Consider the following 57,671-nt stretch of genomic DNA (forward strand, 5'->3'; position numbering starts at 1 on the left):
CTGGGCTTCCACAATATGGAGCCTTGGTAATTTTCGGGCTTATAGCTCTTCTTTCTATAAAAGAAGTCCTATCAGCATCTAAAATATGGAGTAACTCCCTCAACAACTCGTTTAATATGGCAATTCTACCGTTACTTTTAGCTTTTGGAGGGACTGTTTGTTACAAAATATTAGAATGTATCTAATTTCAGCACCCAAAATTCATTATTTGTTTTTTGTAGTTTAATAGCTCTCATACCCATTTTATATTTTTTTAGATCAATCATGTGTATTTATACAAAACTTAAATTCTACTTCTACTGTAAACTACTGTTAATTTTTTCTTGGAATCCGGATCTTTTACATCGTTTATATTTTTAGCTATTGATACACTGCTTAAGGTGCGTTCCTTATCATCCCTTAAGTAAAAAGTTAATTTTTGAAAAAGTATAAAAAATCAAAACAGTTAATTGTGAAGTGTCAGTGAAGGTTAAAGGAAATTGAAAATAAAACTTAAAAATAAATTTGGAAAATCAGATATAGAATAGGATTTTATAAAACATCATAAGCCTGTCCAACTACTCATATAATGTGGAATAATACCGAAAAGGAAGACATTAATAAAGCCGTGCAGGACGGTAATAAAGGGCAAGCTTTTCGTTTTGTAGAATATAATGCCCAATAAAAAACCTACAAAAGATGTATAGAGGATCTCATAACAGGTTCCATACCCTGAGTGCATAAGTCCAAACAGGAGACTTGTAATTAATAATGACTCACCAATACTTAGTGCCTGTGCGAGCCTTGTCTGGAGGATTGACCTGAAGATAAGCTCCTCAATTAAACCAACAAAGAAAACCATAATAATTGTAAGTCTAAGTAGATTTTCGAAAGAGAGATCGGGGATTATGTACTCTGCCTTTATGGTTAGATATTCTCCAAAACCGAGAATAAAACTCAGTGGAACCGAAAGAACCATATACACCCCTATATTCTTCATCGAAATTCCTATCTGCTCAAGTGAGTGCTTCTGAGAGATTATTATAACTGCGACTGGTATTGCCAAGACGCCGTAGATAAAAACGAAGGTATAAAGGGTTGTATCAAAAAAAATGGGCATTGAGAGATTTATCAGTCTCAGGATAGGAAGAAGCATCAGAGCCTGGTGGATTTTCTGAATTTCAGGATCATTTACATATATATTAGAAAGAGAAAGTGCAATCAAACCCCCAATGTGCACTATAACAGCGATTCCCACATCTCCTAGAAATATCAAAATCTCGGCTAGAGATATACACAGGATAGGTATTGCAGAAAGAAGTCTGCGCTTTCTTAATTCAAAATCTTCCTGATTTATCCTCTCAGCTCTAGTTATTTCAGAGGTTTTAAACGAATATTTATAAGAATTAGCTGGCTTCTGCATGAAGTAACTCCTTTTCAATGGGGCGAGTTTAAGTTTATCTTGTATGCACCGTGAGTACGGGCTTTAGGATTTTCAGGTAAATCCTCAAATACCGTATTTCAAATACTGTATAAACTTTTACTCTAAGTTCCTATAAATTCTTTTTGATAATCTTCTTCGCCGCTTAATCAATTTCTATGAGTCCTAGAATATAAGAAAAGTAAATCCTCATAAATATTTTTAAAGTGCAGAATAATTTGCACATTAGCTAACTACGGAAAGTATGACTCCAGAATGAGTTGAAGGCTAAATATAAAAAAAATTAAATTTAGAAGCTTTTAAGAGAAATAGTTCACCTAGACTATCTATCGAATAACATAGACAGAAGCTTTTAAACAACAAGGGAATACAACTTAAAATTTACGTAAGAGATTATCGATGATTTGGGAGGCCACCTATTGCAGTCGCATCTGTCACTCTATACACCCTTAAGACATCATTTTTATGTTGTATTTACATCTATCCAGAGAAAGATCCCTATAAGGCACAGTTTTCTCAATCCCATTAAAGAGCAAGAACTCAAGCTTCATATTTTCTCCCACAAACGCAGGTGTAAAAATAACTGGTTTTTCCCAGGTCTCATTATGGGCAAGGGCAATATGCTTCACATTTTCTGAGAGGGACAGTGACATATTTTCAAGCTTTACCCATTGTATAATGACCTATACTCATGATTTATAATTCCCTACTATTATGGTTCTGCTCTCCCCAAGAATATATTTTGTAGAATAATTGTCAGCCTTTCCTTCAAACCCAAGAAGCTAAAACTCCATAAAATATTCTCCTTCTTTTGGACTCATGACTACAAAAGTGAGGTCACCATAGACAGAAAGATTAAAAATGCTCATCTCAGATATTCAAGCCCTCATATTATGAAGATGGACAGGCTTACAAGTATTGGAAGGGTGTGATGCCCCAAGGAATATAGTTAAGACAAAGACCTATTAGAGGCACAACCGCAATACTTAAGCCGAAAGAGAGAGCCATCCATTCTATCATATCAAAGCCGTATTTTGTAAGAAAGAGGGGTACAGTCAAAGCGTATCCTGGCAGGAAAAGCATAAAAGGTAGTCCTACCGAATTGCGGGGCATGGTCTCACTTATCTAGGAGTAAGCATAAAAATATCTGTAAGGAGCATAAGCCCCATGATAATCAAGAGGTCTGAAGGAATTCTTTTCCTCATGCGGGTCATCTGATTTCAGTTTAAAATAATAAGTTTCTAGTTTCTTCAATTGAAATAATTTTTAAGAAAAGTAAATATTTTTCTAATGTATTTAATTCTTTCGCGCTTTTTTCCTAGGACATAGATGTTATAATATTTCCACTAATTTTATACCGATCTTTATTTTTCCCATATATTTTCTATGCAATTTTTTGTTATAAGCTTTCTATTCTGCCTATAATCTTTTTTCTATTTTTCCTAGATCTTTTTCTTTCAATATTTCCGGATTATTTATTAGAGAGGAAGTTTGGATTCTTCAAAGTTTTTTGGTCTTGACAAATTGCGGCGAGTAGTAAAAAGCAATGGTACAGGCTTTAGATCTCAGATGCTGCTGAATGAATTCTCACAAAAATCCATAAGTCTGCGGGACTGAGATCATGAATGCATTGAGTTTCTATGCTGCTATTTTTTGAAACTTTTTTTACTGATTTGATATTATATTTTGAGAAAGTTAACAATTTAGTACCATTTTCAAAAAAACATTATCTCAATCGTATAATTTTATGTCTTTATTGATACAGACTCTTCCGATATTGTTATTCTTGAATTAATATTTTTAGATAGTGCTACTGTCAATAAATTTATATACTCTTCATCTAAATTTAAATCTAAAAAATTGTTGCCGAATTGTTATTTAAAAGCTATTAAGATAATATTTAGTCTTACTTGATTTAATTTTAAGATATTTACATATATGTTCGCCTTAGATGTTCATATATTTACTAGATGGAATGTATAACATAAATTAGGGGGTTATTAAATGAATAATCAATTATCTAAGGTCAATTGCATTCAGACAACAGTAGACAAAAAAATAAAATGTAATGCAGGAAGCGGCTCTAAAAATATCACCGTAATCCTTCCTGCTTATAATGAAGAAGATTCTATCGGAAGTATTGTTCTTCTCACGAAGCTCTATAGTGATGATGTTATTGTAGTTGATGATGCAAGCTCGGATCGGACAGCTGAAATAGCAAAAAATGCAGGGGCTGAAGTAATCGTACATCAGACAAACAGAGGTCGAGATATAGCTCTTGATACTGGTTTTAAAGCCGCAATTAACCTTGGCGCTGATGTAATTGTGACAATGAGCTCTAACGGGCATCATAATCCTGCGGACATCCCCAAGCTTGTTGACCCGATTATTAAAGGTCATGCAGACATAGTTAACGGTAGCCTGTACCTGAACAGCCCGGATAAACCCACTCAAATTTACCACCGTGTAGGGCAGAACATCTTGGGTAAGTTTACTAACAAAAATCTGTACAAGACCAAAGATTCTCAGACCATTTTTCGGGCTTTTTCAGTTTCTGCAATAAACGCTGCTCATCTTGATTCCCAGAGCATGACTGTAGATAACTGGATGCTTGCAGATGCAGGAAAATCCAACCTCCGCATAAAAGAAGTCGAAATCGGTGCACATCGTAACTTCGGAGACCAGGTTAAAGATCCGATTAAATACATTCTTGGAGTTCTGAAAACTGTACTGATGGATATAGAGAACAATAAACCGCTTTACTTATACTCAGTGCCAGGATTTGCCCTTGCCACTTGCGGTTTTTATATGGGTTTGAGATTTCTTGAAGCCACTCTCCTTGGAATCGGAAGTCTACATTTCTGGCCGCTGTCTCTAATGGTTTTTCTATCAATTGCTGGAGTTTACATGACAATGAGGGGGATTTTGATGCATTCCTTTGTGGAGGTAACCGCGCAAACGGAGTCTGTATGAAATCCTCATACAACTGTTCAGATATCGCCGTGGAAAAAGTAGCCAAATTAAGTCCATAGTCTGGCTGTACAGATGCCAGTATTTTATTAATATTTTCACAGTCTGATTTTGGAGTTATTAAAAATGGGCAATGAACTGCTTATAGGAAAAAGCGAGACGCAAACAAATAAATACCAAGAAAAGACGTACAGTAAAGGCACAGCTTCCAAAAATATCACAGTTATCCTTCCTGCCTACAATGAAGAAGTTTCTATTGGTAGCATAGTTCTCCTTACCAGGTTCTATGCAGACAACGTAATTGTTGTTGACGATGGAAGCTCGGATCGGACAGCTGAAGTTGCCAGGAAAGCCGGAGCTGAAGTGATAGTCCATAAAGTTAATCAGGGAAAAGGTGCAGCATTAAAAACTGGCTTTACAGCTGCAGTCTCTCTTGGTGCCGATGTAATCGTGACAATGGACTCCGATGGTCAGCATAACCCGGCTGATATCCCGAAACTGGTTGAACCTATTCTCAAAGGTGAAGCCGATATGGTTAACGGCAGCCGCTACCTCAACGGCCTGGATAAAAATACTCCGGTGTACCGCCGTGTTGGGCAGAAAATTCTGGATAGGGTTACCAATCTGAACTCAGGTCTCAAAATTACTGATTCTCAGAGTGGGTTTCGTGCCTTTGCAGCATCTACAAAAGATGTCTTCCGTTTCAATGCCCAGGGCATGGCGATAGAAAGTGAAATGCTGGCAGATGCAGGAAAATCCGGTCTCCGTATAAAAGAAGTCGAAATTGGAGTCCGTTACGATGTTGATTGCTCAACTTTGAGCCCGATTAAGCACGGCTTTAGCGTTCTCGTTCTGGTTTTAAAAGATATAAAGTTCAACAACCCCCTTTACTACTTCACGGTCCCTGGTATTTCTCTTGGAATCGGAGGACTTTATATGTGCACTCACTTCTTAAGAATTTATCTTCTGGGAGGAAATCTTCAATTTGTACCTACAATGCTCATGATTCTGTTCATCATTGTAGGAATTTTCATGGCTTTGACAGGCATCTTGCTGCATAGTGTAGCTGGACTGGAGAATGAAGCAAAAACAGCATGAAATGGTAAAATGATGCCTTTATTGAGACAGATTGAACTAAGCTCAGAAATAAGCTAAGGAATTTTTGTATAAAATGTAAGAGTTCTTGGGTGTGATGAAAAAATAAGAAAAAAGAGCAGTTAAGTAAAGTAGTTATTTTGCTGAAATGAAAAATAGATTAAAACTCGTCACATCCTAAACTCTCTCACTATCTTTTTTATCTGCGCATCAGTTTTTAAAATATACAGGTAGTAAATCCCAATAGTTGCAGCGGAAATTATAACAAGCAGAATCTGATTTATTTCTACGATCTTCAGAGCAATAAGGGTAGCTCCTGCAGGAATAAAGAGAGTGAAATTTGAAAATAAAATTTTCAAGGCTCTCGAGATCTTTACGCCGGAATAAGACATCATCTTCAGGCAAAGATAACCGTATACCAGGACTCCTGAAATTGAGAAAAGGGTAAGTGCTAGACGTGCGTTTCCAAGCAGCCCGCCAATCGTAAGGGAAAGCAGGCGTGTGATAAGGTTGAAAAAATTATAATGAAAACCGAAATGATGTTTCTCTACTACTACATATATAGTAGTTAATGGGGACGAAATAAACCATATAAAAGCCCACAGACTGAGGATCTGGGTGTAAACCCCTGCTTCTGCCCAGGCTTTCCCAAAAATAACCGTAAAAACATCGCTACCGACAATTGTCAGAATCAGTATTGGGAACATGCCTATAATTACGAGCATTCTGAACACATTTTCAACAAGGGAGGGAAGAGTACCCTCGGATAAGGCTCTTGAAGCTCGCTGGAAAAAAACCTGTGAAATTGAGCTTCCTATGAAACTCATTGGCAGCTGCAGGAGACGAAAGCCAAGAGAATAAAAACCTACTACTGCAGGCGTAAAAAATGCTGCAAGAAGGAAGGCAGGAAGCTGCCAGGAGACCGAGTTCATAAGGGCAGCCCAGGAGTCTAAAAGCGAGAATTTGCGGTATTTCTTGAACCCCTCATAGACTTTTTTCCAGTTCAGGCTCTTCACAATCAGTTTCTTGTCATCTCTCCAGATCTGTCCTCCAAGTACAAATGTTGCAATAGACTGACCTACAACGCTTCCAGTTATCAATCCGCCTGCACCGATTTTCTCTATAAGCCCAAGCCCTACCTGCGTTGTAGTACTCGAAACCGAACTGAAAACTTTTGAAAGGGAAAGTCTCTTGAAGAGTTTTGTTCTTGAATTCCAGTTATTCAGTGCAAGAAATAGCCCGTTTACAAAAATGAACGGAGGCACAAACCAGAGATAATCTCCTATTTGCTGAAAATTCAGGACATTAACTATAGGTTCTTTGAGATACCATATGGCTAAAAATGTTAAACCACTTATAAACAATACTGCTAGAAAACTCAATACTAACAGGTTTACAGCTTCTTCGTCCGATTCAGGCAGCATTATAGAATACTCATACCTCATGCATGCAATGACACTGATAATGCTGGTAATAGAGATGTACAGAGCCCAGATCCCGAAATCATCAGGCCCATACAAGCGGGTCAATACAGGAGCAGATAGAATCATAAGGATTTGAGCAAAGGTTGTCCCGCCTGCAAGTGTTAGCACATCGAGAGCAAAGCTTTCCTTCTTGCTGTTACCCAATCGTTTTTCTGCTGCATCTGCTGTCGTCTCATCCATATCCAGTACCTTAAAAAAGTTTCCTTTAGAGCTGATCTCCATGTGTTCCTGTATTCTCAAGAGGCTTTTATCTTGAAAACACAATCCTGGGGTATGATATTCTCAGGTTGATATCGGATCTCTGACTTTCCCCTCTAAGCCCCCCTATAAATAAGCCCTCCCTAAATAAATTTATCGGCTTCCCCAACTTACGTAACAATTGAGAATATTATTTCCCTTCACTCCCCTCAACATTACTTTATTATAGGTTCCTTTTATGGTTTCTGACAGGAAGCCAGTTATAAATAGAGTTTGAACAGAACTTAACATTATACACTGGTAGCAATCAGTTTATCAGGTATCAGGCATACGCAGCCGAAAATAGGTTTATCAATCAAGCCTGCTTGAGGGGTTAATTAATAATTCTTGGCCTGATTAATTACCTTATTTATTCAAAAATAGTTGATTTATCCAATGACCAGTAGTTATCTGTTGAATACAAGGTTATGGGCATGTTTTCCAGTATTTCGGTTCAACATTAGTGGACCACCAGTTGTATATTTCTTCTCCACTTGCAATCCAGGCTTTTTTACCAGAGACATATTTGAGGAATTTTTCGTAATATTTAAGGCTTTCTCCCTCAATGCTTGTATTATTATGCCACAGGACCGTAATTACGCCATTATACTGCTCAACCTTATCAACAAGGCTTTTTATGAGTTCCCAGGCCTGCTTAATGTCAAGTCGCATGTAACTTCTTAATAAAGTTCGATCCATAACTATTAGAGGAAGCTCAAGGATATCGATTTGTTTTCCGGTATTTATGTTATAAGGCCTGAAGGGATGGCACATCCCATTTCTAAAACCTGCGCAATCTGCATATCCGAATGTTGTATCATACTTAAAATTGGCTTTACTCAACAGTTCCCATGTATCAGGCACTCTAAACCTTAAAAAATGATTTCTGTACCCTATAATTTGCTTGCCGAGAACCCTCTCAAGCCTCTGTTTTTTTTCTAACACATCCTCAAAACTCTTGTAAGACTCATGCCCTCCATGCAGGCCTACTTCCCATCCGTGGGAAGATATGAACTTTAATTCGGTTTCGAGATCCGCAATTTCATAATTGAAATCCTGTTCTCCAGGGCGCAGAGCCATAAAATAAAAGCTGGATTTAGCGTTGTATTTTGCTTCCAGCTCCATTATTTCTCTAAAGTTCCAGTAGGGATTACACTTTTTATTAATTCTGGAAAAAGGTGCTTTCATGGCATCTATAAAGTTCCCTCTGGCAAATGCCTTGGCAGTCTCAATTATGGGGTAGAATTTCTCCGGATATACTACATCAATATCATGAGTAAGGCAAACTGCAAACTTCCTTCCATCCGGATACTCAGGACATAAACCCTTTTCTACTAGAAATCTGGAAACATTTGGATCAAAAACGTTTCTTTGACCGCTTAAATAGTAAGGAAATCTATCGTACTGGTCAGAGAAGTACAAGTTGTATTCTTCTTTTTTGGTAAATAGATTCCACAATTCCTCGTTTTGTTCTAGTGTCTCGATCATCGTTTTCACCCTTATTTCCAGATTTGAAAGACTGAACTAATTTCTCAAAGAGAACTATGTTCACACTATTAAATGTTCGTTTTTATCGCCCCTCCCAACCCCCTTATAGACAAATCCCCTGGAAATAAACTCATCAGGTTCAATCACATTTCTTCCATCCACAATAACCGGATTTGCCTTACCTGAGACTTCCTTTACCCAATCAGCTTTTACATCAAAGTAAGCACTATGCCCTGCAAAAATAACTATAGCATCTGCGTTCCTGATGACATCTTCAAGATCATCTGAGATCTCAATCCCTGGATAGTTCACAACATAAGGGTCATGCACTGTAACTGTCGCGCCTGCCTTCAGGCATAGCTCCCTGTAAGGTTCTGAAGGCGTGTTCCTGGCATCGTCCGAATCTCGAATGAAAGCCCAGCCTAGCATTGCAATCTTTGAATTTTTCATCTCCTTTCCAACCCTTTTAAGGGCTTCAACAGTCAGATTGTACATGTGGACAGGCATGAAATCATTGACTTTTCTTGCGAGTACATAGATCGAATCTGCACCCTCAGGATAGTCAAGCTGCCTGTTTCCTAGCTTAATCCCTCTTTCCAGGTGATATGTATCCTTTGTAAGACAGTGACCTCCAACGCCTGCTCCAGGCCAGAGCACAGCTCTTGTAATACCGTCCCCTTTCAGGCTGTCTACTCCAGTCCTGACATCGTACACATTTATGCCCATAGCTTCACAATAAAGGGCAAGCTGGTTAATTGCTGCTATTTGAAGGTCGCGGAAAGTATTCTCTGCAGTTTTCGTAACCTCAGCTGCAGTTGCACTCATAGGGATTACTTTTCCCACAGTCAATACAGGCGAATAAAGCTCAACAGCCCGTTTAGTACTTGCCTCATTGATGCCGCCCACAACCCTATCATGTTCCCTTATATTCTTCAAAAGCCTGCCTACCATTACTCTTTCAGGGGCATGGGCAAGGGCAAAATCCTCACCAGCTTTAAGGCCTGACTCTTCTTCAAGAATCTGTTTTGCCATACCTTCAGTCGTGCCCGGGGTGATTGTGGACTCAAGGACTACGAGCATGCCTGGCCTCAGATATTTTCCTACGTTTCTTATTCCCTCAATGAGTGCAGAAAAGTCAGGTTCCAAGTCTTTGGGGTTTGCAAAAGGAGTTTGGATTGCAAGAGTGACAGCATCAAGTTCTGATATCCTTGAGAAATCTGAAGTGCATTCGAACTTACCAGCTTTCACAACTTTGTTAATAAGCTCTTCAAGGCCTGGTTCCTCTCCTTTGAGGGGGCTCTCTCCACGGTTGAGCATATCGATTTTGTAACTTGAGCTTTTTGAATTACGCTGGAAGCCGAGAACTTTATCAAAACAGGGAGTATCGGCAAAAAGAACAGCTGAAGGAATGCCTACATAACCCATTCCAAGTACTCCTATTTTTTTGATTGAGCCTCTTTCCTTGAGAAGTTTTTCTAATTTATTCATACGTATCACTTTCTAAATTGTATTTTTTAGATTTTTTTTAAATCTTTCATCTTTTTAGAGGATTCCCAGATTTTGCCTCTTTGGAATTCTTTTCTGCTTATTGTCCTACTTCAATTAATCTTCCCTCTTCGTAGGATCTTATGGCTGCCAATGCCACTTCAAGAGCATGTTTTCCGTCCTCCCCGCAGGGATTAGGGTTTCTACCATTTGCAACACAATCTATGAAATAGGTGAGTTCATTTTTCAGGGGCTCGCTGTGTTCTACTTTGGCTTTTCTTATCCACTCATTATCGTGCAGCTGTACTGTCTGGCTAATGTAGTCCAGATAAGCAACACCTTTAACTCCGATCGCTGTTAACTGCCTTACCTTGTGTGGAGTTAGCCAATTTGTCTCCACAACCCCTGCAAAGTTATGATCCATGCGCAGGATAATTGAGGCGTGATCTTCAAATGAATGAATATCTGCACCTGCAATTGCATAAACACTATTTATTTTCATACCGTAAAGGTACGAGATCACATCTATATCATGAACACCGATATCCAGGATTACTCCCACATCTCTGATCCTCGGATTATAGGGTCCTACTCTTTTGGTCGAGATTGAAACTATCTTTCCCAGAATGCCTGAATTAATAATCTCTTTAAGTTTTATGACTGCGGGATTAAAACGTTCAATGTGCCCAACCATAAGGATTTTTCCCGCTTTTTTTGCTGCTGCTATCATCAGATCCGCGTTTTCAGTCGTATCTGCAATCGGTTTTTCTACAAGGACATGTATCCCTGCATCAAGAGCATCAAGTACAACCTGTTTATGCAATTTGGTAGGCACAACCACACTTACTGCATCAAGCCCTTCGGCAAACATTTTCGTATAATCTGTAAAGGCTTTTGTTTTGAATTGTGTAGCCATTGACTCGACACGTTTCTGATCTACGTCCGATATTCCTGCGAGCTCCACACCATCCATTTCACTATAAATCCTTACATGGTTCTGCCCCATGGCACCTGTTCCTATTACTCCTACTCTGATCAAAAGTCTCACTTCCTGATTCTGAAAATGCAGTGGCTGGAAAGCTACTCAGTCTTTTGCATAAAATTCTTTGGTTGTTTCGACTATTTCCTGCAAATCGGTCCTGGATAACGCCGGATGCACGGGGAGAGAAAGAACATCTTCTGCTGCTTTTTCTGAGACCTGCAGGGAATCTCGGTATCCAAGCTCCCTGTATACAGGTTGCTTATGAATGGGTATAGGATAATGGATTCCTGTTCCTATATCTCTTTCTTTCAGAAAAGCTGCAAGTTGATCCCTCTTTTCTGCCCGGATGGTATATTGATGGAACACATGGGTGCAGTCAGTTTTTATAACTGGAGGCACAACTTCTGATACCTTTTCTAATCCTGCGGAGAGTATTTTTGCGTTCTTTTGCCTGGCAGAGGTAAATCCATCTAACTTTCCAAGCTGTACAAGTCCGATTGCAGCTGCAATATCAGTCATTCTCAGGTTGAAACCCAGCATTTCATGCAGATAACGGACTTTTGAGCCATGAGCCCGGATCATTTTTGTCTTTTCTGCAATTTCCTTATCATTTGTAGTGAGCATTCCACCTTCACTGGTTGTCATATTTTTAGTTGGGTAGAAGCTAAATGCTCCTGTTCCGAAGCTGCCCACCTTTTTTCCGAGGCATTCTGCGCCATGGGACTGGCAGGCATCCTCAATCACAATGAGTTTATTATCATCAGCAATTTCCATTATAGCTTTCATGTCTGCAGGATGCCCATAGAGATGGACAGGCATGATAGCACTGGTCTTTGGAGTAATTTTTTCCTGAATTTTTTCAGGATCTATATTATAAGTATCTGATTCTATATCAGCAAAAACAGGTTTTGCCCCGGTGTAAAGGATGCTGTTTGCTGTTGCAATAAAACTGAACGGACTTGTAATCACCTCATCTCCTTTTCCTATGCCATGGGCAAGAAGTGCAATGTGCAGGGCTGCAGTACCAGAGTTTACAGCGGCTGCGTACTCACAACCATTATATTCGGAAAAAGCGAGCTCAAATTCTTCGACTTTCGGACCCTGCGCAATCATGCCTGAACTCAAGACCTCAGTTACTACATCAATTTCTTCCTTACCCAGCATGGGCTTGGCAATTGGGATCATTTTAGGACCTCTTTAAATAATCTCAATAAAACTTATTTTTACTTACATTGATTTTCTATTAAGTTTATATTCGATTCAATTCCCTCAAACCTTCAGAAAGTTCTTGTATTCTGGCAGGTGCCCCGACTGCAAGCTTCCAAGCGGGTACACTTTTTGTAACAAGAGCTCCCCCCGCAACCATTGCCCCTTCTCCAATTTCGATATCTGGAAGCAAGGTGGCGTTCGCACCTATAGATGAACCTTTTCTCAAAATAGGACCCTTCAGATCATACTTCTTTCGAATAGGATATTTATCGTTAGCCAGAACTGCACAGGGCCCGATGAATACGTAATCTTCAATAATCACGTTGGTCGGAATGTATACATTGCCCTGGATGCTGACATTGTTTCCTATTTTGACGTGCCCATCTATAATGACATTGGTTCCGATAAGGACATTGTCTCCAATTTCCGTATTTTCTCTGATCATTACATTATGTCCTGTTTTGAAGTTTTTTCCAGTTTTTACGTTGGAAAATATCGTTGATCCAGCCCTTATAATCGAGTCAGAGCCTATGGTACATCCTGGAAAATCATAATTTTCTATTTCAACGTTCTGCTTCAAGATTTCCATCAGAACCCTGTGCTCGGGGTATCCCAGAATTACATTTTCCATTATTACTGTGCCTTTCCCGATTACAGAAGTACCATATATTTTAGAAGAATTATGAATTTTAAATTCAGTGGAGTTCATTTTTCCCCCCGTCTCTCTGACTTTTCGTTTGACCAGAGAAACTTTCCTTTGGAGCATAAAAGTATCTGTCTACTCTTTTGTACAATCTTACACAGCTTTTCGTTTTCACATTCCCGGCGATCGGGATAATCCATACGCTCAAAATAAACCCCTAAGGGCGATTTTTATTGCTTTTTCTATATTCACTCAATTTACTTCTATAACTATCTTAATTTTTTAGTTCGATATACTTTGTAATTATTTAAGCGATTTGGTTTATTTATCTACCATTTCTTCCTTTCTCATAAGTATTTCAATCTATCTTTTTTGCTTTAAGAATCTCACAACATACATTCTAATTATTTAGAAGGTATCATCGTAAAATATTATATAGTTTTATTCACTTAAATTTTCCAGTGATTAAGCGATAGAGGACGTTTACGTGGGTAAGAATTTCCACTCAGGATGGTTAAAAATCCAATATTCATTGATCAAGAGATTTTCTTAATAAGGCATTGACTAAGAGGAATTTTACCTACTTTTAAGGTTTTACAGGCATTCTTCCATTCTTAATTTTACTTATTCAATTGTAAGCTAAAACTTACAGAACCTTCGTTGTTTGTTAAGATGATTTTCTCCTTCTTTCAAAACTAAAATTTAACAGTTCTATTCTAAATATTGTCGGTGGGATGAGGAGAATTTTTATACCATATAGCATATTTATGAAATAAGTATGCTAATCAACTCGAGGAGTTCTAACTACGCTTACAAGTCTATCTATTTCTAATTCTATTTCAGCAGATGCGCTCTCAACTGCGACCGTAATACCAGGAATTCCTGACGGTGCATCAGTAGCTACGGCAGTTTTACTTTTACTGCTTTTGCTCAGGGATTTCCTCCCGGTATCAGAATATTGGAAAAATAGTGTTAATGTTTCTTTAAATATGGGAATTATTCCACTGTTATTTTCTTTCTGTGCGATTCTTCTCTTTAAGGTTGTCGCACTCTTTTATTGATTTTGTACAGATGAGCCCCAAAAGGCTGCATCAGGAATCCCCCAGATCCCTCAGGAGGACAACTTAAAACATGCCTCGCCCGAACTCAGCCTAGGGGGGATGACCGAGTCCCGTCTCGGGAGGACGGTGCCCTTTTCGCTTAGCTCAAGAGGGCTTACTTATGGGACAGAAATTTTACTTATTTTTAAGGTTCTGCAAGCCTTTTAGCAGGTCTTTTTTAAAAGATTTGAGCATGAACTTTTTACTAAAAAGTTTGATCACAAGCCTTTTACAAAAAGGTTTGATCAAAAACGGCGTGGTCGGCGTGGTCAAGCGGCGCAACGCTTGGTGATAAACCGGCGCAACGGTTTCGCTCAAGCCTTTTTGTAAAAGGCTTGCAGCATAACGGTTTCAACTCAAAGGTTTCAACATTAATGTTTTGACCCAAAACTTGTTATCATACCACTATAATTTGCCTATATTTTAGCTAATCGAAAAAATGTGAGTGAAAATGCAGTAACCAGGAAGAACTGCTCATATTTATTCTATTCCGTACCTTTCGTGATTGAAAATGGTATTGTATTCTTAAAATTGGTAATTGGAGGGAGTCAGGAACATAATTTCCTGACTGTGTGGCAGTTTTCTCTTCTAACTTTGCTACCTTTAATCCTTTTTCTTTTTATTTTTCAGAATTTGTTGCTGAGATTAAAAAATTCAAAGGAGGGGGATAATCCCGAAAAAGAATACATTGATAAAACCATGAATTAATGTGACCAGTGGCAAACTCCGAGTTCTGTAAAACAGGTAGCCTAGAAGAGTGCCCACAATGGATATGTAGAGAATTTCAATTATGTTCCCATATCCTGAGTGCATTAGTCCGAATAAAATACTCGTAATTATCAATGCTTCCCTACCGCCTAGTACTATCTCTAACCGATTCTGCAGGATTGATCTGAAGATCATTTCTTCCACAGGGCTCACTAAGAAAATCATGATCATCGTGAGACCTAGAAGGTTGAGAATTGAAAGATCATTGATGAGAGGATTTTCCCCTACTATGAGAAATTCCACCGTTCCTAACAAGAGACCAAGTACTATTGAAAACGGAATATATATTCCTATTTTTTTAAATGTTATCCCCAGCTGCGCGCCAGTAAATCCCTGGTTGGTGGCTGCAATACTTACAGGAATTGTCATGAGACCGTATATGAAAATAAGGTTGTAAAGCTTCTCCTCATAGAAAAATGGCATTGAAAGGTCTACCAGGCGCAGGATAGGCAGCAGAATAAGCGCCTGGTAGGTTTTCTGAATTTCCTCATTTCTTATGAACATCGTAGAAAAAGAAAGCCCAAGCAAAATTAATGCATGCATTATTATGGCTTCAAGTTCCCTTCCTGAATAAATTAACAGTTCTGCAAAAGCAATCGCCGCGCACGGTATTGTAAGGTAAACCCGTTTATTTTTTATCTCAGGCGTCCTTTCAATCAGATTTTCAGGCGCTTTCATTTTAACGGCTTCCGAAGTCTCCATATTCAAACCCTCAAACGCTCCCATCTTCATACCTCCTCTCCAACTTTTATCCAGAGGCACAGGTCTTTGTAGGGCACATTCTTTTCAGTCTCATTGAAAAGCAGGAACTCAAGCTTCATATTCTCCCCTTCAACAGAAGGCGTAATCTCAAGAGGCTCTTCCAGAGTGGTATTATGGGGAAGTCTGATATGCTGCAGGTTTTCCGGAAGAGGCAGTGACTTATTTTCAAGCCTTACTTCCATTGTATAGTCCATTGTTCTGTGCTCATTATTTGTTATTCCTATAATGTAAGTACCACTTTCCCCCCGTATGTACTCCGTTGTATAATTATTAGCCATCCCGTTGTTTCCAAGAATATAAAACTCCGTAAATGGTTCTCTTTCCTGAGGTATCAGAATGACGTAAGCTCCAGTTACTATCAAAATCAGGAAGGAAAGGGCCAGGATTATTCGGAGTTTTTTCTCAGTATTTGATTCCGACTCTCCCATAACCCCTGATATCAGGGTAATGGCAAGAACCCTGAAGGAGACTTCAAATGTACTGTCCGCGGGCAGATGCATCCTTCTAATGTATGCTATTACCAGCGTTAGCAGGGTAAAAGCGGAAAGGCTTGTAAGGAAAGGTACCTCTTTGATTCCCCAGGGTGTATAATTAAGTGCAAGTCCTATCAAAGGCGCAATTGAAACACTCATTGCAACAGAGAGAGCAAACCTCTCCATCCCCTCAAGTCCGCTTTTTTCCGGAAAAAGCATGGCTATCAAGGCATACCCTGGAAGGAAGAGCAACATGGGTAGACCAAGGGCTGTGCGAATAAAACTTCCGTTAAGTACAGGAACTAAGACGAAAATATTCGTAAGAATTACAAGGCTTGCTACTAATAGCAAATCAGATGGAAACTTCTGGTTTCCGGCCATATGACTCCTCATAAAACGATTTTATGTTTTTCTGACTTCCCAATTTTTCTGTTATTCGGGCTAATCTACCATTTTTCTGTTTTCTAATGAGGTTTTTCGGAAACCTTCCGACTTCCTCTTACCGGCTTCTTTAATCTCCAATTGAGAAAATAACTACGGAAAAGTAAAAACATGTCCGAGCTTTAACCCGGTTTTCTTACATTTATCAGAGATTATTTCCTGAATTATATTAGTTTTCAAGAATGTTTTAACCCGAACTATTCAATTACCTTTTGTATAAAATATCTTTCCCTTTTTCCTGCATGATATCTAAAATACTTTTCCCTTTTTTTCTATTTCTACGGAAGAAACCTCTACCGTTTAAACCTTTGTCCTTATAATTTTCTTATTAGAGATCTCGGGCTGGTTCAGGAGATCTTCACCCGTTGACGTATAGCAAGAAAAAATTTGATTTCTCATATCAGTGTAAGTTTTTCCTTCACTATTTCGTTGTGTTATACAAGCAATAAATACCTTTAAACTATTATTCAGACTAACAAGTCCATAATACGAGCTTAATTATTTTTCATTGTCGGGAACACTGGTTAATTATTTTTCGTGCCTAAATGTTTATATAGCTCGTATTTTAAAAAAGGTACAGGTCTCATATTAAATGCTGTGACGCACTTACAGAGTATTTATATTCCTTCTTTCGACAAAAGAAAGGAAAAGAAAGTCCCCCAACCGATTCTCTGTAAATATAGCCTTAAAAGACCTTTTGAAACCCTTTAAAAATTATGGAGCGATGACTCTGAAAAATATATTTACCGAATTTGAAATTTTTACCGATTCATCTATAATAAACTACGTTATTAAGGACATTTCTTACTTTTATCTTTACAGAGGTAGATGATTGCATATGGCCATTACGATTGCAGCCATGCCTGCGTATAACGAAGCCCATGTCATTGCAGATGTTATAAAGGGGTGCAAAAAATACGTCGACAGAGTAGTAGTTGTGGATGATGGAAGTACCGATAATACTGTCGACATTGCCGAGTCTCTTGGCGCCTATGTAGTTCGGCACGAAACAAATAAAGGATATGGAGCAGCCCTGAAGAACTGCTTTGAAACCGCCCGCAGGCTCGACGCAAATGCAATGGTCATAATTGACTCTGATGGTCAACATGACCCCTCCGAGATCCCCAAACTCCTTGAGCCACTAAAAAACGGGTTCGATCTGGTAATTGGCTCAAGATTTGTTAATGGCAACGGTAAAAATGTTCCTATTTATCGTAAATTCGGGATGAAGGTTCTTGATGTCGCGACTTATATGGCAGGCGGTCTGAATGTCACTGATTCCCAGAGCGGGTTTCGAGCCTATGGAAGAAAAGCTATTGAGAGTATAAATTTGAACGGTACAGATATGTCAGCAGGCTCTGAGATTCTCATCCAGGCCAGAGATCACAAACTGAAGTTTACTGAAGTGGAGATCCATTGCAGATATGATCTTGAGGACTGCTCAAGCGAACATCCTTTCATACACGGGCCCAGAGTCCTGTTCCGCATCCTTAAGGACATGGAATACAGACGGCCTCTGTATTATTTTTCGGTTCCAGGGCTGATTATGGCTTCTACAGGTTTTCTTATGGGACTGAAATTTTTACAGGACTACTATCTAGGAGGATACCTGCGCTTCGGGCCTACACTCCTTATGGTGATGCTTACAATTATAGGGGCTTTCATGATATTTACTGGAATAATACTACATGCAATTTCAAGGATGATATTTTTAAATGAGCAAATCCGAAGACAATAATGTTAAAACGGGGATTAACTTATATGGAATACCCTTTTGTTTCAATCGTAGTAGGCATTCGCAATGAAGAAAGATTCATTGAAGAATGTATTGAGTCACTTCTCAATCTAGATTACCCACGAGATTCTTACGAGATTATTATCGTTGATGGAATGTCCACCGATAAAACACAGGATATCGTACGTAGATATCCTGTCAAACTTCTTCTCAATGAAAGAAAAAATGTTGCTGCAGCGAGGAACCTTGGTGTGAAAAATGCCATGGGAGAACTTATTGCGTTTACTGATGGAGACTGTAAGGTTGATCCACAGTGGCTGAAAACCCTTGTCCGTGAAATGCAAGAGGCCCCTGATGACGTTGTGTGTTTTGGAGGCCCTAACCTGATCTTTGACACTGACCCTATATTTGGCAGGGTGGTGGGATATGCCCAGGAATCTTTTTTGGGTTCTGGAGGCTCGGCGCAGTCTAAGAATTCCGCTAAAAAGCACTATGTCAGCTCTCTTCCTAACTGTAATGCAATGTACAAAAAAGCTGCAATTCAGGAAGTCGGAGGTTTTGACGAGCGGTTCGTTGTGGGTCAGGATGGAGACCTGAACTATAGAATAGGTAAGAAAGGCAACAGGTTTTTGTACATCCCGGAAGCACGGGTTCTGCATCATAGAAGAGGAACTCTCAAGTCCTTTTCCATAAGAATGTTTAAATATGGTATGTGGATGGCAGAACTTTTCAAGAAGCATGGAGAATTTGTCCGCTGGTATGCGTTTCTGCCTTCGATTGCCATCTTGTTTGCGGTCACTTTGCTTATCGCTTCTATCAAATATTACACTCCAAGCCTGATTCTTTTTACACTCATGGCGATATACTTTGTCCTCGTTCTTATTACCTCAATGCAGGTTACCTACAAAATGAAATCAAAGTACGGTCTTTTCGCGCTGTTTATTATTCCTGTACAACACATTGCTTATGGGCTAGGGTTTTTGTATAGCTTTACGAACTCTCCTCTCGTTTCAAAAACCAATTCCTGCTCAGATATCTAATATTCGCGAATGTATTTGATACTAAAAATCAACCGAAACATTTGAATATATATGGGAGGCTTTTCAGGGCAAAATCTTCTTAATCAATACAGTCCTGATGTGCTCTTACCGATTCTCAAACACAGAAGTTTGATTAGTAATTATTTGATTTGTGAATTATGATTATTTAAGATCATGGAGATAGTATGTTTGGATTAAGCAAAGAAGCAGGATTCAAATTGGATAATACTCGTCTAATGAGGTTAATTTCCTTTCTGTTTCCGCTAGCTATAATTTTCGCGGTAATATTCACGTTCTTATGGATGTTTGCAGCCGGAAAACTCGCTTATGCGCTTCGTGGGCTATTTACAGGAATACCTGCAATACTTTCCTGTCTTTTCATACTATTCATTTACAAGAAAGATGTAAGCTTACATGATATAGACGTCTATCCGCCATTGAGCACAAAGTCCCTTACATACCTGTTTGGGATATTTTATATCAGTTCCCTTGTTGTACTTCTGCTGTCTGAAGGAAGTAGACCACCATACTATTTCATCTTTATTTTAGGGCTCTACCTGTCGGTGTTCCTGCAAATTTTCTCTAAAAAGGTAAATCCACCTCTTATTCTGGCAGAAACATTTTTAATTGCGATTAACCTGATTTATAGTGTTACATTAAATTACGATTTCTACTTCGGTACTACAGATATCCTGCCACACATCTTTCTTTCGGAAGTTACTGCAATGTCCGGGCGCACGATTCCTACTTCCTTAAGTGATTACGCCTACTTCCCTCTTTATCATGTGCTTATTGCAGAAACCTCTGAACTCCTGAATATAAGCACAAAAAACTCACTTTTTTTGGTAACTGCTCCTATCTATGCAATAACCATAATTTTTCTCTACTACCTTTTTAATTACATAACAAACAACAGGCAGATCTCGCTACTCTCATGTGTACTGTTCTCAGTGAGTTCAGTTGTGCTCTATTATGGTGTAAATGTGATCACCCGTACAATGGCATTTATAATGTTCATTGTATTATTGTACCTGGTTTATAGTGTCAATTTCAAAAAAGATAAACTTTCCTTAAAAGCCCTCTCAGTGATTGTTGCGGTTTTTTTAACTCTGGTACATAATGTATCCCTTCCCCAACTTGTCTTATTGTTGATCATTCTTCTTATATCGGAATATATTATAGGAAACGGGAGCTATATCAGCAAGCCTTTCTTTATATTGCTTAATGTTATTTTCACTTCATACTGGTTCTTTATAGCATACATATTTGTACAGAGGAGCCTGGCCCCTCGTTTGCAGAGCCAGTTTTTGGATTCAATAGTCTTAACTGCAGGAGGCGCTGAGGTACTCCAGGAGAGTTTGATTAATTTAGTAGGGCTTCTGGATAAATCGATATTTTTATTTTTTGCCTTGATAGGAATAAGTTTTCTCCTGAAAAATTACAGGAACAATTATGCTTCCGTGCTGGGATTGTTTGCTCTGCTGACTCTGATATTTTATGTGCCCAATCCTCTCAACACGATCTGGCAGTTTAAAGTCCTTTTCAGAGTCGATCGATTTATGCTTTTCGTCAGCCCATTTATGGCTTTTGTAATGGGGTACGGCTTGTACATATTCTGGAATTATATGTCTAAATACTCCCCCAGAAAAGTCAACTCCGCTACGATAGTGGTTTTATTGTTCTCTACTTTCGTTCTTGTTTCTTCGATCTACAGTATTGGGGACTCAGACTTTCTTGGTCAGGGAGCAAGACACGAATACTTTACTTCTGAAGAGTTGAGCGGTTTTGAACATATTTTCAAGTATGTTCCTATCGATTCCTCAATCTATACCGATTATTATTCTTCAAGATTCTTCTATTTGCCACTGATTCCTGCAACATCAGCAGAAATGAATATCTCGTCATACGATAATTACAGAATCGGTGATGTAAACAAACTCTCACAATATAGAGGTTATATAGTCCTCCGAACCAAAGAATTTTTGAGGAGTGGGTTATATTTTGGTAGTGAGGAAAGTACACTCAGAGACACTGCCAACTATTTCTATCAGGGATTGCCCGAAAATCAGCTTGAACTGCAAAGCAACCTTGCAGGTCTTAGTAAGATTTATTCGAGCTCATCTACAGATATTTTCATTCCGCATAAGGGATTAAACAATCCCTGAAACTTATTTTAAATGAACTTATTTTAAATGAACTTATTTTAAATGAACTTATTTTAAAAATAATTTTTTACTTTGAGCCTGCCAACTTATATGGATAAAGTGGTATAGCAGGCATCTGTACAGGAGTAAGAGTTTTTATGAATTTTGCTCTGTTGTATATCAGATCTGCAGTGTACACAGGATTAGGAATTAAAAAGTAAGCAGAAATGCCTAGAAAGTAAGTGGGAATGCCTAGGAAAGTAAATGGAAATGCCTCGAAAATAAGTAGAAATTCCGAAAAATAAGTAGAAATCCCTCGAAGTAAATAGAAATGCTTAGACATCAATTTTAGGATTTTGTTAGAAGTTCCTGGTATATGTCTACAGTTGTTTTAGCATGTGCTTCCCAGGTCAGCCCTCTCTGGATTATGCTTTTACGCCCGAACTCGCCCATCTTCTCTCTCCGGTTTTTATTATCAAGCAATTTATTAATTTTTCTGGATAACTCGTCAGGACTTTTTGCAGGTACCAGATAGCCTGTTTCCCCATCGACCATGAGTTCAGGAATCCCGCCTACGTCTGTCGCTACAACTGGAACCTCACAGGCAAGAGCTTCAAGTATTACGTTTGGTCTACCCTCTGAAAGGGAAGGCAATACAAGAATATCCGAAGCTGAGATCCAGAGAGGAATATCTTCATGATTTACAGGACCGGTAAATTTAATATAATTCGCAATTTTGAGCTCATGTGCCCTTTTTTCCAGATTTTTTTTCAGGCCGTCGTCCCTGCCTACCATAAAAAGATAGGTATCCCTGTCCACAAAGCTCTGTGCGGCCTCAATGAGGTAGTCCACACCTTTTATTTTCCGAAGGGCTCCGACAAATAGAACAATATTTTTGTCTTGTGGCAGGTTTAACATACTCCTTGCATGTACTTTTCCTGCAGGTTTGAACTTGTCGGTATCAACACCATTTGGGACAACGTGAACTTTATTCTTGTCTATTCCCAGATTAACTATGTGAAGCTTGAGATCCTCGCTGACAGAAAGAATTCTGTCTGCAAAACTCATTGCCTCTATAATCTGTTTTGAGGTGTAGGAACCTTCATAGGCGACCTTTCTTTCTATTGTACCGAGCGCACTTATTACAAGAGGGACATTCCATCTCTTTGCAAGCTTCATCATCCCATACCCGTCAGGATATGAAAAGTGTGCGTGGATAAGGTCTGGTACTGGCTTTATGTTTTTAACAGCATATTCGGAAACGAAGAGAGAATATGAGATCCCTGTGATGGGATAGAAATATTTCTTGGGTACAGCATATATATAACGTGGATAGTGAAGGTCGTATTTTTCAGTATACTCAATCCGGGGCAGTTTAAAAAAGTTATGGTATGGAAATGAGGAAAAAGGAAGGACGAAAGGTTTTGGAGAAATAACTGTAACATCTGCGCCCTGGTTTGCAATTGAGTCTATACTCTGCTTTATGAATGTCCCAAGTTGAGGGTAATACCTGTTAGGAAATTCCTGACATACTTCCAATACTTTCATAATCTTTTACTCTTTTTCAATTCGAATGCCTCAAAACAGACAGAGGAGAGAGTTAATCCTATAAATACTTCTCTCCAAAATGCATTGAATTCATATTTCGAGTCAAATACTAAACCTTTGTTCTTGAAATTGAGAAAATAATAAAAAAAGTTATGGGATAAACTAATTAACTACTTTTGCTATTCTGATAACCGGCTACAATTATGTTTAAAAAAGTAAATAATATTTTTCTGGTTTATTACGGCTCCTTCAATGCTAAATCAGGTTCGAATGTCCATATTCTTGAGCTTCTTAGGAATTTGAAAAAATATACTGATATAGTCCTCTTTGCTCCCGGACAGAAAAGTGTAAATCGTACTCTTGCCGGGGCAAAATATGTGCCTGTAATAGACAATAAATATCTTGTACAGCCTTCTTACGAGTTTATGCTTTCCTTCTATCTTCTTTACTCGTGCATAAAAAACAGACCTGATGTTCTTTACCTTCGCCAGAATTCTTTTCCGTTCTTTCCCATAATGTTATGTAAGGTCTTGAAGATCCCTTCAATTGTGGAAGTTAATGGGCTGGTTCTCGATGAGTTAAAAGTCAACCCGAATTCGCAGTCTTTTGCATACAGGGTCTTCTCTTATCTGGCACTTTGTTCCGAGAAGTTCAACTACAGGCACTGTGACAGAATTGTTTCTGTCACGGATAAGCTAAAGGATGAACTTGTGAGATTATACTCGGTTCCTGAGAGTAAGGTCCATATTATCAACAATGGGGCAAATACTGATGTATTCAAGCCTCTGGACTCGAGACAGACAAGGAAAATACTGCAGCTCGAGGACTCAAAAAAATATGTATGTTTTGTCGGACACCTTGCAGCCTGGCAAGGTGTTGAGTTTTTGATTCAGGCATCTCCCCTAATTCTTGAAAAATGTCCTGATGCTCATTTCCTTGTTATCGGGGATGGAGTTATGAAGGATAAACTGCTTGGAATAACTTCCGAGCTAGGACTTTCGGATAAGTTCACTTTTACCGGAAGAGTTCCCTACGAGCAGGTTCCTCTTTACATAAACGCTGCCGATGTCTGCGTTGCCCCTTTCATCAAGGAAAGGAACTCGAAAATAGGGCTTTCAGCCTTGAAAACATATGAATATCTTGCCTGTGGAAAGCCGATTGTGGCAAGCAGTATTCCGGGAGTTCAAGACCTGATTGAGTCATCAGGTGGTGGGATACCAGTAACTCCTGAGGACCCTGAGGAACTTGCTAATGCTGTAGTAAGATTACTCTCCGATGAAGAAGCCAGGGTCGAGATGGGAAAAAAGGGTCGCAAATACGTTGTTGAGAATCACAGCTGGGACGGAGTTGCAGGAAAGATTCTGAAGATATGCGAAGATATAGTCTGATCTTACTTTGCTATTAATGAATTCTGACCTTATTCCCGGGATAATATCTATCTCACAGGCAAATGTATACCTTTTACTTTATTATGATCTTTTACGTCCATAGAAACTTCATAAAAAATTATAGACATAACATACATACTTTTATAATACAATGATCTAATTATAGCAATAACTATAGAAATTTAATTAGAGGCTTATATACAATTTATTCACATTGTTTCTCGGGGGGATCAGTGTGAATTTGGGAATTAGCCTGAAAAAGACGGAGACTTATTTCAAACCATCTGTTGTTGAATCCAATTAAATTCAATGACTTTTGCTATGAATATTTTCTCCAGAAATCTTCTATAGCCTGAATCCCGGGTAGTGGATACTATCTGATAAATTTGTCGATAATTCAGGAAAACATACTAAAAATTTTGGTAAGAAATTGAGTAGACAGTCTTAAATTCTAAAGACATAGGGATACTTCCCAGTCTAACTCTCACTTAAACAAAATCTTAATTTGATTTTTATACTTGGCGTGGGTGATAGAAATGTTAATAAAAAGATTGGGGATTTTTCTCCTGGTGAGTTGCCTTATCTTTGCAAACGCACCGATTGCTTCATGCAGAAGCGCCCCACCAATTGTTTATGTTTCCGGAAATGGGAGTGGGGATTTCAACTGCGATGGAAAAGATGATCATGTGCAGATAAATCAGGCTCTGAAATTTGTGGCAAGTAATCCTAAATATACAACTGTCCATCTCAAAGGACCTTTTACGTACGTTATTAACGATACTCTTTTAATTGGCAGCAATACTATTCTCCAAGGGGATTCGACTGCTGTGATAAAGCTGGCAAATAATGCAGGCTGGAAATCAATGAAACCATTGATCAAGCAGATGAACAGTGCAGGAAATAGTAACATTGTAGTAAGAGGGTTTGAGGTTGATGTAAACCATGATGGAAATCTTAAGGTTGCTAAGGGTAAAGGGTACTATAATGTAATGTACTTCACCCACTGTAATAATATAAAAGTATACAACATGTATATGCACGATGGACATGGAGATGGGGTGAGGATAAAATACGGTAAGAACATCCAGCTTTATAATAATAAGATCTCCAAACTTGGACATGATGGCTTTTTTGTAAGTGAATGTGAGAATGTAGAGATTTGGAACAATAAAATAGTCTGCAGGACTAATAGTGGAGTTAGAGCTTGGAATTCCAATAATGTAAAAATCCATGATAACGTAATTGATTCTTTATACTATCGGTGCACAGGTGGGCCTGGCATTCAGATTGAAAAGGGCGGAGCGGGTTCCGGTACCATGGATAAGATCGAGATCTATGGGAATACATTGCATGATACATATGGGCCTGGAATCTGGCTTTTCAATTATGACACCTCTGCTGCCACTAAAGAAAAGGGGAAAAACGTCCATATTCATCACAATATATTTTATAATACAGGCACTAATACTGGAATTACCTGGACAGGCGGCATTGTGGCTAGCGGATTCCACGACACTCTAATCGAAAATAACGTCTTTGATGGCGCATACCATGCTGCTATTGTTCACATGTATCCAGAAGCTTATTCTCCAAGTTATTCAACAAAGCCTGGGTATACTACTATTGTCCGCAATAATATAATTGTAAATACCCGGCCGCGTATAAAGAGCCCGAGTGGAACAGGATACGCTGTGGCTAATTATCTCACCAAAAATCACAAATTCGTGCTGGAGAATAACTGTCTTTACGGTAACTCAGGGGGCAATTATAAAAACTGCGCATCGAAATCTGATATCTATGTAAACCCTCTTTTTGTGAACCAGAAAAAACATGATTATCACCTCCAGTCAACGGCAGGCCGCTGGAATGGAAAAACCTGGGTTAAGGATAAAGTGACTTCTCCATGTATTGATGCCGGACATGTTTCTTCGGACTACTCTAAAGAACCTGAGAACAATGGAAACAGGATCAATATAGGAAGATATGGAAACACAATTTATGCATCTCTCTCACCGGCTTCACGAGTAAAGACAGTACAATCTCCATTTATGGAATTAACTTCCGAAGATGCAAATGAGGTCGAAGAATATCCAAATTTTACAACAGAAACATTTGACACAGATGGGAGTAATTTCACACACTCAGAAATAGGTCCTTTTGTTGATACTGGACAGAGTCCGATTATTGAATCTATTCCAGAAACTGTGGTTAAGATTGGAGAAAATTTGAACTTTACAGTGAAAGCTTCTGGCATGAATGGAAACAATCTTACATTCTCATCACCAGACCTTCCTGAAGGTGCAGAATTTGATGAGACCGGGTTCTTTAGCTGGACGCCTGAAGACGGACAGGAAGGAGTCCATATCATACCTTTTGAGGTGAGTGATGGTCTGTTTAGTGATTCTAAGGTTGCAGTAATAATTGTAGAGAAGGCAAATGAAGAAGAGATAATTGGAGAAACAAATGAAGGGGAGATAATTGGAGAAGCAAATGGAGAGAAAATAATTGGAGAAGTAATTGAAGATGAAATAATTGAAGAGGAAACAACTGAAGAGATAAGTGAAGAGGTAAATAAAGAAGTAAACAAAGAAGAAATTGAAGAGGAAGAAAATGAAGGAGCCATTCCTTTAAACCTCTCTGGCACAATATACGAAGCTATCTTTACGGAGTTCCTCCTAAAGGATTAAATTTGAGTAATTTGCCTCTTGTATTAGAGGAGCGAGTAATGAGTTGATTGTAGGAGTGAGTAATGAGTTGATTGTAGGAGTGAGTAATAAGTTCGGTAATTTCATGAGGTTGAAAAATCGCGACTGATAATAAAAATCGGTTCTAAATAGAACGCATGAACTTTGGGTAAAGGCCAATAATATATTCTAACAACAAGATAGTATGAAACAGCAGGACTCTGGAGTGATATGATCTGACAGTGTACTTATAAGTGATCGTGTACTTATAAGTCCTGTATTGCATATAGACTAAAGCTTGCTTCCATGCTACTTGTCTATTTTCCAGCGCCTTTTCCCTGCTTTTCTTTATTCTGCTAGAATTGTAATTATATTTTCTGATTTTGACTAATAGAGTATTTTCTAAAAGCGTATTATAATGAAATTGTTCTTTAATCATTATTTATAAAAAAATGCTATTTTTTGCCAGAGCTGAATATAAATATTATTGGAAGTGGAAGCCAGGTTCTTACTTTGGTGAATCCTTTTCACTACAAATTTAATAAGCAGCTTTTAATCCGGTTTTTCCTCTCTTCAATTATTTGTTAACTTTTTCTTAATATTTGAACTACAGTTAAAAAATTAAAAGACTTGAACAATATTTTTATAATAGAATGCTCTAAATTACAGTGTAGACAATAGAAATTTAATTAGAAGCTTAATAATCAATTTATTCATCATGTTTTCGCGGGGGGAATTCATGTGAATTGGAATGATTGGCTTGAAAAAGGGGAGATTTATCCTGAACCCTTTGCTTGTCTGATTTGATTGGATTCGATAGCTTTGGGATGAATAATTCCCCAGAAAGTATTCTATAGCCTTAAATCTCGGAGAGTGGATGCCATTTGAAAAATCTTGCCCAATTTATTAGAAACAGGCTACTAAATTTAAGCAAATTTTTGCTAAATAGTAGAAAAATTTGTAGAGATATTACCACGTCACTATACAAATATATGTATAATAGAAATAATAATGCCCTTAATCATAACCAGGCACGGTTAATTTCTTCAATAAACAAAGGACTTGGAATTTTTTTCCTGGTAGGTTGCCTTATTCTTGCAAGCGTTCCTACTGTTTTATGCAGGACTACAGCGCCTATTGTCTACGTTGCCGGAGATGGGAGTGGAGATTTCAATTGTGATGGAAAGGATGATCATATACAGATCAACCAGGCGCTAAAGTTTGTGGCAGACAACTCGAAATATACCACTGTCTATCTCAAAGGACCTTTCACATATGTTATTGACGACACCCTTCTAATTGGAAGCAATACCATTCTTGAAGGGGATTCAACTGCTGTGATAAAACTGGTTGATAATGCTGGCTGGGCAACAATGAAGCCATTGATCAAGCAGATGAGCAGTTATGGAAATAATAATATCGTAATACGAGGGTTTGAGGTTGATGTAAACCATGATGGGAATCTTAAGGTTGCTAAGGGTAAAGGATATTACAATGTGATTTACTTCCTTTATTGCAAAAACGTAACTGTATGCGATATGCATATGCACGACGGGCATGGAGACGGGTTGAGGATAAAATACAGTGAAAATATTCAGTTTTACAATAACACTATCTACAGACTTGGACACGACGGCATGTTTGCAATTGAATGCCAGAATGTAGAAGCCTGGAATAACACAATAACCTGCAGAACTAACAGCGCCCTTAGAGTCTGGAACTCAAACCATGTAAAGCTACATGACAATCTAATTGACTCTTTCTATCATTGGAGTGCAGGCGGGCCTGGAATCCAGGTCGAGAAATCCGCAGGCATTATGGATGATATTGAGATTTACAACAATACAATCCATCACACATACGGGCCCGGAATCTGGCTTTTCAGCTACGATACCTCTTCGGCTACCCGTGATCAGGGTAAAAATGTTCATATCCACCATAATATTTTCTATAACACTGGCACTAATCCTAGCATTACCTGGGTAGGGGGCATTATAACCAATGGATTCGAAGATACTGTCATTGAAAACAACGTTTTTGACAGCATATATCACTCAGCAATCGCCCATATGGATATGACTGGTGGCTCCTCAACCTATGCACCAGCAGGTGACGGATATACAACAATTGTCCGCAATAATATTATTGTAAATACCCTGCCACGTACAAAAGAACCGAGCGGAACAGGGTACGGAGTTATTAATTATCTGCCCGGAACACATACTTTTGTGTTGGAGAATAACTGCCTTTACAATAATAAAGCAGGCAACTATAAAAACTGCGCATCGACAACTGATATATATGCTGATCCTCTTTTTGCAGACCTGGAAAACCATGATTATCACCTGAAGTCAAAAGCAGGTCGCTGGAACGGAGAAAGATGGGTTAAAGACAAAGTGACTTCTCCATGCATTGATGCCGGTTATTCCCTCTCTGATTACGCTAACGAGCCTGAAGATAACGGAGATAGGATCAATATTGGAAGATACGGAAACACAATCTATGCATCTCTCTCAGGGACTTATCCTGTCGATAATATGAGGATCCTGTATCTCAGGAATCTGTAATTCTAACAGTATCTGACAACCGTTTGCGTGAAAATTCTCCAGAAACTGTTTTCCATGATACATCCTTTATTGATGTCGGAGGATCGAGTATTGGCAGATACAGAGATTTAATATCGTTTAATCTTAGCGAGTATACTGGTGCAGACATTAATAGTGCAACCCTCTCTCTTTTCTGGTATTATCCTGCAGGAATCGCAAGACCTGAAGACACAGTAATTGAAGTCTACAGACCTGCTTCTTCCTGGAATGAAAGTTATGTTAGCTGGAACAAACTGGAAAAAGGAATTGCATGGAGTAATGCAGGAGGAGACTGGTACGATAAAAATGGAGTTTTGCAGGGCAGTACCCCCTATGCAACGATAACTTTTAAAGGCAATACCCTGCCTGATAACAGGTACTACGAACTGGATGTGACAGATCTCGTGAAAGAGTATGTCAGCGGCAAATATGCAAACACGGGTTTCCTGATAAAAGCCCGTAATGAAAGCAATAACTATATTGCTTTCTACAGCAGTGACTGCGGAAATGAAAACCAGGTACCAAGATTGAATCTGGTATGCAGCTAAGGTTATTATCCTCAAATGAGACTTCCATTGCTTCCGGGCTGAGAACAGAGCTCTGTTCTCAGAGCTCTGAGTACCGGATGTTTTGGAATGTCTCCATGTGCTGTGTGAGAAATATAGAGTTCTCAAGAATCTCCAGTAAGAAGAAGTATTTTAAGCAAAACATGTTAGCTTTTAGGAGCATCTAAGGCTAGGTTCGTCAATTTATTAGCGGGATACAGCCAACTGAGTCGTAATATGTCTGCTGATAGTTTATTTACTTTCCAACCTTTACTCTATTGTTAAGATTTGTTCTGGAAATTGCAATGTTACAGGAGCCACTTGACTTTACTATCGAACTCTGAGTACAGGGTTCTGTAGAGAAGTTCTGCAAGTAAAACCTAGATTTATCTACTTTTCAAGAAGTTATATCCAGACATATATTGAATTTTTACCAAAAATATTTAAACACAAAGTCTTTTATCTATTATAGAGACCCCCTTATGGGGTTAGTTGAAGCCTGATTTTTGTTGAAAGAACCCCGCCGAAATAAACTTAAAGTTAACACTGAATATAAGTAAGTAAACTCAAAGTTAACACTGAATATAGGTAGGTAAACTCAAAGTTAACACTGAATATATGAGATATCTCAAGACTTTAGAATTCAAAATTTAAAGGTACTTTGAATGAACGAAAAATTATACTGCAGTTATGAATAGAGCCTCTACTGTGAAGACGGAGAGTGAGCAATATAATCAACGCTCAAAGGATTTAAGTATCAGTTTTTGGATAGTGAGTTGAGTTGAGTCTTAAGAAAAACTATCGTAAGGCTATTTTCATAACTTTCTTAGATCGAAATTACTAAAAACGGGGGTTTTTTAAGGTGATATGGTGTCATATCAAAAATTTGCAAAAGACGTTGGCTTTATCGGAATAGTCCAAATACTTACAAGCCTGGGCACTTTCTTCCTGCTTCCTATAATCACGAAAACCCTTGGAACGTATGATTACGGACTCTGGGCTCAGATCAATATCACCGTATCACTTATCTCTCCTCTTGCACTTATGGGTCTATCTATGGGTTTTGTCAGATTTCTATCCTCTGAAACTGAAACCAAAAAGATAAGGGAGGCAGTATACTCGATTCTCTTTTTTGTAACTGTATCTGGACTACTGGCCTCATTTTTACTTTATATCTTCGCTGAACCTCTTGCAACTTTTGGATTTAATGATCCCAACGCGGCTTATTTTATTCAGGCAGGCTCATTTTTGATTCTCGTGAACGTAATTGAGTCTATAACTCTTTTTTATTTCAGAGTTTTCAGGCAGATCCAGAAGTTTTCTTACTTAACCCTTTTCGAAACGTTTGGAAAATTACTTTTTATTCTCATTCTCCTCAAATTGGGATACGGACTTCTTGGTGTAATAGCAGCGACCTTACTTGTACAGGGGTCCATTTTTTTAATTTCTTTTTCGATTATCATATCACAGATAGGCTTCGTCATTCCCCGGTTTACTTACATAAAAGAGTATCTGCAATTTTCCCTACCATTAACTCCCACTGCACTTATAAGATGGATTACAGAATCAAGTGACAGATATCTGGTTACTTACTTTCTCGGGCTTAGAAGTGTGGGCGTATATTCGGCAGCCTGTTCTATCGGCAACCTGATACAGCTTTTTGTAAGCCCTCTTCAGCTCATTCTCCTTCCCGAGCTATCAAAGCTGTTTGACGAAAATAAAATGGATGAAATAAGAATTTATATGTCTCATTCTCTGAGGTACTTCCTTCTTATTTCTATTCCTGCAGTTTTCGGACTCTCAGCCCTTGCAAAACCATTGATTGGAATCCTTACCACTGAGGATTTTCTTTCGGGCTGGTTTGTAATTCCTATTATTGCCTTCTCCGGCCTTATGGCAGGAATCTTTCAGATATTTGTCAATACGATGTATCTTATAAAACGAACAAAAACCGCAACTTACATCAATATTGTTGCGGCGATTTCGAATGTATTGATCAACATTCTGCTGATACCATCTATCGGAATTGCCGGAGCTTCACTGTCAACTTTATTTTCTTACTTTTTAATGGCTGCGCTCTGTATGCATTTATCCTTAAAACACTTTAAACTTGATTTTTATTTTAATGATATTGCGAAAAGCATTCTGTCCTCAGTAGCTATGTACCTCTTTGTATCTCATTTCGCTATCACAAGCATCTTTGAGCTTTTCGAGATTACAGGCATGGGTGTACTCATCTATTTGGTTGCTATGTTTCTGGTAGGTGGATTCAGTGACTACGAACTTTCTTTAATACGAAGGTATTTATTCAGAGTTGAAAGCGAAGTCAAGCACTAATTAACCTTTATTCTCAAAGCTTTCAGGATTTTTCCCTGCTCTAGACATACTTACTCTACACTCAAATTTTTAAAAATTTATATCCTCTGTACCCGCAGATCACAATATTAGTCTCACTGGAATCTGTAAGTCTGCTAATATATAACCTAGACTATCTGTAAATATATACCCTGGACTATCTGTGTCAATAAGGGTTTGATATATTGTTCTCTTAGTTAGGGAAAGCCTCAAAAGGGTATGCTGGCATAAAAGTGTAGGTACTTTAACTATTATATTGGTCAGCAAAATGATAATTTTGGAAAAACGTTATCAGGGAAATTATACTAATCTCTCCCCAAGTAATGCTCTTGCCGTCTCCCTCACACTTCTCTCCGATGAATAGACTGGCTTCCATCCCAAAGCTTTCATTTTCTCAATCCCTAGCCTCATCCTTGGCACATCGCCTTTCCAGCCTCTGCTTCCTCCAGTATAAATAAATTTAACATCAGAAAGCCCCATCTCTTCTATGACAGCTTTTCCTATCTCTGTTGCACTGATGGTATCCTCGGAACCAATATTGAAAATATTTACTTTATCTCTGCTTTTCTCTATTAAAAATATTATTGCATCAACACATTCCGATACGTGAAGGTAGGATTTTTCCTGTTTGCCATTGCCCAGAATTTCAAGTACATTGGAGTCTTTCTCCAGTTTCTTTATGAAATCTACCGTGATTCCATGTGTACTGCGTGGACCAACAATATTCGCAAAACGAAATATCCATGCCCGCATATCGAAAGTGTGGGAATATGAAGTAATAAGGGCTTCACAGGCCAATTTGGAGGCACCATAAAGGGATATAGGAATAAGAGGACCGTAATCTTCCGGAGTTGGCATAACACTCGCCTCCCCGTACACAGTTGAGGTAGAAGTAAATGCAATTTCTTTAACGCTGTTTTTCCTCATAGCTTCCAGAAGATTGTAGGTAGCCAGAATATTCTGATCCAGATGAACTCTAGTATCCGTGGCTCCTAACCTGACATCAGGATTTGCAGCCACATGGCAAACAATGTCAATATTTCTACAGGCGGCCTCTATAGCTTCCTGGTCAAGAAGATCTCCTTTTATCAGAGTAAAATCCGGATTTTCGAGATGATGTTCTATAAACTGTAATTTCCCTGAACTGAGGTTATCAAAAACAGTAATCTTACTTCCTTTTTCAATTAAGCGGTCTACAAGGTGGCTCCCTATAAAACCGGCTCCTCCTGTCACAAGTATTTTATTCTTTGTAGGCATGAAAAGTTCTCCAGATAATCTTTCATTCCATATATTTTATAATGTGTTAAAATAATCATGATTTGTTCTTACCCCATTCTCTACATGAGTCTAGGGAGATAATGATGGAAAAATTAAAGATGTTATGGTTGAAAAAGTACTTTAATCCAACTGTAAGAATAACCTTTTCACAAGATATTCTATCGGAGGGTTTATACTGACTGTTAAAAAAGCGCTTATTCCGGCTGCCGGACTTGGAACCCGCTTCCTGCCTGCCACCAAGTCAATGCCAAAAGAGATGCTTCCTATTATTGACACACCTGTAATCCAGTATGTTGTAGAGGAAGCCATTGCATCGGGAATTGAAGATATTATCATTATTACAGGCAGAGGTAAAAGGGCAATTGAGGACTATTTCGATGATTCCCCTGAACTCGAGATGCACCTTGCGAAAAAGCACAATACTGAACTTCTAAAGCTTGTAAGGGATGTTTCCTCTCTTGTGGATATTCACTATATCCGACAGAAAGAACCCAATGGACTTGGAGATGCAGTCCTCAGAGCAGAAAACCATATTGGAAATGAGCCTTTCGCCGTGCTTCTAGGGGATGATATTATTGTGAATGACAAACCCTGCACGGCTCAACTCATTGATAATTTTCAGAAATATGGAAGGTCCACACTCGCAGTGGAAGAAGTTCCTTATGAAAAGTTGAGCAGCTATGGAATTATAAAAGGAAAGCCTCTCAACGATTCTCTTTATGTACTGGAGGATATTGTCGAAAAACCATCACCTGAGAACGCTCCTTCCAATATAGGTGCCATAGGGCGCTACGTTTTCACCCCTGAAATCTTTGATTGCATAAAAGAAGCTGGAACCGGTGTGGGAGACGAAATTCAGTTGACTGATGGAATCCGACTCCTCAATAACACCCAGACAATCTACGCTTGCAGGTTCGAAGGAAAAAGATTTGACACCGGTGACAGGCTCGGGTATGTAAAGTCGATAATTGACTTTGCTCTTAAAAACGAAAGTCTTAGAGAGGATGTACTTGAGTATCTGAGAGATATTCTGGTAACGGTGGATGACCCCTCTGACAAATAAGGTCCACATAAATAAGGCAGCTAGAGACCAGAGAAGTTGAACTAATAAGTTTGAATAAAAAAGAGGACACGGTTTCTGCAGGATTTTACCAGCAGAGGCCTTCATAATCTACTTTTTTCGAATTAATTACCTTTCTTCCGTCAATTACTATCTTTTCTTTCATGGCTTCAAATTCGGAATCAAGCTGTTTGAATTCATCCCACTCTGTCATTACGAGGCAAGCGTCAGTTCCCTGAAGAGCATCTCTAGCTTTTCCAAAGTATTCAACTGTCGGAAAGATCCGCCTCATATTCTCGATTGCCATAGGGTCATAAGCTGAAACCTTTGCCCCAAGCCTGAGGAGCTCGGCAATGACAGGGATAGCTCTGGATTCCCTTATATCATCTGTTTCGTTCTTAAAAGCAAGCCCAAGGACTGCAACCTTTTTTCCCTCAAGGTTTCCAATTTTCCTCTGAAGTATCTCGGTCATTAGAATTGGCTGTTTTTCATTTACTTCAATTACAGATTCCAAAAGTACTGGAGAATATCCGATTTCTTTCGCTTTTCCTATAAGCGCCTTTACATCTTTTGGGAAACAGGACCCTCCAAATCCCACACCTGAGTTCAAAAATTTAGGGGATATTCTGGAGTCTTTACCTACGGCTTCCATAACCTCATATGTATTAATTTTTAATCTTTTACAGATATTTCCAATCTCATTGGCAAAAGATATCTTAGTTGCAAGAAGAGAATTATTTGCGTATTTGATCATCTCTGCTGTAGATGGATTTGTGCGGGTGACTCCACATTTAAAGGTTTCGTAAAGTTTCGAGACAAGGTCTCCTGATTTCTGATCAATTGCTCCAATGACTATTTTATCTGGATTCATGAAGTCGTAGACTGCTTTCCCTTCCCTGAGAAACTCGGGATTCATTGCAACTCCAAAGTCTTTTCCAGCTATCTTCCCTGAAGATTCTTCAAGCAAGGGAATGACAAACTTCTCAGTTGTCTCAGGCACAACTGTGCTTTTGACAACAACTACGTGGTATCCTTCTTTTTTTGCCAGGACTGCTCCTATGCTTGTTGTCGCCGCACGGACAATTGAAAGGTCTATGCTTCCATCTTCTGCTGAGGGAGTTCCTACACATATAAAGGAAATATCCGTCTTCCTGATTGCAGATTCATAGTCAGTGGTTGCTGTAAGATTTTTTCCGGCATGTTTTTGTAAAAGCTCTCCTAAGCCTTCTTCATAGATAGGAGGGATTCCTTCGTTTATCTGATCCATTTTTCTCTTATCAATATCCACGCAGATCACTTCATGCCCGACTTCTGCAAAACATGCGGCTGTGACTGAGCCCACATACCCTGAACCTATAACGGAAATTTTCATAAATTGAACCTCTTTATTGAGTGGAGGGGTAATAAATTCCAAATAGTATTTATTTTTTGATAAACACTCTTCTATGTCTCTTCTGAGATGACCAATTTTTCTTATTCATACAATTACTTATCTCATCAGTATTCATAGATTCATATAGTTTAATGCTTATATCCTGTATAGTTAGGGTTTAATATATGTTATGACAATTGCTTTACAGAGATTATGGGGGATTTATAACGCTTTCAATATTTGATGTGGGTACAGAATTTGCTGCGAGAAACTCTCATCCGGATTTAGGCATTTGCTTCCTCTCGACAGATTTTGGAATCCCTGAATACTATCAGATAACTGTCGTGGGTCTAATTGCTCTTCTGGGTATGAAGGAGATGCTACTGGTCTCCAGAGAAGAAGACCGATTTTCTTTAGATTCAGTGGATATGGGAATTTATCCTTTAATTATATGTTTTATCGCTAGTTTTCTTTTTGCAAGCCTGGAAATAATTTTTACAAGGTAAACATCCTTGAATTTATAAATTTCTTTATTTTAAGTATTTCATTCTTACCTTTGTAATTCATTTTCCTGTCTAAATGTTAGAGGGTGAATAATGCTTATTTTTTATTTTTGAAAACCGAAAAATCGTAATCATATTTTCTAAAATTTTTAATTATGTTAGTTCAGTAACTTAGTTTCCATACTTATTTATTCTTAAGTCATTTATCTTCTAGTCGTAATATTGTTTGTTAGTGACTATATCTGAGCAAAAATTTGAGTTTCGTAAGGACACTATTAGGGGGAGGGGGGCGTTTGAGCCAGGGGAACGTTTGATCTAAGGGGACGTTTGAGCCAATGATCCAGAAAAGTAATTCTATGTTCGGGTAGAGTAAGGTATGGGAAGTCTATCTGACAGAAAGGTTCGAAATAAAAGCTGGATAAAAAACAAGATTCAACTGTTATTTTCTCTAAATAAGACATAAATAGACTGTCTATCTGTCTTAGTATTGTAATTATAGGAAATGTTAATTGGGGAGTGAAAAGTTGAGAGTTCTTGTCGATATAGGGCATCCAGCCCATGTTCATTTTTTTAAAAACACCATCTGGAGTCTTGAGAAAAAAGGACATCAAGTAATGGTAGTTTCGCGAGATAAGGATGTAGTTATAGAGCTCTTGAACGCCTACGGGATCCCACATACAGTTTTGAGCAAAGTAAAACCAGGAAAGGGAAATTTGCTTGAAGAATGGTTCATAAGAGAGTTTAAAACTTTTAAAATTACCCAGCAATTTAAACCTGATATTATCATGGGTGTCCTTTCTCCAGCTGTAGCTCAAATAGCCTGGATACAGCGGAAAAAATCCATAATTTTTAACGACACCGAACATGCAATACTGGCTCAGAAGCTAACCTATCCTTTCTGTGACATAATCTGTACTCCTTCAAGCTATCTAAAAAATGAAGGAAGAAAACAGATAAAGTACAGTGGTTATCATGAACTGGCTTACCTTCATCCATCTTATTTTACTCCCTGTCCTGAGATTCTGAAAGATCTGGGGGTAGAAGAAGGTGAACCTTTCATAATCCTTCGCTTTGTCTCATGGGGTGCACACCATGATGTAGGCCAGCATGGAATCAGTAATAAATTATCACTCGTACAGGAAGTCGAAAAATTCGGAAAAGTATTCATAACCTCAGAAGGACCACTAGCAAAAGAGTTTGAAAAGTATAGAATTCGGGTTTCTCCCGAGAAAATTCATCACCTTCTCTATTACGCCACTCTGTATGTTGGTGAGGGAGCAACTATGGCTGTTGAAAGTGCAATCCTGGGAACGCCTTCAATCTATGTTTCCACTCTGGCAGGAACTATGGGAAACTTTTCCGAACTCGAGAATAAGTACGGTTTACTCTTTAACTACAGTGATTCGGAATCAGCTCTAACAAAAACTATAGAGCTTCTCAAGGATCAGGAGCTTAAGAAAACCTGGAGTTTGAAAAGGGCTGCTCTTCTCAAGGATAAGATCGATGTGACCGAGTTCATGGTCAAGCTCATAGAAAACTTTCCTGAAAAAAAATCTGAATTTGTTTTATCTTCGGTCTCGGATGAGTCCTATGCATGAAATACTGATGAAAAACCAGGATATATGGGATCTTTTCACTCGAAAAGAAGAATATTCTCCCAAAAAGTTGGACGAGCACCAGCGTTTTCTTTTCTCCGAAAAAGATCTCCGAAATGCTTCTGAGCCTGAGGTATCTAGGTATCTTATGAAGCATGGGATGCAGGTCGAATTTCCTGAGAACAAATCATTTGCCGTTTGTTTAACTCATGATGTTGATGATATTTATCCACCTCTCTCACACAGCTTATTGTCATCAGCTTACTGTCTTAAGCAGCTGGATCTCAAGGGTTCTGCAGATCAGTTAATGTGGAAGTTGAGGGGAACAAGCTACTCTCCCTACCTTAATTTTTCTAAAATAATGGATATTGAAGCCAGATTTGGAGCAAAGTCCTCTTTTTATTTCATTACTGCAGAAGCCGATCCAGTAAGGTTAAGGTATGATATTGAGGACATAGAGGATCATCTGGGAGAAATCTCAGATAGGGGATGGGAAATAGGTCTTCACGGAGGTTACTATTCATATGACAGTCTGGAAAAAATAAAACAGGAGAAAGAGAGACTTGAAGCTGCCCTGGGGAGAAAAGTCATAGGTTTTCGTAATCATTACCTCAGGTTCAAAACTCCCGATTCCTGGGAAATACTTGCAGACGCAGGTTTCGGTTATGATTCAACTTTCGGGCATAGATACTCAATTGGCTTCAGGAACGGAATGTGTCATCCTTTTAATCCATATAATCTTAACACAGGAAAAGAGATTGATATTCTCGAAATTCCACTTGTTGTAATGGATGTCGCGCTTTTCGCTACTTGCAAATCTTTCGAAGAAGCCTGGGAGCGTACAAAGAACCTTATTGATACTACAGCAAGCCTCAATGGCGTTATTACCCTGCTGTGGCATAATTTCGTTTTCGGTTGCAAATTTCGAAAAGATTGGACCAGGCTGTATGAGAAAGTGCTTCATTACTGCTACGGAAGAAAAGCCTGGATTACAAGCGGGGAAGAAATTTACAGGTGGTGGAGAGATGGGGTCTGATATAAAAGGAAAGTATTTGCTGGTTACACCTGCAAAGAATGAAGAACAAAACCTGCTCGAAGTTTCGAAATCTGTAACAGGACAGAAACTAAAACCTGAGTTATGGATTATAGTCGACGACGGGAGTACCGATAGGACACCACGTATTCTCGAAGACTTGCAGGCAAATCATTCCTGGATCCATAGCATAAGATTGCCTCCCAGACCAAGAGACATTACTTTTCACTATAGCTATGTCTGCAAACAGGGCTTTGATTATGCGCTTGAGTATTGCAGAGAAAATAATATTGAGTTCGAGTATATAGGCCTTCTTGATGCCGATACAGTTCTGGAGGAGAACTATTTTAAGAAACTTCTGGCTGAGTTTGAAAAGGATAATTCTATTGGAATTGTAAGCGGTGGGATATATTATGATACTGACGGAAAGCTTTCTCTAGAAGTGACTAACAAAAATCTCCCTCGTGGAACAGGAAGGATCTGGAGGAAAGAATGCTTCTTTGAGACTGGCGGCTACCAGGTGGAACCATCTCCAGATTCGATTTCCAATATAAAAGCTCTCATGCGAGGCTGGCAGCTCATACAATATGCTGATGTCGTTCAGATACAGAAACGTAAAACAAGTGCAGCAGATGGACTCTGGAGTGGATATATTAAAAATGGCTGGATGGCTTACTATCTTGGGAAAAAACCTCTCATTGCTCTCGTAAACGTGCTTTATTTCTCATTGAAACCTCCCTATTATACAGGTGCTGCTTACTTCTTGGGTTATTTTAGTTCGGCAATCAGAAAGGAGAAAAGAATTCAAGATCCTGAAATCAGGAATTACTACAGAAATCAGGGACTTTCAGGATTATTATCCCAAATCCCGGGAATGTCCAGCCATAACCCAAGAGATTTACGGGAAGGAGAGCCGTGAATAGTAGCAACGTTTTGAAAAAGCAGTTTACTCACAGGTGATAATTTGAAGATGCTTTTCTTGGATATGGTAAGACCCCTTTCTCTTGCCGATGGCTCACTTATCCATAGATACGAACTTGTTAGCAATCTAGCCAGGTTTGAAAATGAAATCCATATATTTACTGCTGGTAGTACTTCTCTCTCGAATATCGAGAATATACATAGCCATAATATCCCACCTGGAAATTTCCTTTCACTTACTGTCAATTACTTCAGCAGTTCTATAAGCCTTCTCAGTTCCGAGACTTTTGATGTGTTATATACCCGCAATCCCAATTTTGGATTTCTTGCTGGACTTTTCTGTAAAACCAGATGTAAAAAAATAGTTTACGAGTTAAATGGAATTCCTGAGGATGAAAAGAATCTTCTCAGAACAAAATATGAGGAAGATAGATTTTCGCAACCACGCAAAAAGAATTATTTTTCAAACCAATATTTCTCTGTGCATGCAAGGCTTAAACTATTTATTCTCAAAAAAGCTCTCGGGTTTTCAGACAGAATTATTGCTGTGACTCCAGGTATAAAAACAAATCTTGAGAAGATATATAACATTCCTGGAGAAAAAATAGTCGTAGTCTCCAATGGAGCAAATACCTCCTTGTTCAGGCCGAAGGAACAGGAAATCTGTAGAAAAAAACTCGGTCTGGATCTTGGAACTCCCTATATATGTTTTGTGGGCAATCTTGCTCCCTGGCAGGGGATCGAGTATTTGGTAAAGGCAGTTCCATCTATACTTTCCAGGATTCCAGAATGCCGTTTCCTGATTGTCGGAGATGGGGTTATGAAAGATAACCTTCTCAAGCTCTGCAGGGAGCTCGGAGTTGAGGATAAGTTCATTTTTACAGGTGTGGTTGCCTACGATCGTGTGCCTCTTTACATTAATGCGAGTGATATATGTGTAGCTCCTTTTATACTTGCCAGAAATGCAAAAATAGGTCTTTCTCCCCTGAAATTATACGAGTACATGGCTTGCGGAAAACCTGTAGTTGCAAGTAATATTAGTGGTGTTTCCGATGTACTAGAGGCTTCAGGAGGAGGAATTCCTGTCCTTCCTGAAAACCCGAATGCTCTTGCAGAAGGAATCATAAAAGTGCTTGAAAATCCGGGCTTGGGGAAGAAACTGGGCTCAAAAGGTTTAAGTTATGTTACTGAAAATTACAGCTGGTACAGCGTTGCGAAAAAGGTTAACGAAGTCTGCAAATCAGTACTCGAAGCCGAGAACTGAGAATTCGAAATTAATTGATGTTTTTCCTATAACTCAATAAATCACAGATAAGATAGTATCTATTTGCACGGGGCTTAAAATGGAAGGAATTGAAGTTAGAGAATTAGCGCCATCCGAATACAAAGAATGGGATTTGCTTGTAGAGAAAGCTCAACCTGGTACACTTTTCCACACCAGTGAATGGCTTGGAATTTGCAGGGATGTCCTGTCAAAAGATCTCAAAATCTACGGCTGTTTCAGAAAGGGAGAACTTGTAGGAGGCTGTCCGCTTTTTGTTAAAAACATTAAGGGAGTCTTGAAAGTAGCAACCTCGACCTGTGATATGACCAGCTATAGTGGACCTCTTATAAAAGAGAGCGCCAGTTCCAGGGCAAGTAAACGTATACAGGAGACTCACGAAATTCTTAATCCCCTCAGGGAGTTTCTTTGCAAGCAGGGATTTGATAGTATTCATCTTACGTTTTCTCCCGGGTTTAAGGATGTAAGACCTTTTACCTGGTATGGATGGGATTCCACCGTGCATTATACTCATTACTTAAATCTGAAAGATAGTGTGGACAACAACCTTTCAAGAAAGATCCGCAGAGAACTCAGAACTGCAAACGAGGCAGGACTTAAGACCAGGGCATGGAATGATCCTGAGACATATTACCATCTGCTCTCAATGGTTTACGAAAAACAGAATTTAGCACCTCCCCTTCCCAGAGAGTTTTTTGAGAGAGTATTTAAACTGATTCAGGAAAAAGATATTGGTTATATGTTTGTCACAGAGACTCCTGAAGGTGAAGCTGTTGCAGCTCACCTGAATCTGTATGGAAAGAAATGCACCATAACCTGGACCTCAGCCCTGAACCCGGATTTTGGCCGTCTGGGTCCTAATGCTCTTCTATATTATAATGAATTTCTTGATCTGAAGTCCCGAAACTTCGAGTACATGAATGTAATGGCAGCGAATATTCCCAGGTTTGCGGATTTTATCATGGGTTTCTCTCCTGAGCTAATTCCCTATTATAGCGTGACTCTGGAGAGCAAAAAATATTCAATCGCAAAAACCCTGTATAAAATCACCCACAAAGAAACTTACTAACAGAACCGGTTTTTTCTTAGAATTATAAAATCGGGAAAATCCCAATTTAATTTTTATATTTTTTCTAATCGGACTTTTTCCTGACCAGATACTTTTTTCTTTGTAAATGGAATGTTTTAGAAGTTTTCAGCTTTTTCTTAAAGTTATTTCTCTGAAAAGGTTTGATTTCCTGTTCAGGTTTTGTTTTTTATATTTACGAGAAAAGCCGAAAATATCCTCCTGAATGCAGGGTCGTCACGAAGGGTTAGACCGTAATAAATTGGAGTTATGATGGCAGTTGCAATAAGGATAATATAAAAGTTTACGGAGAACGCTTCAAGCAGAATTAATGGGATCGAGACAGCGATTCCTATTGCGGCATATTTAACAAGGATCTCTACGCTTTCCATTCTATTAATTCCTACAAGATTAAGCAAATACGCATTGTTCCAGAGCCAGAATACAACTCCTGTAAAGCTGAACAGTCCGAGGGCAAACTCAGGGCTTCCGTACATTCCCCCTATAACCAGTGCTACTATCCTGGAGACAAGAAGAACCATGCTGAAGGTGAGCCAGATCTTCTGTTTCTCAAAGACGCTATAAAGGGTTGAGATAGGCGAGGACAAAAAAACGAGGAATATCCAGGGTACAAGGATTTTCACATAAGTGCCTGATACATGCCAGCCCTCTCCGAAAGCAAATGTAAAGATTTCCTCTCCCAAGATCAGCAGAAGTATCATTGGGAATATTCCTATTAGAATTAGCTTTTTGTAAACCTCGCTAACAATAGTTTTCATATCCCCTTCTCCATTCCCGTTCTTTACCTCACTGATTTTCTGGAAGAAAACCTGCTGTATAGCTGTCCCGATAAGCCCCATAGGCATATTTACTACTTGATTCGCAAGCGAAAAATATCCGACAACGCTTGTACTGTAAAAGTACACAAGCAAAAAGGTAGGCACCTGTGGCGAAATCGAGTTTGCGAGTGTGGACCAGGAACTAAATAAGGGAAAATTTTTATACCGAATAGCTAGTTCTTTCATTTTTTTTATCGAAACTTTCTTGAAGATTTTTAAATCTTCTTTTGCACCCTTGAGCATGAACAGGTCCGCTAACCCGTATCCAACTGTGTATCCTGCTATGAGACCCAGAGGCGATACTGCACTCCATATTGGGGTAACTAACTGTAATATTTTGGTTGACAATGTGTTTAAAACTCTGGAGCCTGCTATAATTCCAAAACGTACTTTTCTTGAAAGCCAGTAATTCTGCACGAAGAAAAGGCCGTTAAAAAATACTATTAGAGGTAGATAAATTAAATATTCTGAGATTCCAGGAGCATTAAGGATTCGCTCAATTTTATCTGGGAATATTATTACAGTTGCAGCTGTGAGTAAAGATATAAGGGTAACTAATACCGAACAAAGAAAGACTATGTTTGCGGAATCTTCATCGGTTTTTGGTAGCATAATAGCATACTGGTATGAAAAAGTAGAGAAAATTACCAGTATACCTGATACCGAAACGAAAAGCTGAAAAACTCCTAAGTCATCAGGGCTGTAAATTCTAGTAATTAGGGGTACAAGAAGTATAGCCAGAATCTGTGAAGCAACACTTCCTGATACAAGTTTCAAAACATTAGTGATAAAGTTTGACATGCTATTTTCAACTCTAAAAATATAGGCTCCAGATACATGGGTTCTTCTTTCATTTCCCAATTAGTAAATGGAGTTTATCCTGGGCTTTTGATTTCAGGCCGTTTTTTCTTCCTTTATGTAAGCAAACACTTCTTCATTATCATATACACGGGCATAATCATATGTTTTAAATCTGTTGAAGAATTCTTCTGGCATCTTCTGGATAAAGTTCACTCCATAACGTTCAGGATCATTAATGGATACTGGTTCTTTCAAAGTTGACTTTCTCAGCAAGACCATGGGATTACCAGCAATCTCTCCAGTCTGTATATGCTGAATGTTAAAATATGTTGCGTTACTTGAATCATATCCCCTATCCCTGTAAAAAAGACAACTGTCATATGGAGAATCCATCAGGATGTTTCCGGAGTGTCTTGCTGTTATTGTCTTTACTGCTTCGATTTCAACCTCTTTGAACTGGTTCCTGACGGTTGTATCCTTTGCAACAAGAGGGTTGTCTTTATTTATGCCTGGCGTGGTTACCATCACAAATGAAAACAATGAAATGATTATGAAAATTGCAAGCACCTTTGCTTTTTTCGAATTAAAGAGACTCACTAATTTTAACATATATGAAGCAGCTACAAGTACCAGAAACACTGCTATCAGCGGAAACCATCGGCTTGTCAGAAAATTTCTCATTCCGAGTAGAGGAATGCCATATGCAAGACCGTACAGAATTACAACCACAAGAGCAACGGAGAATTTGTTTATATTTTTGACATCCCTGCCAGAAAACCAGGCTAATACTCCTCCTATTGCGAAAAATGGCAAAGCAAGATAGCTTATGTGAAGTAAGAGTACTTCCAGTGATTCCTGATTATTTGCGGAGCCTAAAATGAGCTCCTCGCTTGAGTAGCTTGTTCCTACCTCAATTACATCCATAAGAGGAGCGAGAACCATCTCAAGAAATGAGGTGTTCGGATTGACAAATGTGAACATCCAGTATGTTTGTAAGCTAATAACAAAAAAGAGCATATAATTAAAGCTGTTTGTTTTGATAGGGAGACTCTTATAAACATGGTTGTGCAGATATTTGCCTGCATAGATTGAAGCTAAAGAAAGAAGTACTACAAAAGTGGTCAACTGGTGGGTTAGAACCATTAAAATAGTAGCTATTAGGATAAATCCTGTGTATCTCAAGCTCTGTTTCTCGCTAAAGATCGCATATATAATAAATATAAAGTAGCAGAGAACAAGTGAGCCAGGAGTTATATTTGCAATGCCAGCAACGATGTTATGATTATTTAAGTTTATTAGCAAAGTCGCCAGCAAACCCATCTGAGGACCTTCAAGTTTCTTTCCTATGAGGTAGATGACTAGAGTACTGAAAACACTGACAAATCCTATGGAGTAAAATATTGCGTCTTTAACATCTGTTTTACCCATTATCTGAGTCACTGAGATAAAAATGTGAGCAAGTGGATAATAGAAATATTTACCACTTATCTCAATCGGAGCAATGGACCCGGTATCAGTAATAAACCGTGCCATACTGGCATGGAAATAAGCATCGTAGCCCATAAGGCTCGGAAAATTGTAAAAAATCCCTACTCTTATGAGAATCGATAAAAGGAATATTTGCAGTAGTATGGATGCTACGCTGTCGCCCTTCCTAATATAAAGGATCTGAGAGGCAATAATGGCTGCAAGGACACATATCAATATGAAATAAGATATGGGCCTGTAATATAGATTCATACTGTATATTAAAACGCATATCAGAAAAATGAGATAGAATGAGATTCCCAGTATACTTTTTAATCTGTCTTCTTGGGAAGATATCGCAGCCTCGCTTTTAAATTTATTTCTGAATACGAAGTAGATAAAGCAGGAAGAGAGAACGGCTATGCCAATATCTTTCTGGTTTAGATTGATTATATAATATAAAGAAATAATAAATAAACCTAAACCGAATCCCATGACGCTAAGAATTACATCAAGGTTTTTCGTAAGCTCCTCTGCGTATCTTTTTGCAGTTTCCATATAACCCCACAGATCAATAACTTTTATAATCAAACCATACCAAGTTAAAATATTTTTTGCCTGTAAATCCAGATGGCTTTCTCACAGTTTAATTCTCTTTTTCAATCCCATGTTATTTTCCTTAGTATCATATATTCAGTAATTCTCCTTCCACCATCTGTATATCTCGGCTCCTGATGTCATCCAGGCATTTTTTTGAGTACAATACTCCAGGATTCTTTTATAGAATTCCAGATAATCTCCTTGCATATACGTATTATGCCAGAGGATTGTAAGTACGCCTTTATAGCTTTCAACTGTATCAATGAGCTTTTCCGTAAGTTTCCATGCCTGATTGAAGTCAAGATGCATCTGGCTGAAAAGAGTGGTATCCATAATACCCAGTGGAATTTCGAGAATATCGATTTTTTTTCCTGTGTTAAGATTATATGGATTAAAAGGATGACACATTCCGTTCCTGAAACCCGCACAATCATGATAGCCGAAGGTTGAATCGTAACTGAAGCCCGCTTCTGCAAGGAATTCCCAGGTTTTTGGAGTCTTAAATCGAAGATAATGATTCCTGTAGCCTATAACCTCCTTTCGGAGTACCTTCTCGAGTTTATGTTTTTTGTTTCTGATTTCTATTGGGTTATTATAAGCTTCATGACCTCCGTGAAGCCCCACCTCCCATCCATCGTCCAAAATATAGCCAAGTTCTTCTTCCAGTTCTTCAATGCTGAAAGTAAAATCTTCGTCTCCTGGATCAAGGGTCAGGAAATAAAATGTAGATTTTGCTCCATAGTTTTTTTCCAGTTTCATAATTTGTCTAAAATTCCACAAAGGATTCCAAGTTTTGTTTATTCTTGAGAACGGAAGGATAGAAGCCTGTACAAACTGACCCCTTTTGAGAGCTTTTACTGCCCTGGCTGCAGTATTCAGCATTCCTGGACATACAAAGTCGATGTCATGAGTCAGGCATACTGCAAAATTTCTTCCTTCAGGATATTCGGGACTTAGCCCATTCTTAATCAGAAATTTCGAGATATGAGGCTCAAAAATATTTCTTTGACTGCTTAAGTAATATGAAAATCTTCCATACTTATCTAAAAGGATAGGGTCGTACTCTTCTTTTTTTGTAAATAGGTCCCATAGCTCCCCATCTTCCATTATTTTCTTAGACAAAGTATCCCCTTTACTCTTATTGTTTGGACTTTCAACTTTATTAAATATTTGGTTAGCTCTGGTTCCTTTATTTTTATCTTTTAGGAACTTATCCCGATGAGCTTGTCGTATCAATCCTATCCCCACTGGAACTCTAATGTACTATTCTCACAGACTATATTATATCATTAGACCACTGTCTGAGAAACATTAATCTCATTTATTCTGCTAAAGTTATCTTGTCACTCTAGAGTCCCGCTTATTCGTTATGCTTTTGATTGCAAAAACTGATTAGCTTCTCTGTTGGCTAACCCTACTCTCAATTCTCTTATTACCCTGGATCTTTTTCAGTACGGCTTCCATCTACATTCTGGCAATTTCCTGAATAAAAAATTTTGTTTTAACACAGGTGTTCAACTATCAGCAGAGAGAATCTGTATTTTTACTATTCTCTGCAGATTAGCCTTAACCATTCAATGATTGAAGCCATCAGGCGTATTTTCCTTTATGCTATGTATTAATGCCATAGATTAATATGTAAGAGAAGCACGTGTAAGAGAAGCAAGGTTATTGCGCCAGCCTCTGAATAATAAGGTTCCAGGTTAACCAGAGTTATTTCGCAGCTTTGTTCATAAGTCGAGACCCTGCAGTATCCGCCAATTTATAATGTTTCCCCATAAATGAATAAATATTATTAGGATATAAGTTTTAGCGTTGGAATAAAATTCTTTTCACAATATTTATTACTATTATAATATTTTATACTTCTCGACGATCATAAACACTGCTCAATACGCTGCGACTTTTATTTATATTTTTCAGAGCTGCAAGTTGTCTACTTCCAAGTTTTATAACTATCTCAGAAAAAAAACTCTAACGCGCACATTTTTTATTAGTTGAACTCTCCTACAGTATTATTCTTATCTGAGGATCTATCTTCAGTCAGGGCATGACTTGATCCTATGGCAGTTGCCACATGGAAAGTAGATCGATAAATTCAGACTGCCTGATATCGGGAATTTATATCCACAGATGTGGTATAAATGCTTGAGAAACTGCAATTTAACCTTATCAATAAGGATTCTTATCTCGATATATGGTTTGTTCAAGCAGATTTTAGTGTATTCCATTAGAGTTATTCTTCTGTTTCTTTCCCAAACTAATTATTTCTTTAAGACACTCCATTTTCATGACAATAAGAACTGAAAATTGCATACAAGGAACCTTTCTTTATTAAAAAATAGTTTATAAGTTAAGGTTAAGTAAGCTACATGGATAATTTAGGCCTCTCAATTATCCTGTTTTTAACCTCTAAAGAATCAGGTTTAATTTTCTGTTTAGATGTATAGAAAATTCCCGATCATTTATCAAGCTATTTTATTTACAGAATCTTTTGTAAGGATATTTTTTCCATATTAATATTTTTATTGGAATATCCATATCATGTGTTAACCTTAAATATATCTTGATCTAATAATTTTTAGTAGGATAGCCTTTAATATTTTTGCAATTATACACATAAAGGGGGTTATAGCACATGCATATGTATAGGGGGGTAGGTTGGGTTTGTATTCAGCCTTTTCACTTGGTCTCAATTCTTTAATCTCTGATCCTATTAGCATAGTATCTTCGCCAACCCAACTTACCGATAGGTTGCTCAGGCATGAATTTACTGTCTTGATTCCAGCTCAGAACGAGGAAACTTCCATTGGAAGCAAGGTCTTGATTGCGGCAAGTTACGCTGACCGTGTACTTGTTCTTGATAAGGGTTCTACAGATCGAACTATGGAGGTAGCTGCTCTGGGAGGGGCACGAGTTGTTCCTATCTCAGGGGGGGAGGAAGCATTACTCAACGTCCTTTACAAGGCATCTCTTGATTCAGAACTTGTTGTTCTTATCTATCCGGAATGCATGCAGGATATAGATTTGCTTTCCCATGTACTTGAGCCGCTAAGACAGGGATTTGATCTATCAGTGGGTTCATGGCCCTGTCGTATCTCCTGTGAGTTGGAAACAATAATGCTTTTCAATGGGAAAAATACCTTTAAGGAAAAAATAGGGTTTCTTGCGATAACCGCAGATTCGCTGCAGAAAATCAGCTCAGGCAGGGAACATCTTTCTTTGAAATCCTTGCTTTCTGCGGCGAAAGCTGGAGGACTTAAGGTTAACTACTTGAGTTTTGATGTAGACCCTATATTCAGGAAACTTGAGAACACTCGTATAGGAGTTGTTGTGCCTGCTTATAATGAGGAACTGCTTATAGGCGAAACTCTAAGTGGCATCCCCGAATATGTAGATAGAATTTATGTAGTTGACGATGCCAGTACAGACCGTACAGGCGAAATTGTAAAAAACTTTGGTGACTCACGGATTGTGTATTTGCGTCATGAAGTAAACAAAGGAGTAGGCGCGGGAATAATCAGCGGATATAAACTTGCACTCAAAGACGAGATGGATATCGTTGCGGTCATGGCTGGAGATAATCAAATGGACCCAGTCCAGCTTCCCAGGTTAATTTTCCCAATTATTGAGGGAAGAGCTGATTATACAAAAGGGAATAGACTACTTACTGATGATTTCATGACCGGAATGAGCAAATGGAGGTCTTTTGGAAACCTTCTCCTCAGCTTTATCACAAAAATAGGCAGCGGTTACTGGCAAGTTATGGACCCTCAGAACGGATATACAGCTATCTCCAGGCAGGCCCTGGAGGTGATCGATCTAGATTCAGTCTATCCTTATTATGGTTATTGTAACGATCTGTTAATCAAGCTTAATGCTTTCGGAATGAGAGTAATGGATGTTGTAATGCCCGCTCGTTATGGCAAAGAAAAATCCAAGATTCGGTATGGCAAGTTTATCCGCAAAGTGGCTCCCATGATCTTCAGAGGTTTTCTCTGGAGGTTAAGGGTAAAATACACTGTGCTGGACTTCCATCCACTTGTATTATTCTATTTCCTTGGAATGCTAGCCTTGCCTGTGGGTGTTCTGTTAGGATTGTGGGGCTTTTTGCAGATATTACTGCAAAATCCTCTCCCTTCCTACTACCCACTGCTTGGCTTCCTTGTCCTGGGTACGGGGCTTCAAATGCTTCTCTTCGGAATGCTTTTCGATATGCAGGTTGAAAAGAAAAGAAATGAAAAGATAGGGTTTGCTCGCTAAGACCCGGAGGAAAAACCCTCCGGATATTATCTATATACCCAATCTTTACCTTTAACTCCTTTTTCTCCAATACTTTTTATTCCATCTTTTTTATACCCTCTTGTTCCATCAGAATTTTTTGCTCAGCCGCCTTTTTAACCAGTTTACAACAAAGATAGCTATTAACCCGATTCCAAGAATTTCAGCGATGAAAGTTTGTGAGAATTCAGGTTCAAAAGACTTTCCGAGCATTATTAATAAGTACTCCAGGCCGGTATAGTCAGTAGTATCTCTGGGAAAGCTTAACCCGAAGAGGGGCCAGAAAAAAGTCAGAGGTTGAGCCCACATTTGGTCCTCTAGAAGATGAATAAAAGAACCTGAAGCAAGAGCAATGCCTCTGCGATCATTACTTTTTTTGTACAGGTACATTCCTACCAGCGAGAGAATAAGTGAAAACAACATTGTGTGACCTATCATGCGCCCATTTGCAAGGACCGAAGCAAAGATAACTCTCCCTACAGGTTTATCTATTAAGTCAGGCAGAAGGGCTCCAATAGCCAGATATCTCAGGTCTATTAGAACTCTCAGTCGGGGTGCAAAGATACAGCATAATAAAAATAACCCCAGCGTAATCCCCAGATGTCCAAAGAGTAGCATCTAAAGCTAAAAGGTTTTTCGTTTATATCTAAATGTTGCCCTTTACGAATCAACTTATCTCAGACTATTTATTGATATTCAGGTATACTCTATAGTGAGTTTGGGTCTCTGGTTTTTGTTTTGCCAGTTGGTACTGTAGAAAGCAATATAGTTTTCATCTTCCTCTCGGGCTTTAATAAGGAAACCTGTATTTTTGTACTTACCGCTTATATATTCCTGAACAAGGTCTGTTACGTCCAGTTCAATGTAGCGGTTGCCAGGGGTTTCATCTCCACTGATAGTTATTGCAGCGTATGGGGTGCTGCCCTGGAAGACTCCATTCCTGTCATACCAGTCTCCTCCTGAATTTTTCCAGGGAATGTTGGTTTCTCTTTGCTGCCACGTAACATGTTCTTTGCACCATTCCACAGGTCTATATATTTCCAGTACAGTATCCTTTGGTCTCATTTGATTCTCCGGGTAGCACCGGAATAAAGACAGTGTTGCTCCTTCGATCTGGTCAGTTTGATTGAATGAACTCAACTCAAAGATTATAACGCCCCTGTAAATGCCCCCATCAGGTTTCTTTCCTATGTCAATATATTCACTTTCACTGAAAGTCATGTTAGGAGCCTCTTGCCTTAACCTGTTGTCAGAAATGACAAATGGTAATGCAATTTTAAGATTTTCCGCTTCATCGGACTGCAGTGAAAGGTTTAAAAAAAATCTTTTAAGAAATCTTAGAAATTCTGAAAAGGCTCTTTTAAGGCTAGATTCAAACTCTTCTTCCTGTCCTGTCTGGACTCCACTTTCATCTATCTCATAAGGCGTCTGCGGTCCGGCAGACATAGCTTCACTCCAGGGGAAATCCTCTCCTAAGGACTCATTTTTGCTCAACTTCGCCGCAAGTTCAGAGTCAGCCTCGATATCTGAGGTAGAATTTGCACCAAGATAATTCCCACCTGCATTATTGGAAAGGCAATTATTTTCTAGGATAAATGAATGGGTATCTCTCAGCTGATTGTATACAGCATATCCTTCTCCGGCTGCAGGACTTGGCTGTGTATTAATTATTATATTATTTCTCACGATAGTTGTATATCCTGAGCCCGGAGCCAAAAATTCTTTAGTAACCTGTTTATGGGCAATAGCAGCGCCGTAGCATCCTTCGAATTTATTGTTCTCTATCAAAGTGTTTTGAAAACCGTTAAGCACTATTCCTCCTGCCCAGTCTGCACCACGGTTAATTCCGGTTTTATAAAATTTATTGTGATGGATATAGATATCTCTTGCAGAGTCTTTAGAATATCCGTTTCCGTAACCTGTAATCCAGATACCTGCCGCATTTGTCTCGTATAGCAGGTTATTGCAGATCTCAATATCATTCATCACAGTTGATGGACCGATCTTCTGGATTTCAATCCCTGCCCCTCCTTCTCCTTCGGAGTCGATAATATTGTTATGGAACTTTACGTGATTTGTATTGTAAATTCTTAAGCCACTGTTTGTTCTACATGTTATTTTATTGTTCCAGGCTTCTACATTTGAGGAATAGATGGCATAGAGAGCATCATGCCCTAACTTATAAACCCGATTATTGTAAAACTGAATATCTGAACATTTTACGACCTTAAGCCCATCCCCATGACTGTCATGCATGTACATGTCGTGAACCTTTATATTCTCACAATTAAGGAAATTAATCAGATTATGATATCCTTTGCCCCTGCTTTTCCCATCGTTGTTATCATGATTTCCATCAATCTCAAACCCTCTTATGGTAATGTCATGATTTCCGGCACTGTCCATTTGCGTAATCAAAGGCTTTCCTTCCGGCCAACCTACATTATCCTCAAGCTTAATCACAGCTGTAGGATCTCCCTCAAGAATGGTATTACTCCCTATATAGATACTGTCCGAAATAACGTAAGTATTAGGTCCTTCCAAATGAACGGTTGTAAACTCTGGATTTTCCGCAACATATGCAAGAGCTTTGTTTATCTCTACCTGGTCGTCACTTCCATCACAATTAAAGTCCCCACTTCCATTGGTAGAAACACGAACTACTGTATCAGATGGGGTGGATAAAGTGATGGTCACACCTGCAATTAGAGAAATAAAAATTATACTAAAAAGTAGTAATTTTTTTCTATCTCCCCACTTATACATTCGCCTTTTTCCGTTCATATTAAATCCCCAATACATTAAACTATAACTCTTTAAGATTAAAAAAGGTTACCTGTTAAGTTTGCAAATGAGATAGACTCGAAAATACATTCATTCTTTTCGCTGCTCGAGTCTCGAGAATTGCAACAGATCCCCAAGGACACTACTGCATGTATAAACAACTTTATTAACTTCTTCAGGTTCCTGACTGCCAGAAATTAGTTCCCTTATATAGGGCATTAACCCTCCACTTTAATTCATTAAGTATGGTTATTTTTATCAAATATTGAATCCCCAGATTGAATTATAAATGAACATCTATAAGTATTTTAGTAAGCAACATGAACAGACGACATTATAGCCACTGCTACGCAGATTGCCAAAGAGAGCCACTAATTCTAATGATTGCTAATAAATTAAAGTTAAATCACTTACTTTGACTCTTTCCTATTCCAGTAAGTGATTTTGTTAAAAGGCAGGTTTAAGGCGTTTTAATATTATATTGAAAAAGAATAAAAAATAGTTCTCAACAGGAACCTTAAATTCTTCCATTGTGGTGAAAATATCTGGTTCCACCATACAACATATCCAGGAATATCGCCTGAAATAGAAGCATATTCGGTATTTCCGTACCTGCCTATGTTGATCCTCCCTCCATTATTCCTGGGCTCCTTTGAATAGTCAGAACCTAGATAACCGGCATCAATGCAGGGAGAACTTACAATATCTTTTACCCAGGTTTTTCCGTTCCATCTTCCGCCTGTTGATTTCAAGTGGTAATCGTGATCTTTCTGATTTGCAAAGAGAGGATCAGCATATATATCAGTTGTTGATGTGCAGTTTTTATAGTTGCCTGCTTTATTATTGTAAAGGCAGTTATTCTCCAGCACAAAAGTATGTGTTCCGGGCAGATAATTAATAACTCCGTACCCTGTTCCGCTCGGTTCTTTTGTACGTGGCAGGGTATTTACAATAATATTATTGCGGACAATTGTTGTATATCCTGTGTCCTGGGGTGAAAGATCGATAGAATAACCTGTAGGATACATATGGGTAACTGCAGCATGATATGCGCCATCAAACACATTATTTTCAATGCGAGTGTCATAAAAACCACTCGCTACTATACCACCTACCCAATCTATACTTGGGTTTGTACCTGTGCTGTAAAATATATTGTGATGAATGTACACATCCTGTGCTTCTTCCCTGGGATAAGAATTGCCATAGCCTAACAGCCAGATCCCGGGCCCGTATGTGTGATGGATTGTATTATTGCACACCTCTATATCATTCATCACGCCTGTTGTTTTCTGAATCTGGATTCCAGGCCCGCCTGCACTCCAGTGATAGAAGGAGTCAATTAGATTATCATGGAGCTTTACATGGTTTGAGTTCCAGACTCTAAGGGCGCTGTTAGTTCTGCAGGTTATTGTGTTATTCCAGGCTTCTACATTCTGGCATTCAATGGCATAAAGCCCATCATGCCCCAGTTTATAAACCCGGTTATCGTAAAACTGGATATTCGAACTTCTTTCTATCTTCAGTCCATCTCCATGCCCGTTATGCATATACATGGAGTGAACCTGAATGTTGCTGGAATTCAAGAAATGGATCAGATTGTAATATCCTTCTCCTCTCTTTTTGTCTAGATTTTTGTTATGGTTTCCGTTGATTTCAAATCCTTTTATGGTGATGTTGTAGCTTCCTGCTCTGTCCATCTGTGTAATCAGGGGCTTATTCCTTGGCCAGTCAGCCTCATCTTTAAGTTTAATTATGGCTGTAGGGTCTCCTTCCAGAATGGTATCATTTCCAATTAAAATACTGTCTGAGATGATATATGTATTAGGACCCTTCAGATGAACGGTTGTGAACTGAGGGTTTTCTGCAACATATGCAAGAGCTTTATTTATTTCTACCTGATCATCACTTCCATCACAATTGAAATCTCCTCTCCCATCGGTAGCAATATAAACAGTTTTATTGGGTGATGTAGTGGAAAGGGCGGTTATTCCCATTGCAACCAAAAAAATTAAAATTGCAAAATAGATCCCGGTTTTTTTCCTGTTTTGCCATCTATGTCTCAGATCTTTTCCGTTCATTTTTATCCCTGTACTTTTTTAGTTATAAATCTCCAGACGTGAGAAAAGCTATCTGCAGGGAGTATTATCCATTTAACTTCGGGATAGGCTAGCGTTCCGATATAATTTGATGAGCTGTACTGTTAACTGAAGTAAACTTTTACCATTTTCTTTTTCTTAAAGCCTCTGGGAAATGCAAAGACGATACTCATTGACTGCGGCAGTGTACAAAAAGTTTATGTCTTAAAGTTTCTTCAATTGGTTCAAATAATGGTTAAAAAGTTATGGATGTAAACCAATTTCCTCTGGATTGGATCCATAAATATCGCGATCTCTGCTGTTACTGGTTACATTCTCCGGTTTATACAATGAGGTGATCCCAAAACCAAAATTATCTCTCACATCAATAAGAATCTCCAGAACAAATTTCGTGACTGGAAACTTTATTGGTTATTGGGGATTTGAGATCAGGGGACTCAATTTTGGTTTTGGGATAGGCTTAATCAGAAAGACAATCTGCACTAAGATCCTGTATTTATATCTATTTATTATTCGCTAGGTCTAAATTAAGTTTACACTGTTAAAAGCAAAGTAAGTGCTCAGGCTTACGTTTATATTTTTGATTTTAACCGAAATACTAATAAAATTTTTATATTCTGATGACCCACCTTTAAATGATAAATATTTTAGCCAGTTGTATTTGTACAATCTCCAATCTAATGTAATTTCAGTACAGGTTAAGAATTTATTATGCCACTATGAGCGTATTTGGTAGCACGGGGGGGTCTTATGAAGGGTACTTTTTCGGTTACAGTGGATATTGAGGATTGGTATCATATTCCTTCAGTCTGCAGTTCTCCTTATGCTGTTTACAGGAGTGTAAATGAGTTCTTTGATAAATGGGAAGGTCAATATGATTTCCTAACTGAACCTACAAAAAGGACTCTGAATATTCTCGAGGAATTCAATATAACTGCTACTTTCTTTGTAGTTGCGGATACTGTAGAGCACTATCCTGGACTTATAGAGTCAATTGTTGAAAGAGGACATGAAATTGCATGTCACGGGCTACATCACGCCTGCAAAATCGATCCTGAAACGAAGAAGCCATTAATGAGTACCGAGGAGTTTGAACAGAAAACATTACTTGCAAAAAGAAATCTGGAAAAAATCAGTGGGGAAAAAGTAGTAGGCTACAGGGCACCAAACGCCCTTGTAGGTGGCTGGATGCTGGATTCACTGGAACGCATCGGGTTCAAGTATGACTCATCAGTATCCGTAAATTCTCTTTATAATAAAACTGATTCACCCCTTAAAACAGTTTCTTCTTTTCCTTACTATCCTGTAGAACGCGGACTTGAAGCAGGCAATGACAGAAACTTTATTGAGTTCCCCTGGGCCTATTATCAGAATGGACTGAAAATTCCGGCATCTGGAGGCCCGGTACTTCGCTTCCTGGGCGCTCCTCTAGTATTGAATGGGCTTATTCAGAGCTTGAAAAGAGGTCATACTATTTTCTATTTCCACCCACTTGACATTTCCTGTACTAAATTCCCTTCAGTAGGTAATAACAGGCCATTTTACTGGTGCATGAAAGGAAAACTTGTAGAACGTAGAATTCGTCATATTTTGAAAAGTTTGAAAAGTATCGAAAAGTTGTGCTTGAGGGATTATCCAGGAATAAGATAGTCTAGAGGTTATCCTGGGTTCCTCTAAACTGGCAGATCATGACAGAAGTCCCTTCTGATTCATTGCCCTTTAATTCGGAAATTAATGGGAGAGGAATTCACTCTATCGTGTGTTGTGAGCATTAACCTCTTGCTGGCATTTCTTTACTCATTCTCAAGCGCCATTTTTAACAAAGCAATAGCAACATAACAGAAATACACCCTTCTTCAATGAGTTTTTCAACCAAGCTGCTACACCCTCTCACATGCCCTGCATCGACAATTTCTTTAATATTCTTAAAAGCATATTTGCTCTGATTACTTTAACGTCACTGATTGAAGGAACTCTTTGGGCTTTAATCTTAATTTTTGTAGATCGCTGAACTTACTTTATTCGATATCATCAGTTGTTACCAGAACTTCAATTTCGCTCCTTCTGAATCAGATATGACAATATCCCTTTGCTTTGTTGCATATCTCC

General features: G+C 38.6%; 38 protein-coding genes and 1 pseudogene. 18 read left to right on the plus strand and 21 right to left on the minus strand.

The window, feature by feature from the left end:
- Window positions 1-541: 541 nt before the first annotated feature.
- From AOB57_RS07495 to AOB57_RS14495, 3 genes are all read right to left on the minus strand, one after another.
- Complete coding sequence (locus AOB57_RS07495) at window positions 542-1,237, minus strand: CPBP family intramembrane glutamic endopeptidase (protein ID WP_226999420.1); 696 nt, start codon at window positions 1,235-1,237, stop codon at window positions 542-544.
- A gap of 632 nt (window positions 1,238-1,869) precedes the next feature.
- Window positions 1,870-2,073 carry a DUF1616 domain-containing protein gene (locus AOB57_RS14490; RefSeq protein ID WP_226999421.1) on the minus strand — a complete coding sequence of 68 codons (204 nt, stop codon included), beginning with the start codon at window positions 2,071-2,073 and terminating at the stop codon, window positions 1,870-1,872.
- A 256-nt stretch (window positions 2,074-2,329) separates the two neighbouring features.
- A complete protein-coding gene (locus AOB57_RS14495; RefSeq protein ID WP_226999422.1) occupies window positions 2,330-2,533 on the minus strand; it encodes a DUF1616 domain-containing protein in 204 nt (67 codons plus the stop codon).
- A gap of 891 nt (window positions 2,534-3,424) precedes the next feature.
- Between AOB57_RS14495 and AOB57_RS07505 the strand changes: the two genes are divergently transcribed.
- Window positions 3,425-4,393, plus strand: coding sequence for a glycosyltransferase family 2 protein (locus AOB57_RS07505; protein ID WP_054299678.1), 969 nt, complete (start codon window positions 3,425-3,427; stop codon window positions 4,391-4,393).
- 123 nt (window positions 4,394-4,516) lie between these two features.
- Window positions 4,517-5,488, plus strand: coding sequence for a glycosyltransferase family 2 protein (locus tag AOB57_RS07510; protein ID WP_048167461.1), 972 nt, complete (start codon window positions 4,517-4,519; stop codon window positions 5,486-5,488).
- Window positions 5,489-5,655: 167 nt separating this feature from the next.
- Here AOB57_RS07510 and AOB57_RS07515 read toward each other — a convergent pair whose 3' ends face one another.
- From AOB57_RS07515 to AOB57_RS07555, 9 genes are all read right to left on the minus strand, one after another.
- The gene (locus AOB57_RS07515; protein WP_226999423.1) at window positions 5,656-7,191 is read right to left on the minus strand and encodes a lipopolysaccharide biosynthesis protein; all 1,536 of its coding nucleotides are present in this window, start codon (window positions 7,189-7,191) and stop codon (window positions 5,656-5,658) included.
- A gap of 441 nt (window positions 7,192-7,632) precedes the next feature.
- The gene (locus tag AOB57_RS07520; RefSeq protein WP_054299677.1) at window positions 7,633-8,694 is read right to left on the minus strand and encodes a polysaccharide deacetylase family protein; all 1,062 of its coding nucleotides are present in this window, start codon (window positions 8,692-8,694) and stop codon (window positions 7,633-7,635) included.
- Between the two features lie 60 nt (window positions 8,695-8,754).
- Entirely contained in the window at window positions 8,755-10,182 is a 1,428-nt protein-coding gene (locus AOB57_RS07525) for a nucleotide sugar dehydrogenase (protein ID WP_054299676.1), read from the minus strand.
- 97 nt (window positions 10,183-10,279) lie between these two features.
- Entirely contained in the window at window positions 10,280-11,218 is a 939-nt protein-coding gene (locus AOB57_RS07530; protein ID WP_082384308.1) for a UDP-N-acetylglucosamine 3-dehydrogenase, read from the minus strand.
- Window positions 11,219-11,263: 45 nt separating this feature from the next.
- Window positions 11,264-12,346, minus strand: coding sequence for a DegT/DnrJ/EryC1/StrS family aminotransferase (locus AOB57_RS07535; RefSeq protein WP_054299675.1), 1,083 nt, complete (start codon window positions 12,344-12,346; stop codon window positions 11,264-11,266).
- A 64-nt stretch (window positions 12,347-12,410) separates the two neighbouring features.
- Window positions 12,411-13,079 carry an acyltransferase gene (locus tag AOB57_RS07540; protein ID WP_054299885.1) on the minus strand — a complete coding sequence of 223 codons (669 nt, stop codon included), beginning with the start codon at window positions 13,077-13,079 and terminating at the stop codon, window positions 12,411-12,413.
- Window positions 13,080-14,248: 1,169 nt separating this feature from the next.
- The gene (locus AOB57_RS07545) at window positions 14,249-14,431 is read right to left on the minus strand and encodes a hypothetical protein (protein ID WP_167829574.1); all 183 of its coding nucleotides are present in this window, start codon (window positions 14,429-14,431) and stop codon (window positions 14,249-14,251) included.
- 336 nt (window positions 14,432-14,767) lie between these two features.
- Window positions 14,768-15,613: a CPBP family intramembrane glutamic endopeptidase gene (locus tag AOB57_RS07550; RefSeq protein WP_226999424.1), complete on the minus strand. Its 846-nt coding sequence runs from the start codon at window positions 15,611-15,613 to the stop codon at window positions 14,768-14,770.
- Window positions 15,610-16,497: a DUF1616 domain-containing protein gene (locus AOB57_RS07555; protein ID WP_054299674.1), complete on the minus strand. Its 888-nt coding sequence runs from the start codon at window positions 16,495-16,497 to the stop codon at window positions 15,610-15,612. Before AOB57_RS07555 ends, AOB57_RS07550 begins: the two co-directional genes overlap by 4 nt.
- Window positions 16,498-17,395: 898 nt before the next feature.
- Here AOB57_RS07555 and AOB57_RS07560 point away from each other — a divergent pair.
- From AOB57_RS07560 to AOB57_RS07570, 3 genes are all read left to right on the plus strand, one after another.
- On the plus strand, window positions 17,396-18,295 hold the full coding sequence (locus AOB57_RS07560) for a glycosyltransferase family 2 protein (protein WP_054299673.1): 900 nt from the start codon (window positions 17,396-17,398) through the stop codon (window positions 18,293-18,295).
- 23 nt (window positions 18,296-18,318) lie between these two features.
- A complete protein-coding gene (locus tag AOB57_RS07565; protein WP_054299672.1) occupies window positions 18,319-19,332 on the plus strand; it encodes a glycosyltransferase family 2 protein in 1,014 nt (337 codons plus the stop codon).
- A gap of 236 nt (window positions 19,333-19,568) precedes the next feature.
- On the plus strand, window positions 19,569-21,497 hold the full coding sequence (locus AOB57_RS07570) for a hypothetical protein (RefSeq protein ID WP_226999425.1): 1,929 nt from the start codon (window positions 19,569-19,571) through the stop codon (window positions 21,495-21,497).
- A 327-nt stretch (window positions 21,498-21,824) separates the two neighbouring features.
- Here the strand turns inward: AOB57_RS07570 and AOB57_RS07575 are convergent, their stop codons facing one another.
- Window positions 21,825-23,024 (minus strand): glycosyltransferase, encoded by a 1,200-nt coding sequence (locus tag AOB57_RS07575; RefSeq protein WP_054299669.1) that lies wholly within the window; start codon window positions 23,022-23,024, stop codon window positions 21,825-21,827.
- Between the two features lie 203 nt (window positions 23,025-23,227).
- On the opposite strand from AOB57_RS07575, the gene AOB57_RS07580 reads away from it, so the two are divergent.
- The 4 genes and pseudogenes from AOB57_RS07580 (at window position 23,228) to AOB57_RS07600 (ending at window position 32,563) form a co-directional block, all read left to right on the plus strand.
- The gene (locus AOB57_RS07580; RefSeq protein ID WP_054299668.1) at window positions 23,228-24,412 is read left to right on the plus strand and encodes a glycosyltransferase family 4 protein; all 1,185 of its coding nucleotides are present in this window, start codon (window positions 23,228-23,230) and stop codon (window positions 24,410-24,412) included.
- Window positions 24,413-24,948: 536 nt separating this feature from the next.
- Window positions 24,949-27,099 carry a right-handed parallel beta-helix repeat-containing protein gene (locus tag AOB57_RS07585; RefSeq protein ID WP_082384305.1) on the plus strand — a complete coding sequence of 717 codons (2,151 nt, stop codon included), beginning with the start codon at window positions 24,949-24,951 and terminating at the stop codon, window positions 27,097-27,099.
- A gap of 989 nt (window positions 27,100-28,088) precedes the next feature.
- Window positions 28,089-30,229, plus strand: a pseudogene (locus tag AOB57_RS07590) (disaggregatase related repeat-containing protein).
- Window positions 30,230-31,093: 864 nt separating this feature from the next.
- Window positions 31,094-32,563, plus strand: coding sequence for a flippase (locus tag AOB57_RS07600; protein ID WP_054299666.1), 1,470 nt, complete (start codon window positions 31,094-31,096; stop codon window positions 32,561-32,563).
- 318 nt (window positions 32,564-32,881) lie between these two features.
- Here AOB57_RS07600 and AOB57_RS07605 read toward each other — a convergent pair whose 3' ends face one another.
- A complete protein-coding gene (locus tag AOB57_RS07605; RefSeq protein WP_054299665.1) occupies window positions 32,882-33,838 on the minus strand; it encodes an NAD-dependent epimerase/dehydratase family protein in 957 nt (318 codons plus the stop codon).
- Between the two features lie 196 nt (window positions 33,839-34,034).
- Here AOB57_RS07605 and galU point away from each other — a divergent pair, with 196 nt between their 5' ends.
- Complete coding sequence (gene galU / locus AOB57_RS07610; protein ID WP_054299664.1) at window positions 34,035-34,922, plus strand: UTP--glucose-1-phosphate uridylyltransferase GalU; 888 nt, start codon at window positions 34,035-34,037, stop codon at window positions 34,920-34,922.
- 85 nt (window positions 34,923-35,007) lie between these two features.
- On the opposite strand, the gene AOB57_RS07615 is transcribed toward galU, so the two are convergent.
- On the minus strand, window positions 35,008-36,291 hold the full coding sequence (locus tag AOB57_RS07615; RefSeq protein ID WP_054299663.1) for a UDP-glucose dehydrogenase family protein: 1,284 nt from the start codon (window positions 36,289-36,291) through the stop codon (window positions 35,008-35,010).
- Between the two features lie 197 nt (window positions 36,292-36,488).
- Between AOB57_RS07615 and AOB57_RS07620 the strand changes: the two genes are divergently transcribed.
- The 6 genes from AOB57_RS07620 (at window position 36,489) to AOB57_RS07645 (ending at window position 42,694) form a co-directional block, all read left to right on the plus strand.
- Window positions 36,489-36,797, plus strand: a complete 309-nt coding sequence (locus AOB57_RS07620; protein WP_226999426.1) for a hypothetical protein — start codon at window positions 36,489-36,491, stop codon at window positions 36,795-36,797.
- Window positions 36,798-37,318: 521 nt separating this feature from the next.
- Window positions 37,319-38,392 carry a DUF354 domain-containing protein gene (locus AOB57_RS07625; RefSeq protein ID WP_054299881.1) on the plus strand — a complete coding sequence of 358 codons (1,074 nt, stop codon included), beginning with the start codon at window positions 37,319-37,321 and terminating at the stop codon, window positions 38,390-38,392.
- Window positions 38,376-39,425, plus strand: coding sequence for a polysaccharide deacetylase family protein (locus AOB57_RS07630; RefSeq protein WP_054299662.1), 1,050 nt, complete (start codon window positions 38,376-38,378; stop codon window positions 39,423-39,425). The genes AOB57_RS07625 and AOB57_RS07630 overlap by 17 nt, the downstream gene beginning before the upstream one ends.
- Window positions 39,415-40,341, plus strand: coding sequence for a glycosyltransferase (locus tag AOB57_RS07635; RefSeq protein WP_054299661.1), 927 nt, complete (start codon window positions 39,415-39,417; stop codon window positions 40,339-40,341). The genes AOB57_RS07630 and AOB57_RS07635 overlap by 11 nt, the downstream gene beginning before the upstream one ends.
- A gap of 66 nt (window positions 40,342-40,407) precedes the next feature.
- Window positions 40,408-41,607, plus strand: a complete 1,200-nt coding sequence (locus AOB57_RS07640; protein ID WP_226999427.1) for a glycosyltransferase family 4 protein — start codon at window positions 40,408-40,410, stop codon at window positions 41,605-41,607.
- 79 nt (window positions 41,608-41,686) lie between these two features.
- Window positions 41,687-42,694 carry a GNAT family N-acetyltransferase gene (locus tag AOB57_RS07645; protein ID WP_054299659.1) on the plus strand — a complete coding sequence of 336 codons (1,008 nt, stop codon included), beginning with the start codon at window positions 41,687-41,689 and terminating at the stop codon, window positions 42,692-42,694.
- 173 nt (window positions 42,695-42,867) lie between these two features.
- Here the strand turns inward: AOB57_RS07645 and AOB57_RS07650 are convergent, their stop codons facing one another.
- The 3 genes from AOB57_RS07650 to AOB57_RS07660 all read right to left on the minus strand — a co-directional run bounded on the left by AOB57_RS07650 (window position 42,868) and on the right by AOB57_RS07660 (window position 47,520).
- The gene (locus AOB57_RS07650; RefSeq protein WP_054299658.1) at window positions 42,868-44,331 is read right to left on the minus strand and encodes a lipopolysaccharide biosynthesis protein; all 1,464 of its coding nucleotides are present in this window, start codon (window positions 44,329-44,331) and stop codon (window positions 42,868-42,870) included.
- 93 nt (window positions 44,332-44,424) lie between these two features.
- Window positions 44,425-46,389, minus strand: coding sequence for a hypothetical protein (locus AOB57_RS07655; protein ID WP_226999428.1), 1,965 nt, complete (start codon window positions 46,387-46,389; stop codon window positions 44,425-44,427).
- A gap of 102 nt (window positions 46,390-46,491) precedes the next feature.
- Entirely contained in the window at window positions 46,492-47,520 is a 1,029-nt protein-coding gene (locus AOB57_RS07660; RefSeq protein ID WP_167829576.1) for a polysaccharide deacetylase family protein, read from the minus strand.
- 1,539 nt (window positions 47,521-49,059) lie between these two features.
- On the opposite strand from AOB57_RS07660, the gene AOB57_RS07665 reads away from it, so the two are divergent.
- The gene (locus tag AOB57_RS07665) at window positions 49,060-50,661 is read left to right on the plus strand and encodes a glycosyltransferase family 2 protein (RefSeq protein ID WP_226999429.1); all 1,602 of its coding nucleotides are present in this window, start codon (window positions 49,060-49,062) and stop codon (window positions 50,659-50,661) included.
- A gap of 108 nt (window positions 50,662-50,769) precedes the next feature.
- Here the strand turns inward: AOB57_RS07665 and AOB57_RS07670 are convergent, their stop codons facing one another.
- From AOB57_RS07670 to AOB57_RS07680, 3 genes are all read right to left on the minus strand, one after another.
- Window positions 50,770-51,297: a metal-dependent hydrolase gene (locus AOB57_RS07670; RefSeq protein ID WP_054299655.1), complete on the minus strand. Its 528-nt coding sequence runs from the start codon at window positions 51,295-51,297 to the stop codon at window positions 50,770-50,772.
- Between the two features lie 78 nt (window positions 51,298-51,375).
- Window positions 51,376-53,463, minus strand: a complete 2,088-nt coding sequence (locus AOB57_RS07675; RefSeq protein WP_054299654.1) for a disaggregatase related repeat-containing protein — start codon at window positions 53,461-53,463, stop codon at window positions 51,376-51,378.
- A gap of 476 nt (window positions 53,464-53,939) precedes the next feature.
- Window positions 53,940-55,544: a right-handed parallel beta-helix repeat-containing protein gene (locus AOB57_RS07680; protein WP_054299653.1), complete on the minus strand. Its 1,605-nt coding sequence runs from the start codon at window positions 55,542-55,544 to the stop codon at window positions 53,940-53,942.
- A gap of 768 nt (window positions 55,545-56,312) precedes the next feature.
- Between AOB57_RS07680 and AOB57_RS07685 the strand changes: the two genes are divergently transcribed.
- Window positions 56,313-57,212: a polysaccharide deacetylase family protein gene (locus tag AOB57_RS07685; protein WP_054299652.1), complete on the plus strand. Its 900-nt coding sequence runs from the start codon at window positions 56,313-56,315 to the stop codon at window positions 57,210-57,212.
- Window positions 57,213-57,671: the final 459 nt, after the last annotated feature.

The sequence above is a fragment of the Methanosarcina flavescens genome, assembly GCF_001304615.2.
Classification (GTDB): Archaea; Halobacteriota; Methanosarcinia; order Methanosarcinales; family Methanosarcinaceae; genus Methanosarcina; species Methanosarcina flavescens.

Bases quoted from the DNA above. Each gene is read 5' to 3' on its own strand.
- AOB57_RS07550 (WP_226999424.1), bottom strand. From the start codon at position 15,613: ATGAAGATGGGAGCGTTTGAGGGTTTGAATATGGAGACTTCGGAAGCC.
- AOB57_RS07635 (WP_054299661.1), top strand. From the start codon at position 39,415: ATGGGGTCTGATATAAAAGGAAAGTATTTGCTGGTTACACCTGCAAAG.
- AOB57_RS07555 (WP_054299674.1), bottom strand. From the start codon at position 16,497: ATGGCCGGAAACCAGAAGTTTCCATCTGATTTGCTATTAGTAGCAAGC.
- AOB57_RS07605 (WP_054299665.1), bottom strand. From the start codon at position 33,838: ATGCCTACAAAGAATAAAATACTTGTGACAGGAGGAGCCGGTTTTATA.
- AOB57_RS07640 (WP_226999427.1), top strand. From the start codon at position 40,408: ATGGTAAGACCCCTTTCTCTTGCCGATGGCTCACTTATCCATAGATAC.
- AOB57_RS14490 (WP_226999421.1), bottom strand. From the start codon at position 2,073: ATGTCACTGTCCCTCTCAGAAAATGTGAAGCATATTGCCCTTGCCCAT.
- AOB57_RS07585 (WP_082384305.1), top strand. From the start codon at position 24,949: ATGTTAATAAAAAGATTGGGGATTTTTCTCCTGGTGAGTTGCCTTATC.
- AOB57_RS14495 (WP_226999422.1), bottom strand. From the start codon at position 2,533: ATGCCCCGCAATTCGGTAGGACTACCTTTTATGCTTTTCCTGCCAGGA.
- AOB57_RS07680 (WP_054299653.1), bottom strand. From the start codon at position 55,544: ATGAACGGAAAAGATCTGAGACATAGATGGCAAAACAGGAAAAAAACC.
- AOB57_RS07535 (WP_054299675.1), bottom strand. From the start codon at position 12,346: ATGATCCCAATTGCCAAGCCCATGCTGGGTAAGGAAGAAATTGATGTA.
- AOB57_RS07630 (WP_054299662.1), top strand. From the start codon at position 38,376: ATGAGTCCTATGCATGAAATACTGATGAAAAACCAGGATATATGGGAT.
- AOB57_RS07525 (WP_054299676.1), bottom strand. From the start codon at position 10,182: ATGAATAAATTAGAAAAACTTCTCAAGGAAAGAGGCTCAATCAAAAAA.
- AOB57_RS07675 (WP_054299654.1), bottom strand. From the start codon at position 53,463: ATGAACGGAAAAAGGCGAATGTATAAGTGGGGAGATAGAAAAAAATTA.
- AOB57_RS07515 (WP_226999423.1), bottom strand. From the start codon at position 7,191: ATGGAGATCAGCTCTAAAGGAAACTTTTTTAAGGTACTGGATATGGAT.
- AOB57_RS07505 (WP_054299678.1), top strand. From the start codon at position 3,425: ATGAATAATCAATTATCTAAGGTCAATTGCATTCAGACAACAGTAGAC.
- AOB57_RS07570 (WP_226999425.1), top strand. From the start codon at position 19,569: ATGAGGTTAATTTCCTTTCTGTTTCCGCTAGCTATAATTTTCGCGGTA.
- AOB57_RS07520 (WP_054299677.1), bottom strand. From the start codon at position 8,694: ATGATCGAGACACTAGAACAAAACGAGGAATTGTGGAATCTATTTACC.
- AOB57_RS07685 (WP_054299652.1), top strand. From the start codon at position 56,313: ATGAAGGGTACTTTTTCGGTTACAGTGGATATTGAGGATTGGTATCAT.
- AOB57_RS07600 (WP_054299666.1), top strand. From the start codon at position 31,094: ATGGTGTCATATCAAAAATTTGCAAAAGACGTTGGCTTTATCGGAATA.
- AOB57_RS07575 (WP_054299669.1), bottom strand. From the start codon at position 23,024: ATGAAAGTATTGGAAGTATGTCAGGAATTTCCTAACAGGTATTACCCT.
- AOB57_RS07650 (WP_054299658.1), bottom strand. From the start codon at position 44,331: ATGTCAAACTTTATCACTAATGTTTTGAAACTTGTATCAGGAAGTGTT.
- AOB57_RS07645 (WP_054299659.1), top strand. From the start codon at position 41,687: ATGGAAGGAATTGAAGTTAGAGAATTAGCGCCATCCGAATACAAAGAA.
- AOB57_RS07580 (WP_054299668.1), top strand. From the start codon at position 23,228: ATGTTTAAAAAAGTAAATAATATTTTTCTGGTTTATTACGGCTCCTTC.
- AOB57_RS07540 (WP_054299885.1), bottom strand. From the start codon at position 13,079: ATGAACTCCACTGAATTTAAAATTCATAATTCTTCTAAAATATATGGT.
- AOB57_RS07615 (WP_054299663.1), bottom strand. From the start codon at position 36,291: ATGAAAATTTCCGTTATAGGTTCAGGGTATGTGGGCTCAGTCACAGCC.
- AOB57_RS07565 (WP_054299672.1), top strand. From the start codon at position 18,319: ATGGAATACCCTTTTGTTTCAATCGTAGTAGGCATTCGCAATGAAGAA.
- AOB57_RS07510 (WP_048167461.1), top strand. From the start codon at position 4,517: ATGGGCAATGAACTGCTTATAGGAAAAAGCGAGACGCAAACAAATAAA.
- AOB57_RS07670 (WP_054299655.1), bottom strand. From the start codon at position 51,297: ATGCTACTCTTTGGACATCTGGGGATTACGCTGGGGTTATTTTTATTA.
- AOB57_RS07560 (WP_054299673.1), top strand. From the start codon at position 17,396: ATGGCCATTACGATTGCAGCCATGCCTGCGTATAACGAAGCCCATGTC.